This is a genomic window from Asanoa siamensis (genome assembly GCF_016862555.1).
GTDB lineage: Bacteria > Actinomycetota > Actinomycetes > Mycobacteriales > Micromonosporaceae > Asanoa > Asanoa siamensis.
Window position 1 is genome coordinate 1 of sequence record NZ_BONE01000065.1, and the last position, 42,791, is coordinate 42,791.

Sequence of the window (42,791 nt, forward strand, 5' to 3'; positions counted from 1 at the left end):
CGCCGACGCTGGGCGGTCGGGGCCCTGCGCGCTGGGCGTCGAGCTGGGCACGCATGCCCTCGACGCTCTGCTGGAGCACCTGGATCTTCTCGCCGAGCTGCCGGTGGACGGCCCGCGCGGCGGTGTCGATGTCGCGGCGTACGTCGTTCTGGAGGCCGTCGATCTCGTCGGCGACCATGTCCTCGAGGTCGCCCCGGAGTGCGTCGCTGTCGCCGCGCAGCCCGAGCGAGAGTCCGATCAGGACCACGGCCAGGACGGCCAGCACCGCGGCGATCCGCAGCGGGCCGTTACCGTCGGCTACGAGCAGCAACAGCATGGCGATCGGAGCCAACCCGATGCCGGCCCAGAACAACAGCCGCAGCGGCGAGCGGCCCCGCGACTGCTCGTCGTCGTCGCTCGTCGGCATGGGTCGGAAGCCTACCGAGAGTTCCGCTCCAAGAAAACCGCCCGGGGCCGGCACCCGATGGCGCGGCGCCGGCCCGTGGGCGGTGTGATCAGGTGGTGGCTAGGTCGCCGTCGGAGGACAGGACCAGGCCGACGCTGATCGAGCCGGTGCGCAGGGCGTTCTTGGTCTGCGGGCCACCGGCGTCGAGCGAGTTGAACTTGCCCGCGTTGAAGTTGTAGGTGGCCACGAGACCCTGCTGGCACTTCGGGCGCTGCGGGCACTCGGGCGGGCCACCGAGCACGGTGGCGGAGCCGGAGCACTTCTCCGCGAGCTGTGACAGCGTGGTCACGCCGTATTTCTCGGAGAACGCCTTGGTGACCGCGAACGCGTTCTGGTCCTGCGCGGCCGAGGGCTCACCGAACGTGATGCCCACCTTCTCGCCCAACGGGCGGAGCTGGGACATCGTCTGGTTGATGTCGGGCGAGGACAGCGGCTGCGCGTTGGCGCCGTTGACCTTGCCGTTGAGGAAGTCGAGCGCCGAGGCCGCGTATTCCGGGACGACCTGGATGTCGCCCTTCTCCAGCGCCGGCTCGTAGAGCTCGCGGTTGCCGATCGTCTGGACGGTCACGTTGTAACCGGCCGCCGTCAGCGCGATCTTGTAGAGCTCGCCGAGCGTCGCGTTCTCGCTGAAGTTGGCGGCGCCGACGATGATGTCGCCGCCGGGACCCTTCTCGATGCCCGCGGTCAGGTTGTTGGCGGTCGCGAACTCCTGCGCGGCCACCGCCGAGGTCTTGCGCTCGACGTCGACCGCCCGGTTGAGCTGGATCAGCTTGGGGGTGTCGAGCGACTGGGCGACCTTGTTGGTCGCCGCGACCACCTGCGGGCTGGCCGCCTTGGTGTTGATGGCAGCGACCACGTTGTCACTGTTCTGCAGGTTCTTGTCGTCCTGGAGGACGACGAGTTGGTCGCCGGCCACCGGTGCGCAACCCGCACCCGCGGCGGCGGAAGCGGGTGCTTCGGTGCCGGAGGAACCGGCCTCTCCGCAACCCGCGAGAAGTCCAGCCACGAAGAGGACGCCTGTCGCCCCCATCGCGAGCCGTGAAACTGCGCGCATGTGAATGCCCGCCTTCCGTGTCCCGGCGCGACCCGTCTGGGCCGGCCGCGTGTCCGACGGACGGAGGGACAAAGCTTCCCGTCCGCGATTTCTCACCCAACATGTTGGCAGGAGGGACCGACAAGAATCCGAGGATGTTGTCATCGGATTGTCACTGTCGCGTAGTGATGCCCGTTACGTATCGGAGCGCGCAACCGGATGCTCCGGATAAATCGGACGGTCAGGCGGCCCCGGTCGCGACGGCCTCACGGTCGGCCCGCCGCCGGGCCGGCCGCAGCGGCGCCGGCGTGACGATCCGCTCGAGCAGCGCCAGCACGCCTTCCGCCAGCAGCGCGAGCAGCGCGACCAGCACACCGCCGGCCAGGATCTGCCCGCCGGCGACGGCCGTGCCGAGCCCGAACCCCTCGGCGATGATCTGGCCCAGACCGCCGCCGTTGACGTAGGACGCCAGCGCCGTGGTCGCGACGACCTGCACCGAGGCCGTCCGGAAACCGGCCGCCAGATAGGGCACCGCCAGCGGCAACTCGACCCGGCGCAGGAGTTGGAAACCGGAGAGCCCCATGCCGCGCGCCGCGTCCCGGGTCTCCGCGTCGACCTGGCGCACGCCGGTGTACGCGTTGGCCAGCAGCGGCGGAATCGCGAACACGGCGAGCGCGATGATGGTCGGCGGCTTGCCGAAGCCGATGAACGACAGCGGCAGGATCGTCAGCAGCGCGATCGTCGGGATGGCCAGCGTGAGGTCGGACAGCAGCACGATCACGCCGCCACCGCGCCCGGAGTGGGCGAGCCAGACACCCAGCGGCCAGGCGATCACCAGGCCGATCGCCACCGCGGACGCTGAGATCACCAGGTGTTCGCCCAGGCGGTCCAGGATCCCGCCCGGGTTGGTCCAGTTGAGCGGGTCGTTGAGGTAGGTCCAGGCCGACTGCACGACGTTCATCGGGCTCTCCTGGTCCACGGGGTCAGCACCCGTCCGGTCCCGATCAGGAGCAGATCGAGCACCAGCCCGAGCAGCACGCACAGGATGGCACCGGTGGTGATCTCGGCCTTGAAGAAGTTGTTGCGGAACCCACCGAGGATCAGGTTGCCGAGGCCGCCCTTGCCGATCAGCCCGCCGATCGTGACCAACGCCACGGTCGACACCGTCGCCAGCCGCAGCCCGGTGAGGATGCCCGGCAGCGCCAGCGGCAGGTCCACGCGCAGCAGCCGGCTCCACCGCCCGTACCCCATGCCGGTCGCCGCGTCCTGCACGTCACGCGGCACCTGGTTGAGCCCCGCCAACGTGTTGCGCACGATCAGCAACAGCGCGTAGAGCACGAGGCCGATCAGCACCGACGTCGACTTGGTCGGCCCGACCGCGGGCGCGATGAACGCCAGCAGCGCCAGCGACGGGATGGTGTAGAGCACACCGCTCGTCACCAGGATCGGTCCGCTCAGCGGTCGGTACCAGTACGCGACGACGCCAAGTGGGATCGCGACCACGGCGGCGAGGGCGACGGCTTCCGCCGTCAACGTGACATGCTCGCCAAGAGCGTCAAGGATGGTGCTCGAATTGGTCCGGATGTAGTCCCAGGAGAACCAGGGATTCGGGGCTTCCTGATAGGCCAGGTCGCGGAGGGACATAGGTGGACGCTACCCCGGAGAGCCGAACCGGCGCTCCGACCGATCGCAAGGCGGCGCCGATCGAGCTGCGGGAGGTGCGCAAGCAGTATCCGGACGGCACCGTCGCCGTCGACAAGCTGAGCCTCTCCGTGAACGCCGGCGAACTCGTCGTGCTGATCGGCCCGTCGGGCTGCGGCAAGTCGACCGTGCTCCGCATGATCAACAGGCTGGTCGAGCCGACCGCGGGCCAGATCCTGATCGACGGCGACGACGTCACCCAGGCCGACGCCGTCCAACTGCGGCGCCGCATCGGGTACGTGATCCAGAACGTCGGCCTCTTCCCGCACCAGACGATCCACACCAACGTGGGTACGGTGCCCCGGCTGCTCGGCTGGCCCAAGCAGCGCATCCGGGAGCGGGCCGACGAGCTGCTCGACCTGGTCGGCCTCGACCCCGCGCGCTACGGCAAGCGTTATCCGCACGAGCTTTCCGGCGGCCAGCGCCAGCGGGTCGGCTTCGCGCGGGCACTGGCCGCCGACCCGGTCGTCCTGCTGATGGACGAACCGTTCTCGGCCGTCGACCCGATCGCCCGCTCCGGGCTGCAGCGCGAGTTCCTGCGCCTGCAGGCCGAGGTGCGCAAGACGGTCGTGCTGGTCACCCACGACCTCGACGAGGCCGTCCGGATGGGCGACCGGATCGTGGTGCTCTCGCAGGGCGCCCACCTCGAGCAGTTCAGCACGCCCGCGCGGTTGCTGGGCGAGCCGGCGTCGCCGTTCGTGCGCGAGTTCGTCGGCAGCGACCGCGGCATCCGGCGCCTCGCGGTGCTCCCGGTCACCGAGGAGATGCTGACCCCGGCCGCCGGCGTGCCGGCCGCCGCGGCTCCCCTGCCGTCGGTGGAGCTGGGCGTCTCGCTCTACGACGCGCTGGCCCTGATGCTGGTCCGGAACGCCGACTACGCCGAGGTCAAGGACGGCGACCGGACGGCCGGCGTGATCAGCCGGCACCGCATCCTGAGCATCGACTACCCGGCGGAGTGAGGGACCCGGCCGCACCGGGTCCCTCGACCTCCGTCAGCTGCGGGTGCCGCGCCAGCCGCCGAGCGTGGCCAGGCCGATGATCCAGCCCACGAACAGGCCGTACGTGGCACCCTGGCCGGCGGCGCCGAACGCGTTCAGCAGCGTCGGGTTGTAGCGCACCAGCGCGGTGATCAGGCCGGCGAACGCGCCGGCGAAGACGAACGCGGACCAGCCGGCGAAGAGCTGGCTGACGGTGCCGCGGGCCCGGGCGAGCTGGCTGCCGGGCAGCAGGTAGAGGAAGAGCGCCGTGAGCACCACGACGAGAATCGCGCGCAGGTCGTCGGCGAGCACGTCCTGGAGCCGGTCACTGGAGTCGAAGCGCCATGCGGGGTACGAGAGCAGCCGCAGGAACCAACCACCGGCCGTCTGGTCGGTGTAGTTGTCGTTGACCCAGTCGCGATACCAGGGACTACCGAAGACCAGCACCAGGACCAGGGCAGCGATGGTGCCCGATCCGGTGGCGGACTTGTACCGGTTGGTGAGAGCCATGCCGCCGGTATTTCCCGTTGGTCTCCGTCAATGAAACCTACGGGGGGTATCTGCGGCTATTGTGCCTTTGGCGCGTCGTGCTTGAGCAGATAGTCGATGAACTTGGCCCGCAGCAGCGGCTCCTCGTCGCCGAAGTCGTGCCCCTCGAACTCACGGAACAGCGCGACGGCCTCGTCGACGTAGGAGCCGGCTGAACTGAGCGCGCCGTCCAGGCTCGCCGCGTTTTCCGCGTCGGGCAGGTGCCGCAGCACCGACCAGAAGAAACGCACGTCGAGACGCTCGCGGGCGACGTGGAACGCCCGCTCGCGCAACTCCTCCGTGGACAGCGCGTCCAGGGCGGCGAACTCCGGCGATTCGGTCATGATCCGAGCGTAGCCCGGCGGACCGAATGACGCCCGGGTCAGCGGTCGTTGTTCCAGCGCTCGGTGTCCCAGCCCACCGAGCGGCTCTCGGTCGGTTGCGCGGGCAGCGACGACCAGGAGTCGGCCCGGTCGCCGAGGGTGCTGCCCGAGTTGCCCCGGGGCGTCGTGGTCTGCCAGGCCGTGTCGTCGGTGCCGGCCGACTTGGGCCGTGCGAACGTCTCGACCAGGCGCGTCACCAGCAGGCCCGCGACCACCGCGCCGGCGCCCAGGGCGGCCGTGGTGACCTCTTCCCAGCCGCGCTCGGCGAGGTAGCGCTGCCCGACGACGAGCAGGGCGACCGCCAGGACCGTGCCGAAGATGCCACCCCGGCGGCCGTACGCGCTGGTGCCCCCCAACAGCGCGGCACCGACGGCCAGCGCCGTCCACTCGAGCCCGCTGGTCGGCGCGACCGGACCCTCGGACGCGGCGGCGAGCAGGACACCCGCACCGGCCGCGAGCGGCATCGAGACCGTGATGGCGGCGGCGGTGAGCACGGCGGCCAGCGACCCGCGGCGCCGGGCCGGGTCGGCGACCGGGCGGAACCGGCCGACGGCCCGCCGCACGGACTTGACGGTGCCGAGCAGCGCCGCCACGACCGCGACCACGGCGACGCCGACGAAGAGATAGAGAGCGTGCGGGGTGGGGTCGTAGCCGCCCTGCACGTCGACCGGCCCGGGGCGGCGCTCGATGAACACCAGCGTGCCGGCCGCCGCCGCGAGGCTGGCGGCCCAGCCGGGCACGTGGAAGACCACGACCACGAGGCCGGTCGCCAGGCCCAGCACGAGCGCCGCGACCGTGACCTGGGCGAGCGTCGGCACGATGCCGCGGTCGCCCTGCTCGGCGAAGTGCAGCGCCGCGGCCACCGCGACCGGACCGAGCGCCAGGTTGACGGCCCCGGCCCGCAGGGTCATGCCGGCGCCCGCCGCCAGCAGCCCGAGCGCCGCGGCGCCGACCAGCAGCAACTCCAGGGCGTTGCCCCGTAACGCAGCGGAGTCCTGCTGGACCAGCAGGTAGCCCACCCCGCCGACCGCGAGCAGCAGGACGACCTCCCACACGATGTGGAACGCCATGCGGTCGCGGCCCGGCTCCCCGTGGTGCGGGTCGTCGAACACGTCGTCGAGGACCGCCGCGGGAACGCCCTGCCTGCCCGTGTCCGCCGGCTCGGCGACCCGCAGGTCACCGACGCCGAAGTCGCTGGGCGGGTAGTCGTCGCCGTAGTCGCCGGGCTGGCCCGCGTCGGTGCTGTCGCCCGCGCGGCGCCGGTAGATCGAGTCGTCGTAACCCATCAGGTGCGCCTTCCTACCGTTCGCACGCACCCTAACCGCGCAGTGCCCGGACGTCACCCCCTGTGCTGGGCCACTGCTGACGCGAGGTCAGTGGTGGGTCGACCGGGCGTCGTCGTCCCGGTTCTCGTCCTCGTCGCGCCGCTTGGGCACCCGGCAGGCCCGTTCGAGCAGCAGCGCGGCGACGACCAGGATGATCGATCCGACGGTGCCGCCGATCGCCGCGGGCAGATCACCGCGGGCCGCGTCGGTGTGCTTGAAGAGCAGGAAGATGAGCAGGCCGGCGAAGAAACCGCCGAAGATCGAGCCGACCAGGGACGACGCCTTGGCCAGCACGGCGAACTTGGCGACCGCCAGCGGGTCGACCGGCGGGCGGCCGGGCTTGCGGGCGACCCGGGCCCGGGTGTTGAGCGCCAGATAACCCTCCAGCACCCCCAGCCCCGCCAGCACGGCGGTCGGCGACCAGGGCAGGTCGGGCAGGCTCGCGTAGGTCATGCTGACCAGCAGCCAGGCCAGGGCCGCGGCGACCAGTGCGGCGAGCACCAGCGTCGCCGGCTGGGTCGGGCCCATCCGCGGCCGGTGCGGGCCGTGGCCGCGCGGGGAAGGCTGCTGGCTCATCCCGCCGACTGTATCCGCAGATCCGGTCGTGCACGTACCGCCGCGACGTCGGTCGCCACCGGCTCGGCGCGCAGGAGGTCGGCCAGCCGGCCGTGTCCGGGCAGCTCACCGGCGGGCTCCAGGTCGGCCCACGGGCGCAGGACGAAGGCCCGCAGGTGGGCCCGCGGGTGCGGGAGGGTGAGCTCCGGGTCGGTGCTGAGGACAGGGCCGTCGGCGGCGGTCACGGTGATCACGTCGACGTCCAGGGTGCGCGGGCCGAACCGCCGTTCCGGGTCGCGTACCCGACCCTCGGTGTTCTCGATCTTGTTGGCCCGCCGCAGCCAGTCCCGCGCCGTCGCGGCCTCGTCCTCGACGACGACCACCGCGTTCAGGTAGCTCGGCTGGTCGGGATCGCCCCACGGCGGCGTCTCGTAGACACCGGAGACGGCGACGAGTGCGGGCCGCAGCGCGGCGACCGCGGCCCGCAGGTGGGCCAGCCGGTCGCCCAGGTTGCTGCCGAGCGAGAGCACGGCCCGGGTCAGTGGTCGGCCCTCCCGCGGCGCATCCGCACCGAGACGTCGGCGAACTCGTGCGGGATCGGCGCGTGCGGCTTGTGCACGGTGACCGTGGCCGTCTGGACCCGCTCGTCGTCGAGGCAGACGTCGAGCAGGCGGTCGGCCAGCGTCTCGATCAGGTCCACCGGCTTGCCGGTGATCACCTCGACCAGCCGGCCGGCGAGCACGCCGTAGTCGACCGTCTTCGTCAGGTCGTCGTCGCGGGCCGCCGCACCCAGGTCGAGCTCGAGCACGACGTCGACGAGGAAGTCCTGCCCCTGCGCGCGCTCGGTGGCCAGCACCCCGTGCCGGCCGCGGGCCCGCAGGCCCTTGAGGGTGATCCGGTCAGTCATGCCGCTCCCCAGGTAGCGCCAGGCGCGGGCGTCCACTGGCCCGCCACACCGCGATCGCGTCCGCCGTTTCCCGCACGTCGTGCACGCGGACGCCCCAGGCGCCCGCGGCGACCGCCAGCACGCTGGTCGCCACGGTGGCGGCGGTGCGCTGGTCCACGGGCCGCGGCGTGCCGTCCGGACCGGCCAGGAGCCGGCCGAGGTACGACTTACGGCTGGTGCCGAAGAGCAGCGGGTACCCGAGCGCGATCAGCTCGGGCAGGCGCACGGTCAGCTCCCAGTTGTGCTCGGCCCGCTTGGCGAAGCCCAGCCCGGGGTCGACGACGATGCGGTCCGGGGCGACGCCGCCGGCCAGGGCGTCGTCGACCCGCTGGCTCAGCTCGTCGCGTACCTCTTTGACCACGTCGTCGTAGTTGGCCAGGTCGGCCATCCGGCGGGAGTGCCCGCGCCAGTGCATCAGCACCCAGGGGCAGCCGGCGTCCGCGACGACCTTGGCCATGTCGGGGTCGGCGAGGCCGCCGGAGACGTCGTTGACCACCGTCACGCCGGCCTCCAGCGCGGCCGCGGCGACGCTGGCCCGGGTGGTGTCGATGCTCATCGGCACGCCGTGGGCGGCCAGCTCGCGGATCACCGGGAGGACCCGGGCCGCCTCGGTCTCGGGGTCGACCCGCTCGGCGCCGGGGCGGGTGGATTCGCCGCCGACGTCGACCAGGTGGGCCCCGTCGCGGTGCATGGCGACGCCGTGCGCGACCGCGGCCGCCAGTCCGCCGCCCGCGTCGGTGGAGAAATAACGCCCGCCGTCCGAGAACGAGTCGGGCGTGACGTTCAGGACGCCCATCACCACCGGGTCGGGCGACCGCAGCAGATCGGCCACCCGTAGACCGTACCGAACAGGCCTCATGCCCCTGATCTCGAACTCGTGTGCCACACCAGCCACACGCGTCCCGGTTCGGACCAGCGGGCACAGCGGGGCGGAATCCTCGTAGCTTGTTCGAAGCAGGGCTCGGCCGTACGCTTTGCAATTGCTAATGATTCCGGCGTCAAGACGGAGGAGACGGGCCGAAACCGGGACAAAACACCCGAGTATGAGACACCGTTAGCGGTGAGCGCACAACACCCGGGCCGGCGGACAAGGCGTACGACAGAACGTCACCCGAAGGCCTGACAATCACAGTGCCGCGGCTCCGCCGGCCGTCGGCACCGGGGAGGTTTTTCCGATGATCGCCACTGAGCTCGTCCAGCAGGCGTGGGGCGCATCCGCGCAGGCCGCCTCGGGCGTGCTCGCCCATGTCATCGCGGGTGAGGCAGATCCGAAGGGCATCGACACCCAGGGCATCGTCAGCTTCTTCGCTGGCAAGGTCGCGCCCATCCTGCTCGCGGTCCTAGGCGTGATCTTCATTGGCCGCGCGAGCAAGGGTGAGATCTCGAAGGTTCTGACCAGCTCGGCCATCGCCATCGTCGGCCTCGCGTTCATCGCCGGGGCAGCGACACTGTTCTTCGTCGGTGACTACCTGATCAAGCTGATCTTCGAATAGGCCCGCGGAGCACGAGATGCGGCTGCGCACCGACGACGACATCTACCGGGCTCGCCTGGTCTACCTGGGCCCGCCGGGATACACGCTTCCGGTCCACCTGCCCTATGCGCAATACGGGCTGTTCATCCTGCTCGTGCCGCTCTACATGTTCATCCACTGGCTCTTCACGTTCAACGTCGAGCTCTTCCCGGCCTGGGAGATCGCGCTCGCCATCGTGACGACCTCGTTCATCTTCCGCCACGTCGATCCCGACCGCCCGGCGCGCATGGTGATCCGCACCGCGCTCACCGACTGGCGCCGCACCCGCGAGCCCGCCGTCGAGCAGCGCGACCCACGCCTGATCGCGACCAAGATCCGGATTCGCGAGGAGCTGGTATGACCCGGGAACGGAGCGAGGTCCTCGCATGAACCGACCCGTCCCGCCGGAGTCCCGTCCGGCCGACGCGCAGTCCGGAGACCATGGTCACCGTGCGCGATCAAGCGACTACCCTGAGGCGGATCTTGACGAGGATCGCACCGACAACGAGCTGGTGACGACGCCGGGGCACGGCTCGGTGGCGGTGTTCCAGGCGCCGGGCCCGCCGCGGTCCCGGTCGGGCGACGAGCGGGGGCGGTCCACGCCCGGCGGGCGTCGGCCTTCGCCGCCCGAGGCCGACATCGACTCGCCGTTCCTCGACTTGTTCGGCGGAGGGGCCCCGCCGCAGGGCGGACCGGTCGACGCCGCGGGCGGGCGCCACGCGGCGAACGGCAACGGCGCGGCGGCGGATCCGCAGTTGGCGGCGTTGCCGCCCGGCGCCGAGGCGGGGACGCGATCGACTGACCCGGGCTACGGGTCCGCGGACGCGGCCTATCGGCGCGCCGATCCGGGCCGCCGGACCACCGACCCGGCCCGCCGGGCTGATGAGCCTTCCGGGCGGTCCGTCGAGCCGTTCACCGAGTCGACCGGGCGAGCCACCGAGCTGAACCGCGGGTCCGCCGGGTCGGCGCGGCGGACCGGTGATCCGCACGCCCAGCCGACCGGCCGGACCACCGAGCCGACCCGCAGGGCCGGCGACCCGCACAACGACCCGACCCGTCGGACCGGCGAGCCGTACACCGAGCCGACCGGCCGGACCACCGAGCCATACACCGAGCCGAGCCGCCGGACTGGCGACCCGCACGCCGAGTCCGGCCGCGGTAGCGGCGAGCCGTATGGCGAGCCGACGCGTCGGTCCGCTGAGGCGCAGCGCCGGGGCGGAGGTGAGTCGGCGCGGTTGACCGGGGCTGAGGCCTCCCGCGTCGAGTCGCAGGCGGGCGGTGGGCAGGGCGGGCCGGTCGATCGGCAGCGAATCGTGAGCCGGGCCAACCGGGCGGGGGGTGTGCCTGACCTCCTACCCGAGCCGCGGCCGGAGAATCGGCCCGAGCCGCGCCGGCGGGCTGAGCCGCCAGCTACGAGTCGGTTGGCCGCGCCACAGTCGCAGGCGCGACCGCGGCGGCCCGCCTCCGGCGTACCCCCGCTGCCGTCGGCACCGGAACGCGGCGCGGAGGTCGCGGCGCGTCCGGAGCGCGCGCCCGACGTGCCCGGCGCGCAGTTGCCGATCGTGCGCGAGCCCGCGCAGCCACCCCGCCGGAAGGGCAAGGACAAGCGCGAGCCGGCCCGGAAGCCGGTGATCGTCAAGCCGCCGGCGATCAAGTTCGGCGACCGCGATCCCGCCATCGGCCTGGCCATCACCGAGATCGCCGGGCACCTGACCTTCACGCCCAACACGGTGACGGCCTGGTATTGGCTGCCCGAGGTGCGGTGGGCGTTCCGGCCCGACGCCGAGCGCGAGGCGCTGCTCTCCGCGATCTCCGAGCAGTATGCGGGCCTCGCCGGCTTCCGGCTGCACCTGCGCCGCACCACCCGGCCGTTCCCGGCCGACGAGTGGGCGCGCACAGTCGACGCGCACACCCCGGCGCCGCTGGCCGGTGTGCCGGGCGCGACATCGTGGTCCGACCACCTGGTCGCGGCGCAGCGGCACCTGCTCTCGGTCAACCACGCCGAGGGCCAGACCTATCTCGGCGTGACGTTCGCCCGCCGCTCGCTCGGCAACAGCCTGAGCGAGCGGGTGCTGCGCACGTTCGGCCGCGGTGTGGCCGAGGGTGAGCGGCGCAAGCTGGGCCGCACGGTCGAGCAGTTCGACGAGGTGCTCGGCGCGTTCGGCATGCGCGGCCGCCGCGTCACCCCCGCCGAGCTGGAGTGGCTGGTCTACCGGTCGGTCGCGCTGTGCATGACGCCGCCGACCGCGCTCTCCCCCGTCTCCAACGGCCAGTGGGAGCGCGGCGACCTGCTGGGCCTCACCGAGCAGATCGAGCGCTACCGCACCCCGTACGGCTCGACCGTCAAGCTCGTCAACCGGATGACCGGCGAGGAACGCCACGTCGCGGTGCTCGCCGTCGGCCGGATGGAGCCGCTGGAGATCCCGGAGCGGCACGAGCCGTGGATGCATTTCCACGAGCGGCTGCCGTGGCCGATGGAGCTGTCGTCCCGGGTCGACGTGCTCGGCTCCGGCGACTCGTTCCGCAACCTCGAGCACCGGCTACGGATGATCCGGTCGCAGCAGCTCGACTACGCCGAGCACGGCATCGACGCCCCGCCCGAGCTCGAGCGGCTGGCCAAGCGCGCCCTGGTGATCGGCGACGAGATGACCACGGGGCTGCCGGTCGAGTCGGCCCGGGCCCACGGCTGGCACCGCATCGCGGTCGGCGGCCGTACCCGCGACGAGTGCCTGGAGCGGGCCCGCCGGCTGATCCAGCTCTACTCGCGGGAGCTGCGGGTCACCCTTCAGCACCCCAAGAACCAGGACCGGCTGGCCCGCGAGTTCATCCCGGGCGAGCCGATCGCCAACACCGGCTACATCCGCCGCATGCCGGTCAAGCTGCTGGCCGCGGCCCTGCCCCAGGCGGCGTCGACCGTCGGTGACCGGCGCGGCGACCTGATCGGTCGGACGGCCGGCACCTGCCGCCGCCCGGTCTTCCTCGACCTGCACTTCCCGATGGAGATCCGCGAGCGGTCCGGACTCTCGGTCTTCGTGGCCGAGCCCGGCGGTGGCAAGTCGACGCTGCTGGGCGCGCTGGGCTACCTCGCCGCCCGGCGCGGCGTGCAGGTCACGCTGCTCGACCCGTCGGGCCCGCTGGCGCGGCTGTGCGCGATGCCGGAGCTGCGGCCGTTCTCCCGCGTACTCAATCTGACGGGTTCCGAGGCCGGCACGCTGGCGCCGTACGCGTTGATTCCCACGCCCTTGCGCACCGAGTTCTCGCTGGGTGCGCCGGGCGACCGGGAGTACGAGATCGCGGTGTCCAACTCTCGGGCCGAGCGCCGGATGCTGGTGCAGGACATCTGCCAGATGCTGGTGCCGCCGCAGGTCGCGCGGCAGGCGTCCACGGCCACGCTGCTGCGGCACGCGGTGCGCCAGGTCCCGGCCGAGGAGACGTCGACGCTCGACGACGTGGTGGCGTGCCTGGCCGGGATGGACGACGACGACGGCAAGGAACTGGCCAACCTGCTGCTCGACACGGCCGAGATGCCGCTGGCCCTGCTCTTCTTCGGCCGCCCCCCGGAGCACCTGCTCGGCGCCGACGCGGCGCTGACGGTGATCACGATGGCCGGCCTGAGGTTGCCGGACCTGAAGATCGAACGGGAGTACTGGTCGGCGGAGGAGGCGCTCGCGCTGCCGATGCTGCACACGGCCCACCGCCTGGCGGTCCGCCGCTGCTACGGCGGCTCGATGTCGTCCCGCAAGATGGTCGGCCTGGACGAGGCCCACTTCATGGAGGGCTGGCGCTCGGGCCGCTCGTTCCTGGTGCGCCTGGCCCGCGACTCCCGCAAATGGAACCTGGCGGCGCTGGTGGCGTCACAGAACCCCCGGGACATCCTGGGCCTGGACGTACAGAACCTGGTGTCGACGGTCTTCGTGGGCCGCATCGCGGAGGATCAGGAGATCGCGTCGGAGGCACTGCGCCTCCTACGCGTCCCGGTCAACGACGGCTACGAGGCAACACTGGCGTCGCTCTCCAACGTGGACACGTCCTCGGCGACCCGCCTGGGCTTCCGCGAATTCGTCATGCGCGACGTCGACGGCCGGGTCCAGAAGATCCGGGTGGACGTCTCGTACGTGCAAGGCCTCCTGGACCACCTGGACACAACCCCAGCAGCGGCGGCGAACACCCCCTCCATCCTCCCGCCGCCACCCCTCGCCGACCTGGAGGAGTAGATGGCTCGCCCGCGAGCACGGTTAGCCTCTCTGGTCCTAACCCTCCTGGTGGCGGCCGTGGCCACCATCAGCTGGCCGGCCCTGGGCGCCACCGCGTCCCCGGTCCCGACGAAAGCTCCCGGCGATGTCTGCACGATCGCTGAATGGGAAACAAGCTTCCGCGCCTGCGTGGCAAAGCTCCCGGAAGTGGGCGCAAATCGGCTGACGTGTCTGAACGCGCCGAACCCCGGCAACCCGGACTCGGGGTTGGCAGGGTGGTTCGCGGGACGACCCGAGGGAGTGCCACGCTCCGGCGTCGCGGGCATCTACACCGACTACGGTTACGCCGGTTACAGCTACTCCACTTACGACATCGAAGGTGGCTGCGCCTCTACGGTGCTCCATCCGGACTATCGCTTCCTGACGACGGTCGCAAACGGCGAATTCATGATCGCAACGGCGGTCGTCGGCGCGTCCAACGCCGTGCGCGAACGCGCTTGGGATCCGAAGTCGATGTGGGGGTGGGCGGACCCGCTGGTCGACCAAGCGACGAAGGCCGTCTACACGAAGGTATTCACCGTCTTCGGTGGGATCACGCTCGCGGTCGTTGGCCTGTATCTCCTGTGGCGCTCTCGTCAATCCGACATGAGCAACGCGATGACCACCACCGGTTGGGCATTGCTGATCATGGTCGCGGTGACGGCGCTCGCCGCTTGGCCCGTGAAATCTGCCAACGTCGCGGACAGCACGCTCGTAAGCGCGCTGGGGGTCGTGCATGACGCCGTCGGCCCACGCCCAGACAACATCGATCCCTGCGTCTTGGGTGACCCAGCGGCGTGTAAGGACAGTCGGCCGCCGGCCGTACGGGCCAGCGACACCGTCACCGAGACGATGTTGTACCGCAACTGGCTCCGTGGCGTTCTCGGATCGGCAGACAGCGAGACCGCCAAGAAATACGGCATGGCGCTATATGACGCCAAATCATTGCGGTGGGACGAAGCTGAGCGGATCCGGCAGAATCCCGATACCCGCGCCCAGACGATCGCGTTCAAGCAAACACAATGGATGAAGGTCGCGGAACGAATCAAGGCGGAGGACCCGGAGGCTTACGAATACCTCCAAGGCAAACGGGACATGGATCGAGTCGGTGCCGGCTTCATCGCGCTTCTGGCCGCCGTCCTGTTCGCCCTCTTCGACCTCACCGCCTCGTTGCTCGTCCTCCTCGGATTCCTCATCTTCCGGTGGGCCGTGATCGCCGCACCGATCCTCGGCACGATCGGCATGATGCGGCCAGCGAGCGCGGGCATTCGTCGGCTCGCCAACGCCGTTGTCGCGGCGGTCTTCAATATCGCCATCTTCGGGACCGGCGCTGCGATCTATCTGTTCGCTGTCGATCTCGTTATGAACACGCCCACCCTTCCTGGCTGGCTTCAGGTCGTTCTGGTGTGGCTCACCGGCGTTGTCGGCTGGCTACTGCTCCGGCCGTACCGACGCATTACTCAGCTCGGCGGTAAGGACAACACGGCCGCCATCAGCTCGGCCGGCTCGTGGCACCGACGGTTCTTCCGCGACATGCGGGAGGCTGCCAAGCTCGACGTCGCCGAGCCGGGCGGCACTGCCGAGCCACGGTTCGGCAAGGGCCGCGGTGTCGTAGCCGAGCAGACCTCGCTCAGGCCTGAAGCCCGACTGGAAGACCCGAGTCACGGCGCACCTACCGGAAGCGAGCGGACCCGACCGGAGGAGCGACCAGACGGCCCTACGCCCGCGGCCGAGCGCGCGCCCGCGAGGTCGGGCCGTCGCGAGCCGGCTCGATGGGTCGAACCCGACGTGCCACAGGGCGCGCCCGCGAGCTACGCGATATATCGGCCGGATTCGCCCCAGGACGTGCCGACCACACCGCCACGAGTCCGCTCCGAGGCGAGGTGACACCGTGCGGCGGGTACTTTCACTCCTCGGTACCTCGGTTCTCCGCTCGCGAGTAGGCATTGCCGTGGCCCTCGCCATCGTCGTGTTCGCCGTCGTCGGTGTCGCCCGCGCGATGTCCGGCCCCGATGACAGATCGACCGGAAGCGCCCAACCGTTCGAGACGTCGACGCCTCCCGAGTCCTCCGGTTCGATCGAAGGCGACGACGGCGTCGTCGAGCCGACAGCCGCTACCCTCGACCCTGGGCCTAGCCTGAGCCCGGGCGCCCGACAGCCGGCGGCGGTAGCTGAAACCTTCGCAAAGGCCTGGCTCAATCGCACAGCGAAGGCAGACGCATGGCATGCGGCTTTGGCGGCCCACGCGACTGCGACTCTCGAAACAAAGCTGGAGGGCGTTGATCCGGTAGTTGTCCCGGCTGAGCGGCTGACCGGCCAGGCAACTGTCGTTCCTCAGGGCACTGGCCTGGCCGAAGTCTCATTTCCCGTGGACTCGGGGATTCTCGTACTCCGACTGGTCGTCGAGAAGGGCCGGTGGCTGGTGGACGGTGTTGACTGGGAGCGCGGATGACCTTGACCGGGGACCTGGATGGCGCGGCCCGGCGACGCCGTCCGCGCAGGGTCGTCCTGCTTGTGGCCCTCACCGCGACCCTCTCGCTGCTCTGCTGTGCGGGCGGGACGGCAGCTTTCTTCCTCGACGGGCTGAGCAACGACGACCAAGCACTCTCAACCTATGGCTGTGGCGCCGGCGGGCCGCTGCCCGCCAACGGTGACATGCCAAGCCTCTCGGGCTACAGCGCAGCGCAGCTCCGCAACGCCTCGACCATCATCAACGTTGGCGCGGAGTTGAAGGTGCCGCCAAAGGGCTGGGTGATTGCCGTGGCGACAGCGATGCAGGAGTCGTCGTTGACCAACCACGGCTATCTAGGCGCCAGGAACGACCACGACTCACTCGGCTTGTTCCAGCAGCGGCCCAGCCAGGGGTGGGGCAGCCCGAAGCAGGTGCAGGACCCCGCCTACGCGAGCCGTAAGTTCTACGAGAAACTGGTCAAGGTTCGTGGGTGGGAACGAATGTCGCTGACCGATGCGGCGCAACGGGTGCAGCGCAGTGCTTTTCCCGACGCCTATGCGAAACACGAACCGGACGCAGCGCAGATCGTCAATTTGCTGGCCGATGGCGCTGCCCGGGCAGCCGGGGCCAACGCCGCCCTGGCGTGTGCGGCGATGGGAGAGGTGGCGGCGTCCGGATGGACCGCCCCGGTGAAGGCTGGGCTGGTCTCCGGTTTCCGCACCGCCTCACGGCCCGACCACCAAGGCGTCGACCTAGGTGCCGCGCGTGGTGACGACATCCTCGCCGCAGCTGCAGGCACTGTGATCGTGTCCCGCTGCGACAACGACCCTTTCCCCCCGTTCCGATGCGACCGAGACGGCTCACCATCAACACCCGGTTGTGGGTGGTATGTCGACATCAAGCACGCCGATGAGGTGATCACCCGCTACTGCCACATGCTGTATCGCCCCAAGGTGCAGGTGGGTCAGACCGTCGCCGCGGGTCAGCCGATCGGCATCGTCGGCACGAGCGGCCACTCGTCGGGTCCGCACCTACACTTTGAGGTGCACTTGAACGGAGATCGTGGCTCCTCCGGAGCGACGAACCCCATGGCGTGGATGCGGGAGAAGGGTGCGCCGCTAGGCACCGGCACCTAAAGCCGGCTTGTGGCGGCGGGATCGGAGACGACGGATGAGCCGCGAGCCGATGCCGGACCCTTTTGCCGGTCAACCCGATTGGGCACCCCGACCACCCCGACCACTGGTGCCGGTGGCGGCCGCGAGCGTCGAAGACCTCAGGGGGCGACGCCTCATCGTTGGGTTCCCGGGTGCCGGCTGGCGTGGCGATCTCCGGGCCGACGACCGCATCGTCCAGGGCAGTCGCACGTACGTGCCGGCAATACCGGAGCAGGAGTGGTACCGCGCGGAATCCGAGCAGATCGAGGTCTTCGCACCACTGGTGCCGGTCGAGCGAGTCTGGGTCGAGACACTCGGCCGCGCCGAGACGACTGCCACCGCGCACCGCGACGTCATATCTCGGCTGGTCTCGTTGGACGCCCCCGCCACGCGCGTGCCGTTACCTGCTGTTGATGGTGACGCTATTTCAGGACGGCGCATCATCCAGGTCGTTGACGGAGTCGAACGGCGCGACCTGCGTGCAGTAACGGAAGTCCACACCAACGCGGACGGTGACATCTGCGTACGCCTCGCCACGGAACTTGAGTGGTACCGGTGGGCCTGGAGCGGACAGGCCCCCAAGACTCTTGAGGTTCCGGTGCACCTGCTCTGGATCGAGTGATCAGCTGACCGGTTGAGCGCCGCAGACCTTCCAACCGCCGTCGTCGATGACGCGCATTTGCCAGTCCTGGGTGGACCGCTCGGCCCCCTGAATGGTTCGGGTCAGCTCAAACGAAACGAGCCGATCGTTGTCGGCGTTGGTAACGGTCAACGGTCCCCAGGACACGAAGATCGTGATCCCGAAGCCCTCCTCGCGCCGCTGGACATCGGCACGAAATGCGCGTATGGGCTCAAGCTCACTGTCTTGTGAGCATTCGAGCGACTCTGCTCGAACCTCGTTGCGTTCTTGCAGCAGCGCTCGCAAGTAGTTGTCGACGATCACGTCCGGTTCGCCGCGGTCGATGGCGGTGGCTTCGTCGTAGAGGTTTATGCCTACGCCTACTCCGCCCAGGCAGAGGAGGGCGACGACGCCTGCCAGGACCATCGTCAACAGGCGGAGCGGGCGGACCGTTCGCTCGGGCGGGGTCGTGCTTGCGGGGGATACGGCGGCCACATGCCGAGGTTAGCCCGGCGGCGCGCGGTGGGGAGCGTGGGACATTCTGGCGCGCTGCTATACCGTCACCCGTGGGAGGTGAGCGTTGTGTCGAGGGCGCAGGCGCGAGCCTTGGAGGCCGCCGCGTTGCATCGGCAGGCGGCTGCCGTTATCGATGCCGCTGAGGTGGCTATCGGCGTCGTCCGGCCGCCCGTCGTCGACGAGCGCGCCCAGCACGAGCTCGCCGAGCGGCTGCGGGCCGCCGCCCAGGTGCTCACGCCCGGGTGGCTCGGCGGGCACCTCGACGCCCGGTTCGAGGACACCCCGCTCGGCGGCCAGCGGCTCCCCGCGTTCGTGCGGATCGGGACCGCGCAACCCCTCGACGACGCCCGGTTCCCCGCCATCGTCCCGCTCCTCGGCAGCGGGCATCTGACCGTCGACGCCGACGCCCGGGATCCGCGGGTGGCCGGGCTGATCCGGGGGGTGTTGCTCAGGCTCCTCGCCGCCGCGCCGGCTGGGTCGTTGCTCGTGCGGGCCGTGGACGCCGCCGGTGCCGGGCTCGTGTTCGCGCCGTTCGCCGGTCTCGCCGATGCCGGGCTCATGCCGCCGCCGGCCACCGACCGGACAGCCCTGCGCGCCGTGCTCGCCGAAGCCGAGCAGTGGGTCCGCCCCGCCCGGCCCAACGCCGTCCGGCACAACCGGCGCGAACGTACCCTCCTCGTCGTCATCGCCAGTCTGCCCGAGCTGACCGAGGCCGCCGACCTCGCCCGGATCATCGCGCTCGCGCAGGCCGGGCCCGACGCCGGGCTGCACCTCGTCGTGGCCGGCTGGCCCCCGCCGCCGCTCACGCTCGAGACCACCCAGCAGCCGCTGCCGCTCGCCACCCGAATCGCCCTGCGCAACCCGTACGCGCTGGTCAGTGACCCGCCCGGCGCGACCTTCGCGACGCCGCCGCACAACGGGCTCAACGCGCCCGTGTTCCTCGACGACGATCCGCCGCCGCACCTCTTCGAGCGGGTCTGCGCCGAGCTCGGCGCCCGGTTCGCCGCCAGCGCCCGGCTCGCGCTCGCCGACGTGCTGCCCGACGAGACCTGGGACGACGACTCCGCCGCCGGGCTGGCGACCGTGGTCGGCCACGACGGTGATCGGCCGGTCACCCTGCAGTTCAACGACCTCACTCCACACTGGATGATCGGTGGTCGGTCCGGCGCCGGCAAGACCGCCTTCCTCATCAACGTGTTGTACGGCCTGGCCACCCGCTACAGCCCCGACGAGATGACGCTCTACCTGCTCGACTTCAAAGAGGGCATCTCGTTCGCCGAGTTCGTGCCGACCGAGCGCGACCGCAGCTGGCTGCCGCACGCCCGCGCCGTCGGCGTCGAGTCCGACCGGGAGTACGGCCTGGCCGTGCTCCGCGAACTCGACGCCGAGATGACCCGCCGCTCCGTCGCCTACAAACGGGCCGGCGTCACCCGGTTCACCGACCTGCGCGAGACCCAGCCGCTGCCCCGGATCGTCTGCGTGATCGACGAGTTCCAGGTGCTGCTGGCCGGCACCGACAGCGCCGCCACCGAAGCCGTCGCGCTGCTCGAGTCGCTGGCGCGCAAAGGCCGCTCGTACGGCATCCATCTGGTCCTCGCCAGCCAGACCGTGCTCGGCGTCGAGGCGCTCTACACCAAGCGCGACTCGATTTTCGGCCAGTTCCCGGTCCGGGTAGCGCTTCCCGGCGGCGGCGACGTCCTCGAGCCGACCAACGACGCGGCCGCGGGCCTCCCGCTCGGTGCCGCCGTCGTCAACACCGCCGGCGGCCTCGGCGGCCCGCGCGGCGCGACCCGCGGCCACGAGCGCGTCATCCGCTTCCCGGACCCGCACGCCGACCGCTCCGCCCTGGTCAAGCTGCGCCACGCGCTCTGGGAACGCCGGGCGACCGACGCGCAGTCGCCGAAGGTCTTCGCCGGGTACGCGCACCAGCACCTCAACGACGACCCGACCTACCGCGCGGCGCTCGCCGGCCGGGCCACCCGCCCCGCCGCGCTGGTCGGCCGCCACATCGACGTGCCGCTCAGCACGGCGACGTTCCCGCTCGACACCGCGCCCGGACGGCACCTCGCGGTGATCGGGCCGAGCGCCGCCGGCGCCGGGGTGCTGGACGCGGCGGCCCGGGCCGTCGCCGCGCACCACGCCCCGCGTACCGCCCGGTTCGTGATCTCGTCGCTTGTCGCTGAGGGTGATGAAATCGCCCAGCAGCTCGCCCGTGACCTGGCCGAACGCCAGGACGTCGAGATCGTCACCGCAAACGGGCTCGCGGACGCGCTGACGATCGACCACCCTGGCTACATGGTGGTGTTCGGCATGGACGCGATGGCCGGGGGCGCGCTGCCGCCCGACCGGCTGCGGCTCGTGCTGCGCACCGGTCCCGGCCGCGGCGTGCACCTGCTGTCGTGGTGGCGCGGCCTGCGCAGGTTCACCGACGAGGTCGGCCCGGCCGCCCGCGAGGACGTCGCCGGCCTGGTCTTCCTCAACGTCCCGGCGTCCGACGTGAGCCTGCTGCTCAGCCGCCCCGTCGACTGGCAGCCGCGGGACAACCGGGCATTGCTGCACGACCGGCACACCGACCGCACGTCGGTGATCGTGCCGTTCGCCCGCCCCGAGGCCGACCGATGACCACCGACCAGCCGATCAACGGCGCGCTGCCCGACCAGCACTCCCCGCTGCCGGTCCCGCATCAGCGCCACGACCACGGCGCCGGGCAGCCGCAACGGCGCGACGACACCGATCCCGCCACCGCCTGGGCCGAATACCGCGCCGCCGCCCAGCAACTCGACGCCGTCCGGCGCGGGGCGGCCACCGCGGCCGGCGAGCAGGCGCAGACCGTACGGGCGGCTCGCGAGGAACTGACCTCGGTCCGCGCCCGGCTCGTGCCGCAACAGGCGCGGCTGCGCGAGGCCGGCGTCCTCGATACCGATCTGCGCCCGACCCCCGCCGACGCCGACCTGGCCGGGCGCGCGGTGACGGGCGGTCCGGGCGCCGTCCTGTCCGCGTTGCACCAGGCCCGCTCCACCGCCGACCGCGCCGACGCCGCGCTGCTCGGGGTGCCCGGCGCCGCGCTACCCAAGCCACCGACGCGCCTGCCGACCCGCACCTGGCTGCGCAACATGCTCGTATACGGCCCGTTCGCCGCCGCGGTGCTCGTGGTGCAGATCGCCCTGCTGCTGACCGCCGACGGCACCGCGATGACCAAATACTCGTTCGGCTGCGGCCTGTTCCTGCCGCTCGCCGCGCTCGCGTTCGCCTGGGCCACGATCGGCGCGGCGTTCCCGGCGCCGGCCGGCGGCAAGGTCGACCGCACCCTGCCGATCGGCGCCGCGGTCTGCCTCGCACCCGTCCTCGTCCTCGTCATCGGCCAGGCGGTCCTGGCCATCACCGGTTAGGTGGCCGCATGCCGAACGTCGAAGAGGTCAAGCTCAGCGTCGCGGCGTCCGTCGACCAGACCCAGCGGGCGCTGCAGACGCTGCGCGGCGTCGCGGACTCGTTCGACGAGGCCCTGACCCGGTTGCGCTTCACGGCCGTCGGGTCGGGCCATCCGTCCATCATGGACGCGATCGTGTACCTCGAGCAGGCCCGCGTCCGGCTCGACGAGGCGCAGTCGCTGGCCGCCAACGCGATGAGCTCCGCCGACACCTTCCGCAGCATGGTCTGAAAACCAAGATCCAGCGTTCCCGGGTCCGCGGTGGTCCGGACCGTCGCTCCCGCCGGACACCGCTCCGCTGCGCTGCGCTGCCAGGTCCGCGGTGTGGGAAACCCGGCGGGCCTGTCGGCCCGCCACGGTATGGTCGCCGGGTGCCGCACTCCGTGATTTCGCCGCCGACCGCTCGCTAGCGCACATCGCTAGCTGACCCGGCTCGCTCGCTTCCTTCCCGAGCCCGGGTCGTCGAGTGGCGCCCGGGCGGCGATGACACGGAGATCTCAGTGCACTCGAATACGACCCTGCCCGTCGGGCGGGGAATCCTCTACATCCTCCTGGCCGGCGTGGCCTGGGGCACCGGCGGCGCCGTAGCGGCCGTCCTCTACGAAACCAGCGACATGGGCCCGCTCGCGGTCTCGTTCTGGCGCTTCGCGATCGCCCTGCCGGTGCTGGCGCTCGCGCACCTGGCGCGGCGCCGGCGGCCGGTGGCCCGGCAGGGTTGGCGCCAGGTGGTGGCGACGGGCGTCGGCCTGGCGGTCTACCAGACGGCCTACTTCGCCGCGGTGGCCTACGCCGGCCTGGCGGTGGCGACGGTGGTCACCCTGGGCGCCGGCCCGATCCTGATCGCGGTGGGTGCCCGGTTGACCCTGGGCGAACGCCTCGGCCGGCGCGGCACGGTGACGACGGGTCTGGCGCTCGCGGGTCTGCTCCTCCTGGTCGCCGGCGGCGGCGCGAGCTCCGGCTCGGCCCCGGCGCTCGGGCTGGCCTGCGCCCTCTTCTCCGCGGCCGGGTACGCGGTGGTGACGCTGCTCAACCGCAGCCCGCGCTTCACCCGTCCCGAGCTGCCCCACGACGACGGCGGCCGCCTGGTCATGGGCCAAGTCACCGAGAACACCTACGACCGCGGCGAGCACACCGGCGTCGATGACCAGGGCGACCGCGGCGAGCACGCTAGCGCCGATGACCAGGTCACCGGCGGTGACCGCCAGCCCGGCGGGATCCCGGCGACGGTTGGGGCTTTCGCGGTGGGTCTGCTCTGCCTGCTGCCGCTGGCCTTGGCCGAAGGCCCGCTGCCGACGTCCGGCAACCTGGTCGTGGCCCTCGCCCTGCTGGCCTACCTCGGTCTGGTGCCCACCGCGCTGGCCTACGACCTGTTCTTCGCGGGTCTGGCGGTCGTCCGCGCGACGACGACGGCCATCCTCACCCTCGTGGAGCCGCTGGCGGCAGCGGTCATCGCGGTCCTCTGGCTCGACGAACACCTCACGCCCGCCATGACGGCCGGCTCCCTCCTCCTGGCGGTCGCCGTCCTGGCACTGACCTTGACGGAACGCCGAGCGACTCCGACACACCCGACTCCCGCACCGCGAACCCTCACGCGAACAGCCGGATAGCCGGCCGGCCGTAGGGGCCGCACGACGACCCACGCGGTCCCTACGGTCCGGTCGCTTTGCTCTGCACCCATATACGCACCGCAGGTCGCGAGGGGTGGTGCGTATATGGGTGCAGAGCAAAGTCCCACGGCACGCTGTCTGGTGCCGGCCCCGCGGCTTGTGGCGCTGAGGTCACAGAGACCGCCGTATGGGTGAGGAGCGCGGCTGCCGCCGACGCGGCCCTTGCGGCGGCCGGTCCGTGCCACACGCGGCGTTTGATCAGATCGTGGGGCTATGGGCGGGGGCGGGCGGCATAATCGCACCGCCGGGCGCCTTGTGGCGGCTGTCGGGGCTGTCAGCGGCCTCGTCGTTGATGTTGGCTGTGGCACCGGGGCCGTGGCGCGGGAGTCCGCACCTGCCGCTGCCGAAGACGAGCGCGCACGCCTACGACCTGGCTTCTCGCGCCCCTCGAACTGGGCGTCGAGCTGCTCGTGGATCCGCGCCTTGATGACGTCGAGAGCCCGCCGCCCGCGGGTGCACAGATGTCGCCGGGGGGCCCGACGTCGTCATTCACCACGGCGCGCCGGTGAAAGAACCCCCCTGCGGACCTGGCAGCGAAGCGGAGCGAGCGGTGTCCGGCGGGAGCGACGGTCCGGACCACGACGGACCCGGGCAGGAATCCTGATCTCTAAAGATCAGCCGATGATCAAGGCCATCGCTTCGCTGCGGGTCTTCGCGTCGCTCTGGAAGATGCCGCGGACCGCGGACGTGACCGTTTTCGCGCCGTCCTTCTGGATGCCGCGCATCGCCATGCAGAGGTGTTCGCATTCGAGCACCGCGATCACGCCGCGGGGTTCGAGCTTGGTCATCAGCAGGTCGGCTATCTGGGCCGTGAGGCGTTCCTGGACCTGGGGGCGGCGCGCGAAGATCTCGACCAGGCGGGCCAGCTTCGACAAGCCCGTGATGCGGCCGTTCGGGCCCGGGATGTAGCCGATGTGCGCCACGCCCTTGAACGGGAGCAGGTGGTGTTCGCAGACGCTCATGACCTCGATGTCGCGGACCAGGATCAGTTCCTCGTGAGCCGCGTCGAAGGTCGTGTTGAGCACCTGGGACGGGTCGACCCGCAGGCCCGCGAACAGCTCCGCGTACGCCCGGGCCACCCGTAGCGGGGTCTTGACCAGGCCGTCGCGGTCCGGGTCCTCGCCGATGGCGATCAGGATCTCGCGGACGGCCTTCTCGATGCGACCCAGGTCGACCGTGTCCTCGACCGGGCGGCCGGTGAGCTTGCCGTCGACAAGCCGAGCGGCGAGGTAGTCGAGTTCCTCTACCTCACCGTCGGCCTCGTAGTCGATGTTGCTCAGTGTGCGCCGTCCGAGTTGCTGTTGGGTGAGCCGCCCGTGTTGCCGCCGCCCACGCGGGCCTCGGCGCCGTCGGCCTCGGCCTGGACCTTGAGCGCGTCGCGCTCGGCCGGGGTGAGGACCGGCGGCTCGGTCGACGGGCGACGCTTGCCGAAGCCGTTGTAAGGAGCCATCGGCGGGCGCTTGACGACCCGCGCCGCGATCCGGGCCATGTCGGTGGTCGAGATCGTTTCCTTCTCGATCAGCTCCAGGACCAGGTTGTCGAGCACGTCGCGGTATTCGACCAGGATCTCCCAGGCCTCGTCGTGGGCGAGCTCGATCAGCGAGCGGACCTCGCCGTCGATCTCGGCCGCGACCACGTCGGAGTAGTCGCGCTCGTGGCCCATCGTGCGACCCAGGAACGGCTCGTCGCCGCTGGTGCCGTACTTGACCGCGCCGAGCTTCGACGACATGCCGTATTGGGTGACCATCGCCCGGGCCAGCGACGTGGCCTTCTTGATGTCGTCACCCGCACCGGTGGTCGGCTCGTGGAAGACCAGCTCCTCCGCCGCGCGACCGCCCAGGGCGTACGCCAGGGTGTCGATCATCTCCGCACGGGTCTGGGTGTACTTGTCTTCCGTCGGCAGCACCAGCGTGTGACCCAGCGAGCGCGAGCGCGGCAGGATCGTCACCTTGTGCACCGGAGCCGAGTGCGGCAGCGCCCAGGCGACCAGCGCGTGGCCACCCTCGTGGTACGCGGTGATCTTCTTCTCGTGGTCGCTCATCACCCGGGTGCGGCGCTGCGGGCCGGCCACCACGCGGTCGATGGATTCCTCGAGGTAGTCGTTGGAGATCGCCCGCTTGTCGTGCCGGGCGGTCAGCAGCGCGGCCTCGTTGATCACGTTGGCGAGGTCGGCACCGGAGAAGCCAGGGGTACGCCGGGCGACCGCGTCGAGGTCGACGTCGGGCGTGAACGGCTTGCCCTTGGCGTGCACCCGCAGGATCGACTTGCGGCCGTCCATGTCGGGGGTGTCGACGGCGATCTGCCGGTCGAACCGGCCGGGGCGCAGCAGCGCCGGGTCGAGGATGTCGGGCCGGTTGGTGGCCGCGATCAGGATGACCCCGCCCTTGGTGTCGAAGCCGTCCATCTCGACGAGGAGCTGGTTGAGCGTCTGCTCGCGCTCGTCGTGACCGCCGCCCATGCCGGCGCCGCGGTGGCGGCCGACGGCGTCGATCTCGTCGACGAACACGATCGCGGGCGCGTTGGCCTTGGCCTGCTCGAACAGGTCGCGGACCCGGCTCGCGCCGACACCGACGAACATCTCGACGAAGTCGGAACCGGAGATCGAGTAGAACGGCACACCGGCCTCGCCGGCGACCGCGCGGGCCAGCAGCGTCTTACCGGTGCCGGGCTGGCCGAAGAGCAGCACGCCCTTCGGGATCTTGGCGCCGAGGGCCTGGTATTTCGCCGGGTTCTGCAGGAAGTCCTTGATCTCGCGGAGCTCCTCGACCGCCTCGTCGGCACCCGCCACGTCGGCGAAGGTCGTCTTCGGCGTGTCCTTGGTGATCATCTTCGCCTTGGACTTGCCGAAGTTCAGGACCCGCGAGCCGCCGCCCTGCATCTGCGACATGAAGAACAACAGCAGCACCACGAGCAGCACGATGGGCAGCAGGTTGACCAGGAGGCTCAGCAGCACGTTGTCGCCGGACACCTGGGTGTCGACGTCACCGGTGATCCGGTCGGCGGTCTTCGCGTTCTGGACGTCGTTCCAGATCTGGTCGCCGACCTCGGCCGGGAACTGCGCCTCGATCCGGTTGGTGTTGGTGTCACCGAACTTCTGCGCCTGAGCCAGGGTGATCTGGAGCGTCTGCTCCTTGTCTTGGAACGTGACTTCCTGGATGCTGCGGGCAGGACCGCTGTTGAGCTGCTGGAGGGCGACGCTGGTGTCGACCCGGTGGAAACTCGGCCCGCCGGTGAACAGCGAGCTGAGCGCGATTGCGCCGGCGATCACAAGGATGATCCAGACCACCGGTCGGCGGAAGAAACGCGTACGTTCCATACTGTTGTCGAGCGGCGAACCGCCCGCATCCTCCTGATCGACGTTATGACCGTGCCGGACGTGTTGCTCCGGGGTGTCGGCCTGCGGTGACCTGCCTGCCCAGAGACCAGCTCTGTGGGGACCGGCCACTACCCGCGCCGCCGGGTGCGCCACGGTCATTCGAAGGTACACCCCGAGCGCGAGACGCAAACGACTGAGCCCCGCGCTAGCACATACGGTAGCCGGGGATGCTGGATGTCCGCTGTACGAAGTTGAGGAGATCCTCAGACTCGTGCGTATACCTCTGGCTTGAGGACGCCGACGTAAGGCAGCTCACGGTAGCGCTCGCTGAAGTCGAGGCCGTATCCCACCACGAACTCGCTCGGGATGTCGAAGCCGACGTACTTCACCGGGACGTGGACCTTGATCGCGTCGGGCTTGCGGAACAGCGCGACCACCTCGACGCTCGCGGCGGCCCGGGACTCGAGGTATTTGAGGAGCCAGGAGAGCGTCAGGCCGGAGTCGACGATGTCCTCGACGACCACGACGTGCCGGCCGGCGATGTCCCGGTCGAGGTCCTTGAGGATCCGGACGACCCCGGACGAGGTAGTTCCCTGCCCGTACGAGGAGACGGCCATGAACTCGAGCTCCACCGGCGGGCCGTGCCGGCCCAGCGCGCGAGCGAAGTCGGCGACGAACATCACCGCGCCCTTGAGCACGCAGACCAGCAACAGCCCGTCCTGGACGTTGGCGTAGTCGCTGGCCACCTGCTTGGCGAGGTCCGCGGTCTTCTCGCGGATCTGTTCCTCGGTGATGATCACGTGATCGATGTCGGCGTCGTACCAGGAGCCGGAGCCGTCGGTCATGCCCCCTAGCCTGCCCCACGCGGGTTACGCCCCGATGGCCGACCCACCAGGAAGAAGAGGTGGCCACCCAGCGCTACTGGGCGGCCACCTGTGAAGGTTGATTCCTCAGGACAGAGGATGCTGCCGCCTCCTCTGTCCTTCCGGTCACCAAGATCAGTAGGTCTGTGGTTCTCGGAAGCCGTCGCGTGATGGCTTCCAGTCGGCCGAGTCGTGCGAGTCCTTGGTGAGCCCGGTCGCGGAAGCGAGGGCGAGGACCAGCATAAAGGCGACAAAAAGGACGAGTTCCATGGCGGTGCTCCTCTGTGAGCTGTTGCTGTAGGTGAGGACCGCCGGCGCGCACCGGGCTTTCTTACATAGATGAGTCTGCCCCGGAGCGGGACATCCGGACAGTGGCAGAGATGCCATGCACCGTCGAATTCCTGCCAGCTTTCCGCTACGCTGCGAAGCATGGTGCGGAACGTCGCGGTGGTCGTCATGGACGGTGTCGCCGCCTTCGAGCTCGGGGTCCTGTGCGAGGTCTTCGGCACCGACCGCACGGCCGACGGCTTCCCCGGTTACCGGTTCGACGTCTGCTCGCCCGACGGCGGTCCGGTGCGTGCCCAGAACGGCTTCACCCTGATGCCGGCCGCCGATCTCGGCCCGCTGGACGACGCCGACCTGGTCGCGGTCCCGGCACACAAGGACGGCGCGACCGTGCCGCCATCGGTGCTCGACGCGCTCCGCCGGGCCGACGCCCGCGGCGCCCAGCTCCTGAGCGTCTGCTCGGGCGCGTTCGTCCTCGGCGAGGCCGGCCTGCTCGACGACCGCGAGTGCACGACCCACTGGCGCTACGCCGACGAGCTCCAGGCCCGCTATCCGCGCGCCAAGGTCGCCTGCAACCACCTCTACGTGCACGACGGCAACCTGCTGACCAGCGCCGGCACGGCCGCGGGCATCGACGCCTGCCTGCATCTCGTACGCCAGGAGCACGGCTCGGAGATCGCCACCAAGCTGGCCCGCCGCATGGTCGTCCCACCGCACCGCGACGGCGGCCAGGCGCAGTACATCGAGGCGCCGATCGCCCGCACGCCGGACGCACCGACGCTCGAGCCGCTGCTCAGCTGGCTGGTCGGCAACCTCGACCGGACGATCACGGTGGACGACCTGGCGGCCCGCGCGCACATGGCACCGCGCACGTTCGCCCGCCGCTTCCGCGCCGAGACCGGCACGACGCCACACGATTGGCTGACGGGGCAGCGGGTGCTGCTGGCCCGCCGGCTGCTCGAGGAGACGGAGCTCGCGGTGGAGCAGGTCGCGGGCAAGAGCGGCTTCGGCGACGCGGCGACGTTGCGCCACCACTTCAGCCGGAGAGTTGGAGCAACGCCGCACGCCTACCGGTCGACCTTCCGGAAGTAACAGATCAAGATCCGGCGTTCCCGGGTTCGCGGTGGTCCGGACCGTCGCTCCCGCCGGACACCGCTCGCTCCGCTTCGCTGCCACCTCCGCGTCGGCCAAGGACCCTTCCTTCTCAGTCCCGGCAGAGCGACGCCTTGGCGGACCGGGCGGTCAGTCGGTGAGGACGCGGAGGACGCCTGAGACGCGCGCCGCGCGGATGCCGCCCGGCAGGTGCACCGCGCCCTGGCCGTGCCAGCCCGTGACCAGCGCTTCGAGGGCGCTCACGTGCCGGTGCGACAGGGCGGCCGGCGAGCAGCCCAGCGACAGCGCCCACGAGTGCAGCGCGCGGGCGCGCAGCGCGGGCAGCAGCGCCTCGAGCATCGCCACCGAAAGGCCTTCCTCCAACATGGAGCGTTCGAGCTCCTCGGCCGCGAGCACGTCGAGCGCCTCCGCGTCCTGGGCGAGCAGCCGGGCGGTGCGGGCCAGGTTGGGCACGACACCCGGGCCGAGCGCGTCGACGAGCGAGGGCAGGGCGGAGACCCGGACCCGTGACCGGGCGTACGACGGATCGAGGTTGTGCGGGTCCTCCCACGGCTCGAGCCCCAGCGCCGCGCACGCCTTGCGGGCCTCGTCGCGGGACATGTCGAGCAGCGGCCGCAGCAGCGCCACCCCGTCGACGTCGCGCCTGTCCGGCATCGCGGCCATGCCTCGCGGACCAGCGCCCCTGGCGAGCGCGAGCAGCACCGTCTCGGCCTGGTCGTCGCGGGTGTGGCCGAGCAGCACCGAGTTGGCGTCGTGGGCCCGGGCGGTGTCGAGCAGCGCGTCGTAGCGGGCCTCGCGGGCCGCCGCCTCGGGACCGCCGAGCCGGCCGGCCACGTCGACCGGCACCACGAGTGACGGACGCAGGTCGACGGACGCGCCCCAGGCGGCGACCGCGGCGGCCCGGCGATCCGAGCCGTCCTGCAGGCCGTGGTCTATGGTGATCAGCCCCGCGCGCAGACCCATCCGGGGGGCGACGAACGCGGTCGCGGCGGCCAGGGCCAGGGAGTCGGCACCGCCGGAGCAGGCGACCAGCACCAGGGCGTCCTTGCGTATCCCCTGCAGCATGCGGCGGACCGCGACGCGGGTCGCGGCGACCGGGGGCGCGGGACCGACCACGTCTAGCCCTGCGCGAGCAGCGGTCCGTTGCCGCCGCCGGGACCGTGCACCCGGGCCACCCAGGCATCGGGGTCGCCCAGCTCCTCCAGCCGCGGCAGCGTCAACGGCGAGCTGAAGATCTTGTTGAAGCCGGCCATGCCGACCCGCTCCACCACCCCGTGCACGAACTTGCGGCCCTCGGCGTACTGCCGCATCTTGACGTCGATGCCGAGCAACTTGCGCATGGCCTTCTCCAACGGGTTGCCGGCCTCGCGGCGGCGGTTGAAGCGGGCCCGGATCTGCTCGACCGTGGGTATGACCTCGGGGCCGACGCCGTCCATCACGAACTCGGCGTGCCCCTCGAGCAGCGTCATCAGCGCGGTCAGCCGGTCGAGCACCGCCCGCTGACCCGGCGTCTGCACGAGGTCGAGCACGCTGGCCCGGCTCTCGGGGTCGCGGATCGCGTCGGAGAGGGTGGCGACGGCGCGGCGGAGCCGGTCGGTGAGGTGCTCGGTGCCGCTCTGCGACGCGTCGACGAACGCCTGCACCTCGCCGAGGAAGTGGGCGCGCATCCACGGCACCGAGGTGAACTGGGTGCGGTGGGTGACCTCGTGCAGGCAGACCCAGAGGCGGAAGTCGCGCGGCTCGGCACCGAGCTTGCGCTCGACCTCGACGATGTTCGGGGCGACGAGCAGCAATTGCCCCGGATCGGCGGAAAAGACCTCATACTGCCCGAGTACGCGACCCGACAGGTAGGCCAGCACGCTGCCCGCCTGCACCCCGGTCAGCCGGGAGCCGATGGCGTCACTGAGGGCGCCGGGCTCCTTGTCGCCGGAGAGGCGGGTGATCAACGGAGTGACGACCTCACGCAGCCCGGCCACGTTGACGGCGGCCCAGTCGCGGCGGTCGACGATCCGCACGGGTGGGTGGGCCACCTGCGACTGCAGGCCCGTGTAGGAACTGACGTGGCCGGCTGCCTCTTCGGTCAGCCGGCGCAGGTCGGAGACCACCTCGGTGGCCTCCTCGTAGGAGGCCCGGGGGCCGGTCTTGCCCAGCGCCCCCGCGGTGGCGGCGGCCAGATCCCAGTCCACGAACTGCGCCATCACCCCACGGTACCCGGGCGGGGCACCCCGGGCGCCCCATCCGCTAGCCGCCTGTTCGTCAACCACAGCCGCACGCGACGAGGGTCGCGGCGATCTTGTCGAGGTGGTCGCGGACCGCGTCGCTGCCGGCCGTCACGCCGTCGGTGAGGATCGAGAAGGCCAGCAGCCGGCCATCGGCCGTCGTCACGATGCCGGCCATCGCGTGGTTGCCGGTGAGCGTGCCGGTCTTGGCCCGGACCACGCCGGCCGCGGTCTTCCGGGTGGCCGCCTGGCCGAACCGGTCGTCGAGCGTGCCCGACCACGCCGCCACGGGCAGGCCGGCGAACATCTCGGTCAGCTCGGGGCGCTTGCCGGACGCGGCCAGGGCGAGCAGCTCGGTCTGCGCCTCCGCGGTCAGCTTGTCGGTGCGGGACAGGCCACTGCCGTCGGCGAGGACAAGTCCCTCGGTCGGCAGACCCAGCTCGCCGAGGGCCTCGGTCATCGCGGTGCGGGCGCCGGCGTACGAGGCCGGTTGGCCCTTCGCGAGCGCGACCTGCCGGGCGAGCGCCTCGGCGACGACGTTGTCGCTGGCCTGGAGCATGAACTCGACCAGCCGGACCATCGGCGGCGACTCGACCCGGGCGAGCTCGTCGCCGGGGTTCGCGGGGCTCGACGGTGCGGCGCTCGGCGTGGCCGCCGCGTCGGTGGTCGTGCCGGGAGGTGCCGTCGTCGGCGTGCCGCTGACGCCGAGCGCCTTGGCGAAGGCGAGCGCGGCCGCGGCGTCGGGCTTGCTGGACCGCTCGGAGTAGCCGTTGCCGAGCTGGGTGGGTGCCTTGCGGGCGCCGTCGACGGCGAGCGCGGTCGACGGGCCGCCGAAGCCGCCGGTCGGGATGTCCGAGTCCCAGCCGGGCTCGTAGACCGGTCCCGAGTAGAGCGAGCTGTCGTAGTAGACCTTGGTCGGCTTGGTGTCGCCGAGCGCCTTCTTCGTCGCCGCGGCCAGCTTGTCGAGCCGGGCCGCGCCCGGGTAGAAGGTCTTGGCGTTCACGCCGAGGGTCGGGTCGCCGCCGCCGACGAGGATCACCTCGCCAGGCTTGGGGCCGGCGAGCACGCGGGTCGGGATCCGGTGGGCGGGGCCGCGGGTGGCCAGCACGGTGGCCGCGGTGACCAGCTTCATCGTCGAGGCCGGCACGGTCGGGGTCGCGCCGCCGTTGCCGTAGAGGATCTTGCCGCTGAGGACGTCGCGGACCACCACGTTGGTACGGCCGCCGAGGTTGTTGGCGGTGACCAGCTTGCCGATCGCCTGGGTGAGGCCGGCCTCGTCGGGCATCGGCGCGACACCGTTGAGGGCGGCGAGCACCGGGCCCGGCGGCGGCTCCGGCGGGTCGACGACGGGGGTGGGCCGGGCGGGCTCGTCGCCGAGCCAGGCGGCGACGGGACCGGGGCGGACGACGACGAGGCCGGCGGCGAAGACGACGAGGACCAGGATGCCGGCGAGGGCGATCGCGAGCGAAACGCGGGACCGGCGGCGGCGCGGCGGGGGCGGCGGCGGCTCGGCCCCGGCCGCGGCGGGCGGCGGGCTGCTCGGCGGCAGCCCGGGCGGCGGGGTCGGCGGTCCTAACGGGATCGGCGGGCCACTCGGGTGCGGGCTCGAGCCGTGCGGGCTTGAGCCGTGCGGGCTTGAGCCGGGCGGGTTCGCGGGGCCGTGCGGGCCGGGGCTGTTGCGTGGTGGGCTCGCGGTCGCGCGTACCGGTGGCTGGTTGTGTTGATGGTGTGGTGCCGGTGAGACCGGTGGGGCCGCGGGCACGGCGGCCCGCGCGGGTCCGGCCGGGGGGAAGGGGCCGGGTGGTGCGGGCACGGGGGTGTAAGGAGTGGGACCGGAACCGCCGGGGTGTAGGTTGGCATCCGTTGGCGGGGGCGACTTCTCCGCGTTGTCGGACGGCGTAGCACCCGGCACCCGGGCCCTACCGCGCGCGGGGCGCGGTTGTGAGTCTTCCCCCACCCGCCCCTCCTCCCGTTCGACGCCCGGCGTAGGCGACACTACTTGCGTCCGTGCGTCTGCAGGGGGCCAACGCGGTCGAGCAAGGAGCGTGCAATGGATTTCGACGTCACTGTTGAGATTCCCAAGGGGAATCGCAACAAGTATGAGGTCGACCATAAGACCGGTCGCATCCGCCTCGACCGGACGCTCTTCACCTCGACGCAGTACCCGGCCGACTACGGCTTCATCGAAGACACCCTCGGCGAGGACGGCGACCCGCTGGACGCCCTCGTCCTGGTCACCGAGCCCACCTTCCCCGGCTGCCTGATCCGGTGCCGGGCGATCGGCATGTTCCGGATGAAGGACGAGAAGGGCGGCGACGACAAGGTCCTCTGCGTCCCGTTCGAGGACCCGCGCCAGGAGCATCTCCGCGACATCCACCACGTCGGCGAGTTCGACCGACTGGAGATCCAGCACTTCTTCGAGGTCTACAAGGACCTGGAGCCGGGCAAGTCGGTCGAGGGCGCGACCTGGGTCGGCCGCGCCGACGCGGAGGCCGAGATCGTGCTCTCCTACCGCCGCGCCGAAGAAGCCAAGGCCGCCGGCACCTACTAGTCGACCAGGGTGGTGGCCCGGGCGAACAGGCCGAGCACCACGCACGCCACCGGGATGATCGCGACCAGCAGCGCGGTGTCCAGCAGGTCGCCGGCCCGGCCTAGGTAGGGACCGGCCGGGCGACGGACCCCCACAGTCAGCAGCAGCGACCCGGCCAGGCCGAGGGCGCCGGTCGCGACGATGAGCAGCGGCGTCGCGTCGGCGGTGGCGGTCAGGGCCACCGCGGCCAGCGCGGCGGTGCCGGCGACCAGCAGGGGTACGCGCTGGCGGACGGTGGCGAAGACGCGCGTACGCAGCAGCAGGGCAGTGCCGCAGACGGCCGCGAGGGCCTGGCCCCAGCCGCCGCCGTCGAGCGCGAGCACGCCCGCCGCGGACGCCGCGAGCACCGCGTGGCCGATCAGCAGGCCGCCGAGGATCTCCTCCGCGCGGGTGACGGCCGTCTGGACGCGGTCGGGGTCGGTTCCCGGGTCGTCGTCGGCCCCGGCCGGCGGGACGGGCACGCGGGCCAGGCGGATCGCGAGCCGGGGCAGCACGCCGACGCCGGCGGTCAGCAGGGCCAGCAGGATCGCGGCGGCGCCGTGGGCGGAGAGGGCGAAGCCGAGCGCGGCCGTCGCGGCGCCGAGCAGGCCGGCGAGGATCCCGGCCGAGAAGATCCGGCGGCCGGCGCCGATGCCGACGATGCCGAGCACGCCGTGCAGGGCCAGGGCGACGCAGCCGAGCAGCAGGTCGAGCGGGCCGATCCAGCGCAGGCCCGGCTCGGCACCGCCGGCCAGCAGCAGGGCGCCGGCGGCGAACGCGTACGGCAGCGAGTAGGCGCCCAGCGCCACGCCCGCGGCCCGGTAGCCCCAGGCCCGCGCCGCGAGGACCCCGGCGACGGTCAGGCTGGCCGCGGCGCCGAGGGTGGTCAGCATCGCCGCGATCGAGTCGGGGCCGGCGCGGAGCAGCACGACCAGCGCGACACCGAGCACCACGCCGGCCGCCGCCAGGCCCGTCACCGCGGTCGACAGGCCGGACCAGGCCGTGCCGTGCCGGCGCGCGCCGTCGGCGATCGCCTCGACGACGTCGTCGTAGGCGAGCGCGGGCCACTCCTGGCGGGCGGGGACGAGATGGAGCAGGTCGCCGTCGCGTACACCCTGGTCTCGAAGGGTCGCACCACCCTCGAGCGCCGCACCGTCCGTGCGGCGCAGGACCCAACCGCCGTGCGCCTCGCCGTCGTCGGCGAGCGTCTCGCCTGCCTGCCGCAGCACCTCGGGTAGCAGGTCAGCCAGGGGTACGTCGGGCGGAAGCGCGACGTCGACCCGGCGCTGCGGCGCGTTGACGGTAACCAGGGCGAGGCTCGTGTGCATCGATGACCTCCGTCGCGGGGGGAGCCGGCGAGGGTGCCGAACCTACCGCGTCCGCGGGTTATCCACATGACCCCTTTTTGGCCATCCATCCACCGCCGCGATTCCCTACGATGAGCGACGCTCGGGTAGCGCTCTGGATCGGGAGGTCGCATGTCGACGGTGTTGGTGCGCCGGCCGCCGCGCCGGCCCGCGCCCGAGATCCCGAGCGGCGAGCTGCGCGTGGAGCCGCCGCCGGAGCTGCCGCAGGCGGCCGGTGGGCGCTGGCAACAGCTCATGCTGCTGCTGCCGATGCTCGGCGGCGGCGTGGCGATGGCGCTGATGATGGGCCGGGGCGGTGGCGCGTTCTCCTATGTGGTCGGCGGGCTGTTCGGCATCTCGTCGCTGGCAATGCTCGCGACCTCGTGGGGTCAGGGCGGTCCGCGGCGGGCGGAGCTGGTCGGCGCGCGGCGCGACTACCTGCGGCACCTGTCGCTGCTGCGCCGCCAGGCCCGGGCGACGGTGGCGCTGCAGCGGGTGGGCCTGCGCTACCGGCATCCGGCGCCGTCGGCACTCTGGTCCACGGTCGACAGCCATCGGTTGTGGGAGCGGCGGCCGGCCGATCCCGACTTCGCGGTGGTCCGCGTCGGGCTGGGGCCGCAGAGCCTGGCGACCGCGCTGGTCCCACCGGTGACGCGGGCGGTCGACGACCTGGAGCCGATGACGGCCGGGGCGCTGCGGCGCTTTCTCGACGCGTACTCGGTGGTCCCTGACCTGCCCGTGGCCCTGTCGATGCGCGGGTTCGCCCGGGTGCACGTGCGCGGCTCGCCGGCGCTGGTCCGCGCGCTCCTCGTGCAACTGGCGGTCTTCCACGCGCCCGACGACCTGATGGTGGCGGTCGCCGCCGGGCCGGGCCGGCGCGCTGACTGGGAGTGGGTCAAGTGGCTGCCGCACGCCCGGCATCCGAGCCGGACCGACGCGTTGGGCGCTGTGCGGCTGGTCGCCGACTCGGTGGCGGCGCTGGAGCGGCTGCTCGACGGCGTCGGCGACGGGGCGCACGTCGTCGTCGTGGTCGACGGGGTGGACCGTGGCCGGCTCGACGGTGACGGGCGCACCGTCGTCGAGGTCGACGGGCCGCCGCCGCGCCTGCTCGACCCGTCGACCGTGGTGCTGACCCGGCGGCCCGACGGCACCCTGGAGACCACCACGACGGAGGGCGTCACCACGGTCGGCGTGGCCGATGGGCTCGACGTCGCGTCCGCCTCGGCGGTGGCGCGGCGGCTCGCTCCCCTGCGGCTGGCCGGCGCGGGCAGCCAGGCGGTCTCGCCACCCGCTGACCTGGGCCTGCTCGACCTGCTCCGGGTGGCCGAGCCCGACGCCTACACGGTGGCCGAGGCGTGGTCGCCGCGGTCGCCGCGTGATCAGCTACGCGTGCCGATCGGGGTGGGCGCCGACGGCCTCCCGGTCGAGCTCGACCTCAAGGAGTCCGCGCTCGACGGCATGGGGCCGCACGGGCTGCTGATCGGCGCGACGGGTTCCGGCAAGTCCGAGCTGCTCCGCACGCTTGTGCTCGGGCTGGCCGCGACGCACTCGTCGGCCGAGCTCAACGTGGTGCTGGTCGACTTCAAGGGCGGCGCCACGTTCGCGTCCCTGGACGCCCTGCCGCACACCAGCGCCGTGATCACCAACCTGGCCGACGAGCTGACGCTGGTCGACCGCATGGTCGACGCGATCAACGGCGAGCTGGTCCGGCGCCAGGAGCTGCTGCGGCGGGCGGGCAACTTCGCGAGCCGGCGCGACTATGAGGCCGCCCGGGTTGGTGGGGCGGCGCTCGCCCCGTTGCCGTCGCTGCTGATCGTCTGTGACGAGTTCTCCGAGCTGCTCTCGGCCAAGCCCGACTTCATCGACCTGTTCGTCCAGATCGGGCGGTTGGGGCGGTCGCTCGGCGTGCACCTGCTGCTGGCGTCGCAGCGCCTCGAGGAGGGGCGGCTGCGCGGGCTCGACACCCATCTGTCCTATCGGATCGGCCTGCGTACGTTCTCGCCGTTCGAGTCCCGGGCCGTGCTCGGGGTGCCGGACGCCTACGAGCTGCCGCGCGCCCCTGGTCATGCGTTCCTCAAGGCCGGCACCGATCCGTTGCGCCGGTTCCGGGTTGCCTATGTGTCGGGTCCGGTGCCGCGCCGCGGTGGCGGCGGTGCCTTGCCTGCCGGGCCCGTGGTGTTGCCGTTCACGACCTCACCGGTCGCGGCGCCGGTGGCGCTGGCTGCGGTCTCGCCGCCGGCCGGGCCCAGCCTGCTGGAGGCGCTGGTCGCCCGGATCGCCGGCCAGGGGCCGCCGGCCCATCGGGTCTGGCTGCCGCCGCTCGCCGAGCCGGCCACGTTCGACGAGGTGCTCGGGCCGCCCACCGTCGTGCCGGGTCGCGGGCTGATGTTCGCCAACCCCGAGCTGCACGGCGCGCTGCAGGTCCCGGTGGCCGTGGTCGACCGGCCGCTCGACCAGCGCCGCGACCTGCTCTGGTTCGCGCTCGACGGTGCGGCCGGGCACGTGGCCGTGGTCGGCGCGCCACGCAGCGGCAAGTCGACCGCGCTGCGCACCCTCGTCTGCGGGCTGGCGCTCGCGCACACGCCCGCCGAAGCGCGGTTCTACTGCCTCGACTTCGGCGGCGGCGCCCTGGCCGCGCTGCGCGACCTGCCGCACGTGGGCGGGGTGGCCGGCCGGCAGGAGGCCGCCGCCGTCCGCCGCACGGTCGGCGAGCTGAGCACGCTGCTGGCCGCGCGGGAGCGCCAATTCGCGGGCGACGAGCCGCACGTGTTCCTCGTGATCGACGGTTGGTCGACGCTGCGCGGGGAGTTCGACGAGCTCGAAGCGGTGGTCACCGACCTGGCCGGGCGCGGCCTCGCGTACCGGGTGCATGTCCTCGCCTCGGCCACCCGCTGGCTCGACCTCCGCCCGGCCGTCCGCGACCTCTTCGGCGCCCGACTCGAGCTACGACTCGGCGATCCGAGCGACTCGATGATCTCCCGGAAGGCGGCGGCCGACGTGCCTGCCGACTCGCCCGGCCGGGGCATCACGAGCGAGGGGCTGCACCTGCTCACGCTGCGGCCCGCGCCGGCGGGCGACGTGCCGCTGGAGAAGGCGGTGGCCGCGGCCTGGGCGGGTCCGGCCGCCCCGGCGGTCCGGCTGCTGCCGCCATCGGTCCCTTACTCGGCGCTCGACCAGACCGCGACGACCGGCCTGACCCTGCCGATCGGCATCGCCGAGGCCGACCTGCGCCCAGTGGCGGTCGACTTCGCCGCCGACCCGCACCTCGTGCTCTTCGGCGACACCGAGTGCGGCAAGTCGTCGTTCCTACGGGCGCTGGCGGCGACGGTCGCGGGCCGCTTCCGCCCCGACGAGGCGCGCCTGATCGTGGTCGACTACCGGCGCAGCCTGCTGGGCGCGGTCCGCAGCGACCATCTGATCGGCTACGGCACGGCGGCGGGCGACACCGAGGAGCTGATCGACTCGGTGGCCGGCTACATGCGGCGGCGCCTGCCGCCACCCGACGTGACGCCCGACCAACTGCGCTCCCGCGGCTGGTGGGCGGGCCCGGAGCTGTTCGTCCTGGTCGACGACTACGACCTGGTGGCCGCGGCGCCGGCCAACCCGCTGCGGGCGCTGGAGGAGTTCCTGCCGCAGGCACGGGACATCGGCCTGCACCTGGTGCTGACCCGCCGCACGGGCGGCGCGGCCCGGTCGCTCTACGACCCGATCATCCAGCGCCTCCGCGAACTGGCGGGGGCGGGCCTGGTGATGTCGGGCGACCCCGACGAGGGCCCGCTGGTCGGACAGGTCCGCCCGGGCCCCCTGCCGCCGGGCCGCGGCCGCCTGGTCACCCGGAAGGAGGGGGTCCGCCTGGTCCAGATCGCCCACCTACCGGCCCCCTGACCCGGGCGGGTCGGCGATCGACGGGTCACGCTACGCACACGCTCCAGCTCAGCCGCGTCCCGCCCGAGGCTATGGCGAACTGATCGCACATTGTGTGTCCCGCACGGGTGGACGGTCGGGGTAACCTCCCAGCACAGGAACTTCCCGGGGTGAGAAGGCCGTGAGGTGACGAGGCTGACGCACCAGCGCCGAAGCGCCGTCCCACGGTTTCGTGGCGCGGCGCTGGTCGCCATGACGGCGGCCACGGCCCTTGCCGCCGCACCGCTGCCATTGCCTCTTGCCGCCACTGCCCCCGCATCCGGGCAGGCCGGCGCCGCGGCGCTGCCGCAGGCTGCTGCCGCCGCTGGCTCCGCGTCCACGTCCGGCGACGGTGGGGCCGCACCGTCCACGCTGCCCATTGCCGCCGATTCCGTTCGCGACGAGCAGTGGCAGCTTCGTGAGCTGCAGGCGCGCAACGCCTGGCGCTATTCGACCGGCGCCGGCGTCGTGGTCGCGGTGATCGACTCCGGCGTCGATGCGAGCCACGAGGATCTGGCCGGCCAGGTTCTCCCCGGCAAAGACCTCGTCAAACCGGGTGGCGGCGACGGCCACACCGACCCGGTCGGCCACGGCACCACGGTCGCGGGCCTGATCGCAGGCCGCGCCGACGACGAGAACGGCGTCATGGGCCTCGCCCCGAACGCCAAGATTCTCCCGGTGCGGGTCCTCGACGCCGACAACCGGTACGACGACGCGATGATCGTGGCTCGCGCCGTCCGGTGGGCCGTCGACAGCGGCGCCAGGGTCATCAACCTGTCCCTGGGCGGTTCCGGCACGAGCCCAGCGCTCGCCGCGGCCCTCGACTACGCCTTCGCCCGCGACGTGGTCGTCGTCGCCTGCACGGGCAACGTGCTGCCGCAGGCGGCCTCGGGCGTCTGGTACCCGGCCCGCGAGCCCGGCGTCATCGCCGTCGCCGGCCTGGAGAAAGAGACAGACGTCCTCTGGAACGGTTCGATCACGGGCAGCGCGACCGTGCTCAGCGCACCGGCGACGGACCTGGTCGGCGCGAAGACCGGCGGCTTCTGGCGGGTCCGCGGCACCAGCTTCGCCGCGCCCCTGGTCTCGGCCGCCGCGGCTCTGATCCGCGCCAAGTGGCCGACCATGCCGGCCGGCGAGGTGGTCAACCGCCTGATCTCGACGGCCGACGACCTGGGCACCCCGGGCCGCGACGACACCTACGGCTTCGGCAAGGTCGACCCGCTGGCGGCCCTGACCACCCAGCTCCCCACGACCATCCGCAACCCGCTCGACGACAACAAGTCCCCGGGCGTAGCCGGCTTCGGCCCGGCCCCGGGCCGCGGCACCGACTCGGTCACCGGCGGCGGCGCCCTGGAACCCAACAACCCGGCGGCCGCCTCAGGCGCCTCCGGCTCGGCGGCACAACGCTCCGCGACCCCGGCAAGCCACCCGAACCCGCTGGGCTGGCGCATAGCCACCGCGATAGCGATGCTGATCCTCGCGATCGCCGTAGTCTTCGTGGTCCTCTTCGCCCGCCATCCCGCCATGGCGCTGCTGGCCCGCCGCTCCCGCCGCCCGCGCCCACCAAGCCACCAGTCGAAGACCAACCGCTAGACCAGCTCCGCCCCGGACAGGGCCTCAGGGCGGCGGCCGGCGGGTCATGAAGATGTCGATCTCGTCCGCCGCGTCGAGGGTGAAGCCGTGCCGCTCGTAGAGGCGTTGAGCCGGGCTGCCCCGCAGCACGTTCAGGCGTACCGTCACCCGCTCCTCGTCGGCCTTCCGCAGCAGCGTCCGCAGCACCCCTGACCCCACCCCGCATCCCTGGAATCCCGGCGCGACGTAGAAGTGCTCCAGCCAATGCCCGTCGTCGGCGGGGCGTACGGCCACGCACCCCGCGAACGCCGGACCGACGGTGATGATCGAGGTGTGGGCCGGCGAGAACGAGTCCCGAAACCGTTGCCTGACCCGGTGCTCGTCGAACCTGCCCAACCGCTCCAGGTCGGCCCGCAGCACCACCGCCCGCAACTCGGCGATCGCGAACACGTCCGCCGGCTCCGCCGGGCGCAGCGACCAGCCGATCACCTCGCCCGCCTCCGTCGTCACCGCTCGAGTATCGAGGGACCCCGAGGGTCAGACGCAGTCGCCCGTCGCGGTGGCGCGGGTGCGTTCGATGCCGGCGTTCGCGACGCCGGAGGCCTCGTCGGCGGTCACCGCGAAGCCCGTGTTCCGGTCGTCCGCCGCCGCGGCGAAGATGACGCCGAGTACGACGCCGTCCGGCGTGATGAGCGGGCCGCCGGAGTTGCCGCTGCGGACCAGCGCCCGGATCGTGTAGATCTCGCGCGTCACTTCGCTCGACTCGTAGATGTCCGGCCCGGTGATATTGCCGACGTCGCGGATACGCGCCGACTGCGCGTTGTACGGCCCGTCCAGCGGGAAGCCCAGCACGATCGCGTCGTTCTCGGCGCGGGCGTTGGAGCGGGCGAACGGCATGACCGGGGCTTCCAGATCGGGTACGTAGATCACCGCAAGGTCGCGGTTCGGGTCGTAGACCACCACCCGGCCGTTCTCGCGATCACCGTTGACCTCGACCTGCACCCGGTCGGTGCCGGCCACCACGTGGGCGTTGGTCATGACGCGCTGGGGTGCGTACACGAAGCCCGAGCCCTCGATCCGCCGCCCGCAACTCTGCGCGGACCCGAGCACCTTGACCACCGACCGCTTCGAGTTGATCACGACCTGCGACCCCGCGAGCGCCGGGTCGGGAGCCGCCACCTCGCGGGCCCGGGTCGCGGTCAGGCCACCGAACACGTCCGGGAAACCGCGGGTGTCCACGGTGTCGCGCAGGGACTCCGACAGCGTCTGCGCCTGCTCCGGCAGCACCTTGTCGACGCCGTCGAGCAGCGCGCTGTTGCGCACCGAACTGGCCAGCCACGGCACAGACGACGACCCGAGCGGCACCGCCACCAGCCACGCGACGATCAGCACGGCCAGCAGCGAGACGACAGCACCACCGGCATCGTCGACGCGCCGCCCGGCGCGACTCGTGATCGCATGGCGGACGTGCGCGCCGATCCACCCCGTCAGCGCCTGCCCGAGCACCGCCAGCCCGAAGATCGCGACCAACGAAATGACGACGCGAAGAGCGCCGTCAGCGAAGCGTTGGGCGACCATCGGCCCGACCTGAAGCCCGATCAGGGCACCGCCGAAAAAGCCGAAGAAGGACAGCACACCGATCACGAACCCCTGCCGGTAGCCGCTGATCGCGAACACGACCATCAGCAGAACCAGGACAAGGTCGACGGCGGACACCCTGACAGGGTACGGGCGTCCGGCCACCCCCGCGCCCACCCCGCGCGACGCACCCACCCGCACACCCGATCCAGCACCGTCGAACCGACACAGTCCACAGCGAGACGGATAAGTCGGACTTGGGAGCTACGGACCAGGACGCGGTCCGACGCGGCATGCGGTACAGGCCGGAGTGCCGTCCAGGCCGGAGTGCGGTCGTCCAGGCCGGGGTGCTAAACCGACTCGTCCGCGTCCGCGGACGCCGCCGGTGGGGGTGTCGACGGTGGCAGCTCCCCGATCCGGTCCTGCGGCCACGGCCGCGACCACCCCGCCATGTCCAGCAGCGTAGACACCACGCCCGCGGTGAAGCCCCACACCAGCATCCCCCGCACCTCGAAGGCCGGGCCGATCCAGCCGCTCGGGTGGCGCAGCCGTAGGC

At 71.9% G+C, this 42,791-nt stretch carries 38 protein-coding genes and 1 pseudogene; 16 read left to right on the forward strand and 23 right to left on the reverse strand.

Annotated elements, in window-relative coordinates; genetic code table 11:
* From Asi02nite_RS30480 to Asi02nite_RS30495, 4 genes are all read right to left on the reverse strand, one after another.
* Window positions 1-406, reverse strand: a 406-nt coding sequence (locus Asi02nite_RS30480) for a CCDC90 family protein (RefSeq protein ID WP_239127259.1), incomplete at its 3' end; no start/stop codon positions are given.
* A gap of 88 nt (window positions 407-494) precedes the next feature.
* Window positions 495-1,499 carry a glycine betaine ABC transporter substrate-binding protein gene (locus Asi02nite_RS30485; RefSeq protein WP_203717454.1) on the reverse strand — a complete coding sequence of 335 codons (1,005 nt, stop codon included), beginning with the start codon at window positions 1,497-1,499 and terminating at the stop codon, window positions 495-497.
* A gap of 220 nt (window positions 1,500-1,719) precedes the next feature.
* Window positions 1,720-2,439 (reverse strand): ABC transporter permease, encoded by a 720-nt coding sequence (locus tag Asi02nite_RS30490; RefSeq protein ID WP_203717455.1) that lies wholly within the window; start codon window positions 2,437-2,439, stop codon window positions 1,720-1,722.
* The gene (locus Asi02nite_RS30495; RefSeq protein WP_203717456.1) at window positions 2,436-3,122 is read right to left on the reverse strand and encodes an ABC transporter permease; all 687 of its coding nucleotides are present in this window, start codon (window positions 3,120-3,122) and stop codon (window positions 2,436-2,438) included. The genes Asi02nite_RS30490 and Asi02nite_RS30495 overlap by 4 nt, the downstream gene beginning before the upstream one ends.
* A 2-nt stretch (window positions 3,123-3,124) precedes the next feature.
* On the opposite strand from Asi02nite_RS30495, the gene Asi02nite_RS30500 reads away from it, so the two are divergent.
* Window positions 3,125-4,138 (forward strand): ABC transporter ATP-binding protein, encoded by a 1,014-nt coding sequence (locus Asi02nite_RS30500; protein ID WP_203717457.1) that lies wholly within the window; start codon window positions 3,125-3,127, stop codon window positions 4,136-4,138.
* A gap of 33 nt (window positions 4,139-4,171) precedes the next feature.
* On the opposite strand, the gene Asi02nite_RS30505 is transcribed toward Asi02nite_RS30500, so the two are convergent.
* From Asi02nite_RS30505 to folP, 7 genes are all read right to left on the reverse strand, one after another.
* Entirely contained in the window at window positions 4,172-4,666 is a 495-nt protein-coding gene (locus Asi02nite_RS30505; protein WP_203717458.1) for a hypothetical protein, read from the reverse strand.
* A 56-nt stretch (window positions 4,667-4,722) separates the two neighbouring features.
* Window positions 4,723-5,028 carry a hypothetical protein gene (locus Asi02nite_RS30510; RefSeq protein WP_203717459.1) on the reverse strand — a complete coding sequence of 102 codons (306 nt, stop codon included), beginning with the start codon at window positions 5,026-5,028 and terminating at the stop codon, window positions 4,723-4,725.
* Between the two features lie 38 nt (window positions 5,029-5,066).
* Window positions 5,067-6,353: an ABC transporter permease gene (locus tag Asi02nite_RS30515; RefSeq protein WP_239127264.1), complete on the reverse strand. Its 1,287-nt coding sequence runs from the start codon at window positions 6,351-6,353 to the stop codon at window positions 5,067-5,069.
* Between the two features lie 87 nt (window positions 6,354-6,440).
* Window positions 6,441-6,968 carry a DUF3180 domain-containing protein gene (locus Asi02nite_RS30520; protein ID WP_203717460.1) on the reverse strand — a complete coding sequence of 176 codons (528 nt, stop codon included), beginning with the start codon at window positions 6,966-6,968 and terminating at the stop codon, window positions 6,441-6,443.
* A complete protein-coding gene (gene folK, locus Asi02nite_RS30525) occupies window positions 6,965-7,489 on the reverse strand; it encodes a 2-amino-4-hydroxy-6-hydroxymethyldihydropteridine diphosphokinase (RefSeq protein ID WP_203717483.1) in 525 nt (174 codons plus the stop codon). Before folK ends, Asi02nite_RS30520 begins: the two co-directional genes overlap by 4 nt.
* The gene (gene folB / locus Asi02nite_RS30530; RefSeq protein WP_203717461.1) at window positions 7,486-7,854 is read right to left on the reverse strand and encodes a dihydroneopterin aldolase; all 369 of its coding nucleotides are present in this window, start codon (window positions 7,852-7,854) and stop codon (window positions 7,486-7,488) included. Before folB ends, folK begins: the two co-directional genes overlap by 4 nt.
* Window positions 7,847-8,689: a dihydropteroate synthase gene (gene folP, locus Asi02nite_RS30535; RefSeq protein WP_444541780.1), complete on the reverse strand. Its 843-nt coding sequence runs from the start codon at window positions 8,687-8,689 to the stop codon at window positions 7,847-7,849. Before folP ends, folB begins: the two co-directional genes overlap by 8 nt.
* Before the next feature lie 379 nt (window positions 8,690-9,068).
* Between folP and Asi02nite_RS30540 the strand changes: the two genes are divergently transcribed.
* From Asi02nite_RS30540 to Asi02nite_RS30570, 7 genes are read left to right on the forward strand one after another with little or no spacing between them, the layout of a single operon-like run.
* On the forward strand, window positions 9,069-9,386 hold the full coding sequence (locus Asi02nite_RS30540; RefSeq protein WP_203717463.1) for a hypothetical protein: 318 nt from the start codon (window positions 9,069-9,071) through the stop codon (window positions 9,384-9,386).
* Window positions 9,387-9,402: 16 nt separating this feature from the next.
* Window positions 9,403-9,765: a hypothetical protein gene (locus Asi02nite_RS30545; protein WP_203717464.1), complete on the forward strand. Its 363-nt coding sequence runs from the start codon at window positions 9,403-9,405 to the stop codon at window positions 9,763-9,765.
* Between the two features lie 25 nt (window positions 9,766-9,790).
* Window positions 9,791-13,618 (forward strand): ATP-binding protein, encoded by a 3,828-nt coding sequence (locus tag Asi02nite_RS30550; protein ID WP_239127265.1) that lies wholly within the window; start codon window positions 9,791-9,793, stop codon window positions 13,616-13,618.
* A complete protein-coding gene (locus Asi02nite_RS30555) occupies window positions 13,619-15,523 on the forward strand; it encodes an MFS transporter (RefSeq protein ID WP_203717465.1) in 1,905 nt (634 codons plus the stop codon).
* 4 nt (window positions 15,524-15,527) lie between these two features.
* On the forward strand, window positions 15,528-16,088 hold the full coding sequence (locus Asi02nite_RS30560) for a hypothetical protein (protein ID WP_203717466.1): 561 nt from the start codon (window positions 15,528-15,530) through the stop codon (window positions 16,086-16,088).
* The gene (locus tag Asi02nite_RS30565) at window positions 16,085-17,224 is read left to right on the forward strand and encodes a M23 family metallopeptidase (RefSeq protein WP_239127267.1); all 1,140 of its coding nucleotides are present in this window, start codon (window positions 16,085-16,087) and stop codon (window positions 17,222-17,224) included. The genes Asi02nite_RS30560 and Asi02nite_RS30565 overlap by 4 nt, the downstream gene beginning before the upstream one ends.
* A 34-nt stretch (window positions 17,225-17,258) precedes the next feature.
* Window positions 17,259-17,864 carry a hypothetical protein gene (locus tag Asi02nite_RS30570; RefSeq protein ID WP_203717467.1) on the forward strand — a complete coding sequence of 202 codons (606 nt, stop codon included), beginning with the start codon at window positions 17,259-17,261 and terminating at the stop codon, window positions 17,862-17,864.
* On the opposite strand, the gene Asi02nite_RS30575 is transcribed toward Asi02nite_RS30570, so the two are convergent.
* Window positions 17,865-18,293 carry a hypothetical protein gene (locus Asi02nite_RS30575; protein WP_203717468.1) on the reverse strand — a complete coding sequence of 143 codons (429 nt, stop codon included), beginning with the start codon at window positions 18,291-18,293 and terminating at the stop codon, window positions 17,865-17,867.
* Window positions 18,294-18,521: 228 nt separating this feature from the next.
* Here Asi02nite_RS30575 and Asi02nite_RS30580 point away from each other — a divergent pair, with 228 nt between their 5' ends.
* From Asi02nite_RS30580 to Asi02nite_RS41915, 4 genes are all read left to right on the forward strand, one after another.
* Window positions 18,522-20,999 carry an FtsK/SpoIIIE domain-containing protein gene (locus Asi02nite_RS30580; RefSeq protein WP_444541779.1) on the forward strand — a complete coding sequence of 826 codons (2,478 nt, stop codon included), beginning with the start codon at window positions 18,522-18,524 and terminating at the stop codon, window positions 20,997-20,999.
* Entirely contained in the window at window positions 20,996-21,766 is a 771-nt protein-coding gene (locus tag Asi02nite_RS30585) for a hypothetical protein (protein WP_203717470.1), read from the forward strand. The genes Asi02nite_RS30580 and Asi02nite_RS30585 overlap by 4 nt, the downstream gene beginning before the upstream one ends.
* An 8-nt stretch (window positions 21,767-21,774) precedes the next feature.
* Window positions 21,775-22,035, forward strand: coding sequence for a hypothetical protein (locus Asi02nite_RS30590; RefSeq protein ID WP_203717471.1), 261 nt, complete (start codon window positions 21,775-21,777; stop codon window positions 22,033-22,035).
* Window positions 22,036-22,304: 269 nt separating this feature from the next.
* Window positions 22,305-23,411 carry a DMT family transporter gene (locus Asi02nite_RS41915; protein WP_239127269.1) on the forward strand — a complete coding sequence of 369 codons (1,107 nt, stop codon included), beginning with the start codon at window positions 22,305-22,307 and terminating at the stop codon, window positions 23,409-23,411.
* Between the two features lie 674 nt (window positions 23,412-24,085).
* On the opposite strand, the gene folE is transcribed toward Asi02nite_RS41915, so the two are convergent.
* The 4 genes from folE to Asi02nite_RS42450 all read right to left on the reverse strand — a co-directional run bounded on the left by folE (window position 24,086) and on the right by Asi02nite_RS42450 (window position 27,920).
* On the reverse strand, window positions 24,086-24,742 hold the full coding sequence (folE, locus tag Asi02nite_RS30605; protein WP_203717486.1) for a GTP cyclohydrolase I FolE: 657 nt from the start codon (window positions 24,740-24,742) through the stop codon (window positions 24,086-24,088).
* Between the two features lie 5 nt (window positions 24,743-24,747).
* Window positions 24,748-26,787 (reverse strand): ATP-dependent zinc metalloprotease FtsH, encoded by a 2,040-nt coding sequence (gene ftsH, locus Asi02nite_RS30610; RefSeq protein WP_203717472.1) that lies wholly within the window; start codon window positions 26,785-26,787, stop codon window positions 24,748-24,750.
* Between the two features lie 263 nt (window positions 26,788-27,050).
* The gene (hpt, locus tag Asi02nite_RS30615; protein ID WP_203717473.1) at window positions 27,051-27,632 is read right to left on the reverse strand and encodes a hypoxanthine phosphoribosyltransferase; all 582 of its coding nucleotides are present in this window, start codon (window positions 27,630-27,632) and stop codon (window positions 27,051-27,053) included.
* A gap of 153 nt (window positions 27,633-27,785) precedes the next feature.
* Entirely contained in the window at window positions 27,786-27,920 is a 135-nt protein-coding gene (locus Asi02nite_RS42450; RefSeq protein ID WP_275410412.1) for a hypothetical protein, read from the reverse strand.
* A gap of 159 nt (window positions 27,921-28,079) precedes the next feature.
* On the opposite strand from Asi02nite_RS42450, the gene Asi02nite_RS30620 reads away from it, so the two are divergent.
* Window positions 28,080-29,027 carry a GlxA family transcriptional regulator gene (locus tag Asi02nite_RS30620; protein ID WP_203717474.1) on the forward strand — a complete coding sequence of 316 codons (948 nt, stop codon included), beginning with the start codon at window positions 28,080-28,082 and terminating at the stop codon, window positions 29,025-29,027.
* 150 nt (window positions 29,028-29,177) lie between these two features.
* On the opposite strand, the gene tilS is transcribed toward Asi02nite_RS30620, so the two are convergent.
* Genes tilS through dacB form a run of 3 tightly spaced genes read right to left on the reverse strand, consistent with a single transcriptional unit; the run spans window position 29,178 to window position 32,816 of the window.
* Window positions 29,178-30,164 carry a tRNA lysidine(34) synthetase TilS gene (gene tilS, locus Asi02nite_RS30625; RefSeq protein WP_203717475.1) on the reverse strand — a complete coding sequence of 329 codons (987 nt, stop codon included), beginning with the start codon at window positions 30,162-30,164 and terminating at the stop codon, window positions 29,178-29,180.
* A gap of 2 nt (window positions 30,165-30,166) precedes the next feature.
* Window positions 30,167-31,246 (reverse strand): Rv3626c family coenzyme F420 biosynthesis-associated protein, encoded by a 1,080-nt coding sequence (locus Asi02nite_RS30630; protein ID WP_203717476.1) that lies wholly within the window; start codon window positions 31,244-31,246, stop codon window positions 30,167-30,169.
* A 58-nt stretch (window positions 31,247-31,304) separates the two neighbouring features.
* Window positions 31,305-32,816: a D-alanyl-D-alanine carboxypeptidase/D-alanyl-D-alanine endopeptidase gene (dacB, locus tag Asi02nite_RS30635; RefSeq protein WP_373312354.1), complete on the reverse strand. Its 1,512-nt coding sequence runs from the start codon at window positions 32,814-32,816 to the stop codon at window positions 31,305-31,307.
* Window positions 32,817-33,317: 501 nt separating this feature from the next.
* Between dacB and Asi02nite_RS30640 the strand changes: the two genes are divergently transcribed.
* The gene (locus Asi02nite_RS30640; RefSeq protein WP_203717478.1) at window positions 33,318-33,818 is read left to right on the forward strand and encodes an inorganic diphosphatase; all 501 of its coding nucleotides are present in this window, start codon (window positions 33,318-33,320) and stop codon (window positions 33,816-33,818) included.
* On the opposite strand, the gene eccD is transcribed toward Asi02nite_RS30640, so the two are convergent.
* Window positions 33,815-35,164 (reverse strand): type VII secretion integral membrane protein EccD, encoded by a 1,350-nt coding sequence (gene eccD, locus Asi02nite_RS30645; RefSeq protein ID WP_203717479.1) that lies wholly within the window; start codon window positions 35,162-35,164, stop codon window positions 33,815-33,817. The genes Asi02nite_RS30640 and eccD overlap by 4 nt on opposite strands.
* A 150-nt stretch (window positions 35,165-35,314) precedes the next feature.
* On the opposite strand from eccD, the gene eccCa reads away from it, so the two are divergent.
* Together eccCa and mycP are read left to right on the forward strand one after the other, a co-directional pair.
* Window positions 35,315-39,067 carry a type VII secretion protein EccCa gene (gene eccCa, locus Asi02nite_RS30650; protein ID WP_203717480.1) on the forward strand — a complete coding sequence of 1,251 codons (3,753 nt, stop codon included), beginning with the start codon at window positions 35,315-35,317 and terminating at the stop codon, window positions 39,065-39,067.
* Between the two features lie 231 nt (window positions 39,068-39,298).
* Entirely contained in the window at window positions 39,299-40,678 is a 1,380-nt protein-coding gene (mycP, locus tag Asi02nite_RS30655) for a type VII secretion-associated serine protease mycosin (protein WP_203717487.1), read from the forward strand.
* Window positions 40,679-40,702: 24 nt separating this feature from the next.
* Here the strand turns inward: mycP and Asi02nite_RS30660 are convergent, their stop codons facing one another.
* The 3 genes and pseudogenes from Asi02nite_RS30660 to Asi02nite_RS30670 all read right to left on the reverse strand — a co-directional run.
* The gene (locus Asi02nite_RS30660) at window positions 40,703-41,167 is read right to left on the reverse strand and encodes a GNAT family N-acetyltransferase (protein ID WP_239127271.1); all 465 of its coding nucleotides are present in this window, start codon (window positions 41,165-41,167) and stop codon (window positions 40,703-40,705) included.
* 27 nt (window positions 41,168-41,194) lie between these two features.
* A complete protein-coding gene (locus tag Asi02nite_RS30665) occupies window positions 41,195-42,373 on the reverse strand; it encodes a MarP family serine protease (RefSeq protein ID WP_203717481.1) in 1,179 nt (392 codons plus the stop codon).
* A 212-nt stretch (window positions 42,374-42,585) separates the two neighbouring features.
* A pseudogene (locus tag Asi02nite_RS30670) lies at window positions 42,586-42,791 on the reverse strand (coenzyme A pyrophosphatase); the annotation flags it as partial.

Excerpts from the sequence above, each read along its gene's own strand:
- Asi02nite_RS30485 (WP_203717454.1), bottom strand. The coding sequence starts at position 1,499 with ATGCGCGCAGTTTCACGGCTCGCGATGGGGGCGACAGGCGTCCTCTTC.
- Asi02nite_RS30490 (WP_203717455.1), bottom strand. The coding sequence starts at position 2,439 with ATGAACGTCGTGCAGTCGGCCTGGACCTACCTCAACGACCCGCTCAAC.
- Asi02nite_RS30495 (WP_203717456.1), bottom strand. The coding sequence starts at position 3,122 with ATGTCCCTCCGCGACCTGGCCTATCAGGAAGCCCCGAATCCCTGGTTC.
- Asi02nite_RS30505 (WP_203717458.1), bottom strand. The coding sequence starts at position 4,666 with ATGGCTCTCACCAACCGGTACAAGTCCGCCACCGGATCGGGCACCATC.
- Asi02nite_RS30510 (WP_203717459.1), bottom strand. The coding sequence starts at position 5,028 with ATGACCGAATCGCCGGAGTTCGCCGCCCTGGACGCGCTGTCCACGGAG.
- Asi02nite_RS30515 (WP_239127264.1), bottom strand. The coding sequence starts at position 6,353 with ATGGGTTACGACGACTCGATCTACCGGCGCCGCGCGGGCGACAGCACC.
- Asi02nite_RS30520 (WP_203717460.1), bottom strand. The coding sequence starts at position 6,968 with ATGAGCCAGCAGCCTTCCCCGCGCGGCCACGGCCCGCACCGGCCGCGG.
- folB (WP_203717461.1), bottom strand. The coding sequence starts at position 7,854 with ATGACTGACCGGATCACCCTCAAGGGCCTGCGGGCCCGCGGCCGGCAC.
- folP (WP_444541780.1), bottom strand. The coding sequence starts at position 8,689 with ATGGGCGTCCTGAACGTCACGCCCGACTCGTTCTCGGACGGCGGGCGT.
- Asi02nite_RS30540 (WP_203717463.1), top strand. The coding sequence starts at position 9,069 with ATGATCGCCACTGAGCTCGTCCAGCAGGCGTGGGGCGCATCCGCGCAG.
- Asi02nite_RS30545 (WP_203717464.1), top strand. The coding sequence starts at position 9,403 with ATGCGGCTGCGCACCGACGACGACATCTACCGGGCTCGCCTGGTCTAC.
- Asi02nite_RS30550 (WP_239127265.1), top strand. The coding sequence starts at position 9,791 with ATGAACCGACCCGTCCCGCCGGAGTCCCGTCCGGCCGACGCGCAGTCC.
- Asi02nite_RS30555 (WP_203717465.1), top strand. The coding sequence starts at position 13,619 with ATGGCTCGCCCGCGAGCACGGTTAGCCTCTCTGGTCCTAACCCTCCTG.
- Asi02nite_RS30565 (WP_239127267.1), top strand. The coding sequence starts at position 16,085 with ATGACCTTGACCGGGGACCTGGATGGCGCGGCCCGGCGACGCCGTCCG.
- Asi02nite_RS30570 (WP_203717467.1), top strand. The coding sequence starts at position 17,259 with ATGAGCCGCGAGCCGATGCCGGACCCTTTTGCCGGTCAACCCGATTGG.
- Asi02nite_RS30585 (WP_203717470.1), top strand. The coding sequence starts at position 20,996 with ATGACCACCGACCAGCCGATCAACGGCGCGCTGCCCGACCAGCACTCC.
- Asi02nite_RS30590 (WP_203717471.1), top strand. The coding sequence starts at position 21,775 with ATGCCGAACGTCGAAGAGGTCAAGCTCAGCGTCGCGGCGTCCGTCGAC.
- ftsH (WP_203717472.1), bottom strand. The coding sequence starts at position 26,787 with ATGGAACGTACGCGTTTCTTCCGCCGACCGGTGGTCTGGATCATCCTT.
- hpt (WP_203717473.1), bottom strand. The coding sequence starts at position 27,632 with ATGACCGACGGCTCCGGCTCCTGGTACGACGCCGACATCGATCACGTG.
- Asi02nite_RS42450 (WP_275410412.1), bottom strand. The coding sequence starts at position 27,920 with ATGGAACTCGTCCTTTTTGTCGCCTTTATGCTGGTCCTCGCCCTCGCT.
- Asi02nite_RS30620 (WP_203717474.1), top strand. The coding sequence starts at position 28,080 with ATGGTGCGGAACGTCGCGGTGGTCGTCATGGACGGTGTCGCCGCCTTC.
- Asi02nite_RS30630 (WP_203717476.1), bottom strand. The coding sequence starts at position 31,246 with ATGGCGCAGTTCGTGGACTGGGATCTGGCCGCCGCCACCGCGGGGGCG.
- Asi02nite_RS30640 (WP_203717478.1), top strand. The coding sequence starts at position 33,318 with ATGGATTTCGACGTCACTGTTGAGATTCCCAAGGGGAATCGCAACAAG.
- eccD (WP_203717479.1), bottom strand. The coding sequence starts at position 35,164 with ATGCACACGAGCCTCGCCCTGGTTACCGTCAACGCGCCGCAGCGCCGG.
- eccCa (WP_203717480.1), top strand. The coding sequence starts at position 35,315 with ATGTCGACGGTGTTGGTGCGCCGGCCGCCGCGCCGGCCCGCGCCCGAG.
- mycP (WP_203717487.1), top strand. The coding sequence starts at position 39,299 with ATGACGGCGGCCACGGCCCTTGCCGCCGCACCGCTGCCATTGCCTCTT.